Source organism: Pseudomonas sp. (genome assembly GCF_017744435.1).
GTDB lineage: Bacteria > Pseudomonadota > Gammaproteobacteria > Pseudomonadales > Pseudomonadaceae > Aquipseudomonas.
In genome coordinates, this window is sequence record NZ_JAGIBG010000045.1 from 1 (window position 1) to 55592 (window position 55592).

Consider the following 55592-nt stretch of genomic DNA (forward strand, 5'->3'; position numbering starts at 1 on the left):
ACCGGGTGATCGAGCTGGGTACCCAGGTCGAGATCTGAGTTATTGGGGCTGCTTTGCAGCCCTTCGCGGGCACGCCCGCTCCCACAGGATTGCGCTTTCCCTGTGGGAGCGGGCGTGCCCGCGAAGGGCTGCAAAGCAGCCCCAATAACTCAGATCTCGACCTGGGTACCCAGCTCGATCACCCGGTTCAACGGTAGGTTGAAGAAGCGCAAGTTACCGTTGGCATTCTTCAGCAGGAACGCGAACAGGTTCCCCCGCCAGCGCGACATCCCCTCCAGACGCGACGCAATCACCGTTTCCCGGCTGAGGAAGTAGGTGGTACGCATCGGGCTGAAATCCAGTTCGTCCAGGTGACACAGCCTCAATGCCGCGGGCACGTCCGGCTCGTCCATGAAACCAAAGTGCAGCAGCACACGGAAGAAGCCATCACCATAGGCCTCGACCTCGAATCGCTCTTGCTCCGGCACCCGTGGGCGGTCCTCGCTGACCACCGTCAGCAGCACCACCTGACTGTGCAGCACCTGGTTATGCAGCATGTTGTGCAACAGTGCATGAGGCACCGCATCTGCCCGCGCCGTCAGGAACACTGCGGTGCCTTCGACCCGATGCGGCGGCTGCACGCGGATGCTGCTGATGAACACCGGCAGAGGCAGCCCACCTTCATCGATACGCTCCACCAGGATCTGCTTGCCGCGCTTCCAGGTGCTCATCAACAGGAACAGCACGCCGCCTGCCAGCACCGGGAAGGCACCGCCCTGGACAATCTTCGGCACGTTGGCAGCAAAGAACAGCCCATCGACGAAGAGGAAGCCGACCAGGATCGGCACCATCAGCACCGGTGGCCATTTCCACAGCAGCAGCATCACCGCCGACACCAGGATGGTGGTCATCAGCATGGTCCCGGTCACGGCCACACCGTAAGCGGCCGCCAGGGCACCCGAGGACTCGAAGCCGATCACCAGCAGCACCACACCGACCATCAATGTCCAGTTCACAGCACCGATGTAGATCTGCCCCTGCTCATCGCTGGAGGTGTGCTGGATCTGCATGCGCGGGATATAGCCCAGCTGGATGGCCTGGCGGGTCAGGGAGAAGGCCCCGGAAATCACCGCCTGCGAGGCGATTACGGTGGCCATGGTCGCCAGCCCGACCATTGGCAACAGCGCCCAACCTGGCGCCAGCAGGTAGAACGGGTTGCGGGCGGCGTCGGGGTTTTGCAGCAATATCGCGCCCTGGCCGAAGTAATTGAGCACCAGGGCCGGCAGCACCAGGGCGAACCAGGCGCGGGCGATTGGTTTGCGCCCGAAGTGGCCCATGTCGGCGTACAGCGCCTCTGCACCGGTCAGCGCCAGCACCACGGCGCCGAGAATGGCCACGCCCATGCCGGGGTGGACGATGAAGAAGTTCACCGCCCAGCCAGGGTTGAACGCCTTGAGCACTTCCGGGCTCTGGGAAATGCCATGCGCCCCCAGCGCGGCAAGTGCGAGGAACCAGACCACCATGATCGGGCCGAACAGCTTGCCGATCTTGTCGGTGCCGTGCTTCTGCACCAGGAACAAGGCCACCAGCACCACCAGCGAAATGGGTACCACCCAGTGGTCGATACCCTCGAAGGCCAGGCCCATGCCCTCTACGGCGGACAACACCGACACCGCGGGGGTGATCATGCTGTCGCCATAGAACAGCGAGGCGCCGATCAGGCCGCAGACGACCATCAGCGAACGCAGGCGCGGGTAAGCCGCCGTGGCCCGCCGCGCCAGCGCGGTCAATGCCATGGTACCGCCCTCGCCCTGGTTGTCGGCGCGCAGGATGAACATCACGTACTTGAACGACACCACCCACAGCAGTGACCAGAGGATCAGCGAGAGGATCCCCAGCACGCCATCATGGTTGACCGGCACCCCGTAGCCGCCGGTAAAGACCTCTTTGAGGGTATACAAGGGGCTGGTACCGATATCGCCATACACCACCCCGACCGCTGCCACGAGCAGCCCCAGCGACCGTGTCGCACCCTGCTTCCCCGCGTGCCCGCCTTCGGCGTGACTGCTTGCCTGAACCATCGAACACTCCCGCAGATGGCCTAGAAGGCCGGTAGAATTCACGCCTGCGTCAGGGGCTTGCATAAACCCCGGCGCAATGGCGCGAAGCATAGCGCAGCGTTCGTCGCTTTTCTGCTGGTCAAGCGACCGTGCGCTCGCTAGAATTGCGCACTTTTTGATCAGAGGCGCCAAAAGCGCCCGTCAAGATCGCCCCCGGCTGCGGCAGGGCGAACTGCATTCAATACCGAGGTTAGTCATGTCCACCACTCCCGCCACCCCCAAGGTTGGTTTCGTCAGCCTGGGTTGCCCCAAGGCCCTGGTCGATTCCGAGCGCATCCTGACCCAGCTGCGCATGGAAGGCTATGAAGTCGTGCCCACCTACGAGGACGCCGATGTAGTGGTGGTCAACACCTGCGGCTTCATCGACAGCGCCAAGGCCGAGTCGCTCGAAGTCATCGGTGAAGCGATCAAGGAAAACGGCAAGGTCATCGTCACCGGCTGCATGGGTGTCGACGAAGGCAATATCCGTGACGTGCACCCGAGCGTGCTGTCGGTGACCGGCCCGCAGCAGTACGAGCAGGTAGTCAACGCCGTGCACGAAGTGGTGCCACCGCGCCAGGACCACAACCCGCTGATCGACCTGGTGCCGCCACAGGGTGTCAAGCTGACTCCGCGCCACTACGCCTACCTGAAGATTTCCGAAGGCTGCAACCACAGCTGCAGCTTCTGCATCATCCCGTCGATGCGTGGCAAACTGGTCAGCCGCCCGGTCGGTGAAGTGCTGAGCGAGGCCGAGCGCCTGGTCAAGGCCGGCGTCAAGGAAATCCTGGTCATTTCCCAGGACACCAGCGCCTACGGCGTCGACGTCAAGTACAAGACCGACTTCTGGAATGGCCGCCCGGTCAAGACCCGCATGCTCGAACTGTGCGAAGCGCTGAGCAGCCTGGGTGCCTGGGTGCGCCTGCACTACGTCTACCCGTACCCGAACGTCGACGACGTGATCCCGCTGATGGCCGCCGGCAAGATCCTGCCGTACCTGGACATTCCGTTCCAGCACGCCAGCCCCAAGGTACTCAAGTCGATGAAGCGCCCAGCCTTCGAAGACCGTACCCTGGCTCGCATCAAGAACTGGCGCGAGCAATGCCCCGAGCTGGTGATCCGCTCGACCTTCATCGTCGGCTTCCCTGGCGAAACCGAGGAAGACTTCCAGTACCTGCTGGACTGGCTCACCGACGCCCAGCTCGACCGCGTCGGCTGCTTCCAGTACTCGCCGGTCGAAGGTGCCCCGGCCAATGACCTGGGCCTGGAAGAAGTGCCGGATGACGTCAAGCAGGACCGCTGGGACCGCTTCATGGCGCACCAGCAGGCCATCAGCGCCGCCCGCCTGCAAATGCGCATTGGCAAGGAGATCGAAGTGCTGATCGACGAAGTCGAGGAGCAGGGTTCGGTTGGCCGCAGCTTCTTCGACGCCCCGGAAATCGACGGCAGCGTGTTCATCGACGGTAACCACGGCTTCAAGCCGGGCGACAAAGTGCGTTGCCGCGTGGTGGATGCAGACGAATACGACATGTGGGCCGAGCCTGTTTAAAGCAGCCGGCAAATGAAAAAGCCCCTGCCGGGCATTCCCGATGTGGAATTACCCGGCAGGGGCTTTTTTCGTCAGAAGGTGTGAAAAACCATCATTCCAGCTTCTGCATCGGGGCTGGCATCGGAAAAGCCCTTGACCGCATACAGTTGAACCTTCCATTCCCGGTTGAGCTTGTGGGTCAGGAACAGGGTCAGCTCCTGGATCTCCGAGCCTGTCGAAACGACTTTTTGCCGCCAGTCGTACGAGGCGCCCGCCGAGGTGCCTGTCGCCACAGGAACGGCAAAACCCAGGCTGGTAAAGATCGGATCCCTGAAATCGCTGTCGGGTGGGTCGCCGAACTTCTTCCAGCCCAGGGTTGCGAAGCCGGTCACCGGGCCGAATGCCTGGGCGATATCGACCTGGCCGGTATAGTCGTACTCGCCGGTGCCCAGGCACTGTTTTTCATCGGCAGTGGGGAATTTGACCTTGCCGATGAGGTCCAGCATCAGGCCGCCGTCACTGCCGTCGAGCAGTGCATAGTCGGCACTGGCAACCGTGTCGCCCAGCCCGCTCTCCACCGCATGGCATCCGCCGGGCAAGGGGTCGCCATTGGGGCCTACTTCAGGGTTGGTGATGCGTAGCCAGGGCACAGTGACTTTGTAGGTCATGGGGCCGGTTTCATACTTGCCGACCACGGGGACGTACCAGATCTCCGAAGTGGTATCCGTGCCATAGTCGCCACTCGAATAGTCCATGCCAATGGAGGCGCTGAAGGTATCGGCCAGGACCGACACACTGCTACAGGACAGCAAACAGGCGAAAAGAGGGAGCGTAGGTCTCATCTGCACCTCAGTGTTCCGTCGGGAAGTATGATCGGACCTACCCAGCCTAGTTGCCTAATGCCCGGACCGCTCCGGATGCTCGACTTTTTCGACCTTCTCGACTTTTTCTACCGTTTCGGGCTTTTCGACTCTCTCGACTTTTTCCACTTTCTCGATTTTTTCAGGCTTTTCGACCTTCTCGACTTTTTCCACCTTCTCGACTTTCTCAGGCCTCTCGACTTTTTCCACCTTCTCGACTTTCTCAGGCCTCTCGACCTTCTCCACTTTCTCCACCTTTTCGACTCTCTCTACTTTCTCGACCTTTTCCACCTTCTCGACTTTTTCGAGTTCTACTTTTTCAACATCCTCGACCTTCTCCACCCGATCGGAGCTGCCACTGTTGCTGGTCTCGCGTTGCTCCACGCTGTCGACATGCCCTGACTTTCCAGACCTGTCCTCACTTTCAACGCTGTCATGGCCACTGGAGTCGCTGATCGAACTCCGTCCGCTGTGATCGTCACTGTCTTCGCTGCGGCTGCTGGAGGCCCCACGCTCAACCTGACCACTGTTGCTCGAGCTGCCCGAGCCGCTGGTACCATGCTCGCTGTTACGCGCGGAATGCCCTCTGTCCGAACGGTCGCCGCGGTCATCATCGAACTCGATGCGGGAGGCCCGTAGCTCGTGCGTGGCACTGAAGACACCGCTTACCCGCACCCGTTGGTCAAGCGCAATGGCAGCAGGCTGCTTGCCGACGATCACGGTATCCTGCCCAAGCGTCACGTTGATGCCGCCGACTACCAGCTGACGCGCCTGGGTGCGCTGCACCAGCCCCTCGATCACCGCAGTCTGCACGCGGCCAGCAAATGGCAGGCTCGGGTCTGGCCGTGTTTGCGCCACTTCAAGCTGATTCCCGGTCCATTGGCCGCGCACCAGCATTTCCCGCGCCGGCGCCACGCGGGTCCCCAGCTTCAGCCCCTGCAGGCTGCCGGGACGGTCAATCGCACCGATGGCACTGGCCTCCCTGAGGCCTGGCGCCCGCTCGATACGGCTGGCCACCACGTCACCTGCCGCATCGCGCAGGCCGCTGACCCTGACCGGTTCGCCCGGGCGCAGCCCTTCAGCCACCCGCGCTCCGGCGGCAAGCCGCACGGGCTGGCCCATGACCCGCAGTGGCCCGGAAGCGTTCGGCAGTGCGGTCAGCGGCCCTTCGTAGACGTTGAGGATAGCGATGCGCCCGGCTTGCAGGCCGCGCTGCGTGCCATAGGCCTCCACCGCGACAACCTGCCCAATCGCCAGGTGAGCGCTACTGGCAGGGGCACCGTTCTCACTCACCGGTACATCCTTGCCGTAGTGCACTTCCTGGCCATTGACGCAGATCGAGGCAAACCCGGTGATGGTGCCGACGATCCCCGTGCCGCCGGTACCGCCTGGGCGCTTGATCGGGGCACCGCTACCGCCCACGCCGCCGTGGCCGCGATCGATGAAGGTACCGTCTACGCCTTCCGCCACTGCGCCGGTACCACCCGTGCCGCCAGGGCGCTGCTGAAGCGGCGCCCCCGTGCCACCCACGCCGCCGTTCTCGCTGCGCACGCCGGTCCCGCCAACACCGCCTGTTCTGGCGCCTGTACCACCGGTGCCCCCGGGGAACTGCATACCCGCAGCCCCAGCCATGCCCACTTCATCACGGCTGACACAAACCGGTGCTGCGGCCACCTCGGCAGGCGCCACCAGGTTCAGCCCGAAACCCAGGGCGAGTGCGACGAGACTGAGGCAGCGCGCGAGGGGGGTCATGAGTCGGCTGTCTTCGACGAATCGGGGTTGGTGGCTTCAGTGTAGAAATACAGCCCGACGGTGATGCGCTGGCGTTCCTCGTGGTTTGGCACGTCGCTGTTTTCCAGCTCGGCGGCCAACCGGCTGAAGGCCAGCAAGGTTTGCATGCCATCCTGGGTGACCGCTTCACGCAGCGTGCCGACGCTGGCCGAGGTCAGGGCATCGTAGTGCACGCTGCGTTCAAAAAACGGCAGGCCTTCGCCACTGAGGTTGTGCACCGCTGCGCAGGCGTGGTCATGCAAGTTATGGCCAAAATACGCGGCTTTCTCTTCGAAGCCCTTCTGCGGCACGAATGCCTGGGCTTCAAGGTGAACGCAATCCTGATCATCGAGGCGTACGATGCCCAGGCGCAGCCACTCATCCAGTACCACTCGCCCACGGATGTCGGTGCTGATCTTCGCCACCAGGGCATCGAAAGAGCAATCGCCGCCAACGCTGGCGAGCCGTGGCAGCGCCAACGCCTGCCCGGCCGCGGAGCAGAATGGTGGGCTGGTGGTCCATACATTCACCAGTTGCGCACCTAAGGTGATGTTTTCCGGCAGCTCAGCGTCAGTTGCGTCATTTTCACTTCGCAGCCGCCGGACATCCTTGCGATGCACGCCGGTAAGCAGGCTGATGCGGCTGTCTGTCGGCACCTTGTCGTCCAGGCGAAACTCGCGATGGGCCACATCGACGAAGACTTCCTTGAGCACGTCGGTGAACATCGTGTAAGTCACCCCTTTGCGCAGCATCAGGCGCACCAGGGGGCGCATGACCCTGCGCAGTGCGCTCAACATGGAAGGGGGGATAGAGGGCGATTGCATGGAGCGCATTCCTTGACAGTTGAACCCAGCATACGACGCGGGAAAACATCCCGCACGAACTGTAACTACTTCCCACAGAGAATGAGAAAAAGCTGTCAGCGCTCACTGCAAACGTGTGATAGGGCTGCACCGCCCGAGACCCGCTCATACAAAACCCGTCCGCTGGGCCTTGTATGGGCTGTTCACTGCCGGTCAGATCCTGCTGTTGTCATCGCCGACTTCGCCGGCGGCATGAGCACCGCGGTCATCACCCTGTTCGCGACCCACATGGTTGCCGTTATCGTCACCAGGTTCACCACCAACGTGATTGCCATGATCGTCGCCAGGTTCACCGCCAACATGATTGCCATGATCATCACCGGGCTCACCGCCAACATGATTGCCATGATCATCACCGGGCTCACCGCCAACATGATTGCCATGATCGTCACCGGGCTCACCGCCAACGTGATTGCCATGGTCATCACCCCTTTCAGCATGGCTGCTGCGTCCGGAGTTTGAGTTGCCATCGTGGCCCTGGCCTGCTTCACCATGGCCGCTGCCACTGTTGCCGGCGTGGCCGCCACTGCCGTTGCCACTACCACCGTGGCCGCCACCGCTGCCACCGCCACTGCCACTGCCGCCGCCATGACCGCCTCCGCCACCGCCGCTGCCACCCCCGCCGCCATGACCGCCTCCGCCACCGCCGCTGCCACCCCCGCCGCCGTGACCACCACCGCCTCCACCACCGCCGCCACCGTGACCGCCGCCACCACCACCGTGACCACCACCGCCGCCGCCACCGCCATCCTTGGCGTAGGCGCTGGAGCCATGCGAAATCGAGTCAGGAACCAATACGATGGCCGTCGACAGCACGCCTGCAACGGCAACCGCCAGTAGAGCCCTTTTGAACAGCATGTGGATGTGCATTTTCCGTCTCCAGGTCTTCGCCATGAGAACGCCAAATCAAGCTGGGAATCTGTTGTGAGTTCTTTCTTTTCTTTGCGTGGGAATTTTTCCCACGCATAATTAATAGACCTCTACGCCCCAGGCTTCAAGCCGCGCACGGAAAAGCCGACCAGTGGCGGGCCTGCTATGTTTGCTCTATCACTCAGGAGGAACACCGGCATGCATTCGGTTCTGACGCTGCAAACCCCGCGCTACAGCGACTACAGCGAGCTGGTGCAGATCTGGGAAAACTCGGTGCGCGCGACCCATGACTTTCTGCCCGAGGCCTATATCCTGTTGCTGCGCGAGCAGGTGCTGCGCCGCTACCTCGACGTAGTGATGCTGATCTGCTGCAAGGATCGCCAGCGCATCTGCGGCTTTGCCGGTGTCGCCAACGGCTGCGTGCACATGCTGTTCGTCGCACCGGACTACCGCGGCAAGGGCGTTGGCAAGCGCCTGCTGCGTTATGCGATCGACGAATTGAATGCCGAACGCCTGGATGTCAACGAACAGAACCCGCAAGCCCTGGGCTTCTACTTGCACGAAGGCTTCGAAGTCGTCGGCCGCTCGGAATCGGATGGCTTGGGGCAGCCCTATCCCCTTCTGCACATGAGGCTGATTCCTACAGCGTCTTAGGGCGGCGTCCGAATATGCCGTGGCCTGCGTCCAAAACGGCGCATTTGACACAGATTCCCATCATCAACCGCGCACAGGCAGGTACAATGTAGGTCTTTCCCTGCCTTGCGAATTGCCCCATGTCCGAACCCGTCCGCCTGTCCAAACGCCTCATCGAGCAGCTTGGTTGCTCCCGCCGCGAGGCCGAGCTGTACATCGAAGGAGGCTGGGTCACGGTCGATGGCGTGGTGGTCGAGCAACCTCAGTTCAAGGTCGACGACCAGCGCGTCGAACTGCTGCCGGGAGCACGCGCCGAGGCATTGGACCCCGTCACCCTGCTGATGCATCAAGCGGCCGGTGTCGACAGCGAAACCGCCCGCGCCAGCATGAACATGGGCAACCTCAGCGAGGCCCACCGCGAAGGCGTACGGCCCCTGCACGGGCATTTTGCCCGCCTGACCTGCCTGGCGCCGCTGGAACGTGGCGCCACCGGCCTGCAGGTGTTCACTCAGGACTGGCGGGTCACCCGCAAGATCGACGCCGACCTGCGCCGCATGGAGCAGGAATACATCATCGAAGTGCGCGGTGAGACCACGCCCCAGGCGCTGGAGCGCCTGGCACGCGGTGCGACGCGCAATGACCGGGAGCTGCCCAAGGCCAAGGCCAGCTGGCAGAACGAGACCCACTTGCGCCTGGTCGTGAAAAACCCGCAACCCGGGCAGATCAGCGAGCTGTGCGCCTACCTGCGCCTGGAGGTGCTGGGCATGCGCCGCATTCGCCTGGGGGGTGTATCGATGGGCAAGCTGCCCGTGGGGCAGTGGCGTTACCTGGCAGCCACCGAACGTTTCTAAGCAATGCGCCACGCCCCCGGCGTGGCTACTGAACAGGATTTTGCAGCAATGAACCACAACGATGTCCTGCGCAGCTTGCGCTACATGCTCAAGGTGAACGACGCCAAGATGGCCGAAATCATCGCGCTGTCCGGCCTCGAAGTTAACCCGATCGTGCTCGCCACCTACTTGAAGAAGGAAGACGAAGCCGGTTTCGTGCGTTGCCCGGAGCGGGTCATGGCGCACTTCCTTGACGGCCTGGTGATCCACCGCCGTGGCAAGGACGACAGCCGCCCACCACAGCCGGTCGAGCTGCCGGTGACCAACAACACCATCCTGAAAAAACTGCGGGTGGCCTTCGAGCTCAAGGAAGAAGACCTGCACGCCATCCTCAAGGCGGTCAATTTCCCGGTGTCCAAGCCTGAACTCAGCGCGCTGTTCCGCAAGGTCGGGCATGACAACTATCGCCCGTGTGGCGACCAGCTGCTGCGCAACTTCCTCAAGGGCCTGACCCTGCGCGTGCGCGGCTGAGTGGCCATGCAGCATACGGTTGCACCGGTCGGCATCGTCCGCTCCTGCTTCAAGGAGAAGTTTGCCATCCCGCGCCAGCCGCAGCTGGCGCCAGCAGCCCGCGGGGCGCTGGAACTGCTGCCGCCGTTCGATCAGGGCGATGCGGTGGCCGGGCTGGAGCAGGTCAGCCATGTCTGGTTGCTGTTCCTGTTCCACCAGGCACTGGAAGACAAACCGCGCCTGAAAGTACGCCCGCCACGCCTGGGCGGCAACAAGAGCATGGGCGTATTCGCCACCCGCGCCACCCATCGCCCCAACGGCATCGGTCAGTCGGTGGTGCGCCTGGAGGGCGTAGAGCCAGGGCGCCTGCTGCTGTCCGGGATCGACCTGCTGGACGGTACGCCGGTACTGGACATCAAACCCTATGTCCCCTACGCCGACAGCGTTGCCGGGGCAAGCAACCTGATGGCCAGTGATGCGCCGGTCGCAATTGCCGTTGGCTGGAGCGACAGCGCCCTGCCCCAGGCCCACGCGCATGGGTTGCGCCTTGGCGAGCCCCTTGTGGAACTGATCGAGCAATGCCTGGCGCAGGACCCGCGCCCGGCCTATCAGGTGCCACCGCCGGAACGGGTGTACGGGGTGAAGTTCTGGGATGTGCAGGTCCGCTGGCATTACCCGCAACCGGATCAGATCCAGGTGCTGGAAGTCGTACGGGAAGGCTGAGAATCACCACCGTGCAGGCATAAAAAAACGCAGACCCGGGTCTGCGTTTTTTCGTTGCTGCGTTCGTCTTATTTCTCGACGAAGGCACGCTCGATCAGGTAGTCACCCGGCTCGCGCATGCGCGGGGAGACCTTCAGGCCGAAGCTGTCGAGCACTTCGCTGGTCTCGTCGAGCATGCTCGGGCTGCCGCAGATCATCGCGCGGTCGTCCTCTGGGTTGATCGGTGGCAGGCCGATATCGCTGAACAGCTTGCCGCTGCGCATCAGGTCGGTCAGGCGGCCCTGGTTCTCGAACGGCTCGCGGGTCACGGTCGGGTAGTAGATCAGCTTGTCACGGACCGACTCACCGAAGAACTCGTTCTGCGGCAGGTGCTCGGTGATGAATTCCTTGTAGGCCACTTCGTTGACGTAACGCACACCGTGAACCAGGATCACCTTTTCAAAGCGCTCGTAGGTTTCCGGGTCCTGGATGACGCTCATGAACGGCGCCAGGCCGGTGCCGGTGCTCAGCAGGTACAGGTGCTTGCCCGGCTTCAGGTCGTCGAGGACCAGGGTACCGGTTGGCTTCTTGCTGATGATGATCTCGTCGCCTTCCTTCAGGTGCTGCAGCTGCGAGGTCAGCGGGCCGTCCGGGACCTTGATGCTGAAGAACTCCAGGTGCTCTTCCCAGTTCGGCGAAGCGATGGAATAGGCGCGCATGAGCGGACGGCCGTTGTCCTGTTGCAGGCCGATCATCACGAACTGACCGTTCTCGAAGCGCAGGCCCGGGTCGCGGGTGCACTTGAAGCTGAACAGGGTGTCGTTCCAGTGGTGCACACTGAGGACACGTTCGTGGTTCATGTTGCTCATCTAAGGGGCTCCTGAAGAAAAACGCAGCGCGCAAGACGCACAGTTGCGCGATAGTTTAGGGGCAGCGAGAATATCTGTTAACTGAATTATCAAGATATGTGTTATCGGTTATATAGATATGCGATTTACACTTCGTCAGCTTCAGGTATTCGTCGCCGTGGCCCAGCACCAGAGTGTGTCGCGGGCGGCCAGCGTGCTCGCGCTTTCACAGTCGGCGGCGAGCACTTCCATCACCGAACTTGAGCGGCAATCGAGCTGCCAACTGTTCGACCGCGCCGGCAAGCGCCTGGCGCTCAATGCCCTGGGCCATCAGTTGCTGCCCCAGGCCGTCGCCCTGCTCGACCAGGCGAAGGAAATCGAAGACCTGCTCAACGGCAAGTCCGGCTTTGGCTCGCTGGCGGTCGGCGCTACGCTGACCATCGGCAATTACCTGGCCACCCTGCTGATCGGCAGCTTCATGCAGGTACACCCGGAGAGCCAGGTCAAGCTGCATGTGCAGAACACTGCGCATATCGTGCACCAGGTTGCGCAATACGAAATTGATCTAGGTCTGATCGAAGGTGACTGCAACCACCCGGACCTGGAGGTACAACCTTGGGTCGAGGACGAGCTGGTGGTGTTCTGCGCACCGCAACATCCACTGGCCAAGGCCGGTCGTGCCGATGTCGAAGCGCTGTCGCAGGAAGCCTGGATCCTGCGCGAGCAGGGTTCCGGCACACGCCTGACCTTCGACCAGGCCATGCGTCATCACCGCACCAGCCTGAACATTCGCCTGGAGCTGGAGCACACCGAGGCGATCAAGCGTGCCGTGGAGTCGGGCCTGGGTATCGGCTGCATCTCCCGCCTGGCCCTGCGTGATGCCTTCCGCCGCGGTAGCCTGGTACCGGTGGAGACGCCGGAGCTGGACCTGATGCGCCAGTTCTACTTCATCTGGCACAAGCAGAAGTACCAGACCTCGGCCATGCGTGAGTTCCTGGAGTTGTGCCGCAACTTCACTGCGGGCTTTACCCGCAGTGACGAGATCGTCTTGCCGCCGATCGCTTAAAGCAGAATCACACCCCACACCAGCGCGACCATGGTCAGCGCCACCAGTTGCGCGGCGCTGCCCATGTCCTTGGCGTTCTTCGACAACGGGTGGCGTTCCAGCGAGATGCGATCGATGGCTGCTTCCACTGCCGAGTTGAACAGTTCGACGATCAGGCCGAGCAGGCACACGGCGATCATGATTGCCCGCTCGGCACGGCTGACCGGCAGCCAGAAGGCGATCGGGATCAGCAGCACGTTGAGCAGGACCAGCTGGCGGAAGGCGGCCTCGCCCTTGAAGGCGGCGCGCAGGCCGTCCAGCGAGTAGCCTGCGGCGTTGAAGATGCGTTTCAGGCCGGTCTGGCCTTTGAATGGCGATGTCATGTGAGTCACTTCACAACAGAAAGGCCAGCAGACTAGTGCGGCACGGGTCAAAAAAGCGTGAATCCAGGCGTTGTCAGCTGCTGGCAACCGATTCAAGTTGTTGCAGCAACAGCGCGGCCTGGGTGCGAGTGCGCACGCCCAGCTTGCGGAAGATAGCCGTTACATGGGCCTTGATGGTCGCTTCCGACACACTCAGCTCATAGGCGATCTGCTTGTTCAGCAAACCTTCGCAGACCATGGTCAGCACGCGGAACTGCTGTGGGGTGAGGCTGGCCAGGCCTTCGCTGGCGGCCTTGGCTTCGGCCGAGACGTCGACCTTTTCGAAGGCTTGCGGTGGCCACCAGACTTCGCCATCGAGTACTTTTCTCACGGCATCCTGAATGACTTCAAGGCCGCTGGACTTCGGAATGAAGCCGCTGGCACCGAACTCGCGGGACTTGACCACCACGGCGGCCTCTTCCTGCGCCGAGACCATTACCACCGGAATCTGCGGGTACTGGCCGCGCAGCAGGACCAGCCCGGAGAAGCCATAGGCACCCGGCATGTTCAAGTCCAGCAGGACCAGGTCCCAGTCGGCTTTTTCGCTCAGGCGGGTTTCCAGTTCGGCGATGCTCGCCACTTCAACCAGGCGCACAGCGGCGCCCAGGCCAAGGGTAACGGCCTGGCGCAGGGCGCTACGAAACAGCGGGTGGTCATCGGCTATCAGGATTTCGTATGTGGCCATCGATCTATGGATCCTGTTCTGTGCCAGGCGCGTGCGGGGTAGTGAAGCGCCTGGCGGGGAATCGGCGCCAAGGATGCCGAGCACGGCCGGAGGTGGTCAAGCCAACTACCCTGCCGTCTCGCCCACCCTGGCTGCCAGCCCCGTCATTATGAACCAAAGTGAGACTTATGCCCTTTGGACTATAGGAAGGTATGCAAACGCTGGTGGGTGTCGTCCTGATCATCCAGCGGCAGGCGACGCTTGCCACTGAGGTAATGCAGGCTGAACACGTCGAGGTAAGCATCCAGCGCCTGAGAAGCCTGGCCGTCACCCGCCAGGTCCAGGCACATGGCAGCGACTTCGGCGGTGCAGAAATGATCGTCGCGCTTGGACCGGCGCAGGCGATAGCGCGACATCTGCTCGGCTTGCAGGCTCAGCACCGGGAAGCGATCAAGATACGGGCTCTTGCGGAACATCTTGCGGGCTTCGGTCCAGGTAGCATCGAGCAGGATGAACAACGGGCGCTTGCCGGGTTCGCGGACCACCTCGCTGACCACCCGCTCCTGGGCAACGAATTCGCCAGGGAAGACGATGTAGGGCTGCCACTGCGGGTCGTCGAGCAACGCCAGCAAACGCTCGTCCACCGAGGTGCGCAGCCAGCCGAAGGCACAGGTGTCTTCGATCAGGTCGGCGATCAGCCAGCCGGTGTTGGTCGGTTTCAATGGCTCGGTGTCATGCATGATCAGGCACACACCCGAGTCGGCCTGCACCTTGGGCTTCCACGCACACAGGCAATGGGTGGCGATCACCCGGCAATCGGGGCAACGCTCGGCGCGTGAACCACGGGCAATGAAAGGTTTGTTGCTGCGTGCCAGGCGCTCGGCACGCAGGCGTGCTACCGCGTGGCTCATGCTGGCAAGCCTGTGGACGGGTTGTGACTGGACACTGCAAGGACTCGGAAGGTGCAAAACGCCAGTCTACCAGAGCAGGCGCCATTTGGCCGTGCAGGGCAAGCAACCGCTCCCTTATAATCGGCGACATTGGCCACCGTGAATTTGCCTGCGATGCAGCGGGTTTCATGGAACGCCCGCCGCCGGCGCATGTCAAAGCGCCAGTCATCGAACCAGGAGAGATTCATGCTGCGTCTTATCGTCCCGACCCTGAGCCTGTTGCTCACCCTGCCACTGGCAGCCCAGGCTGCCTCCAAGCAAGAGTTCGAGCTCAACAAGCTGCTGCAGAAGGTCGCCACGGAAAGCAGTGTCGGCACCCCTCGCGCCATCAACGAAGACATTCTTGATCAGGGCTATACCGTTGAAGGCAAGGCGCTGGTCAACCACCTCAGCGTACGTGCCGAGCATGCCGCACGCATGCAGCAGAACCCGGCGCAAGTCCGCAGCCAGTTGGGCGACAGCGTGTGCCGCAACAGTGGTTTCCGTAACCTGATGTCCAAAGGTGCGGTGATGGTCTATCGCTTCAGCGTGTACAAGACCAACCAGCCGGTCATGGACCAGGCCTTCGATGCTGCCAGCTGCACCGCCGGCAACAAGAAGAAGTGACTAGGTAACCCGCTCTCCCTCGGCGCGCCGCGGCTCTTCGTCGGCGCGCATCTCTGCCAGCAGCGCCTGCAGGTAGCGTGATTGGCACTCAAGTGCCGCTAGCCTGCGACGACACTCTGCTTCCAGGCTCACATGGTGATCCTGGGCTGCATGTTCCAGCTGCTGGTAGAGCTGCCGGTCTACCTCGATGACCAAGCGATGCATAGCGCCACCTCCTGCATCGACACGTTTCGCTTCTCCAGTTAACCAAACCCTCGCCGGGGCTGGTCGCAGGCCGACGAGTGGCCACTCGTGTTCGCGTCTGCACGATCAGGCGCAACGGTCTAGATTGATAGCGAAGGCCCGAAAAACGACACGCTGGACTGACACCTCTGTACCACGGTCTTGAAGGCCTACTGCAATGCTCGGGATGCACACTCGAGTCACGGCAGCCAGCGACACACGTAGTGTCGCGGCCGGGCCACACCATCGGCCCGGTCAGAGGTTTTGCTGCAGAAGGAGACGTTGAATGCCTTACCAATCGAATGAACACTTGTTCAATCACTTCAGGGACCACGGCATCGACCTGAGCAAGATCGACCAGCAACTGCAACTGGTCGCGCCGGACAGCCCCAACCTGCCGCTGTACCGCGACATGATGCTCACGGTCTTGCGCATGGCCCATGACGACAGCGACCGCTGGAGCGCCAAGATCACCTTGCAGGCCTTGCGCGAACTGGACCACTCGTTCCGCATGCTCCAGCGCTACCGGGGGCGACGCAAGGTCACCGTGTTCGGCTCGGCACGCACTCCCGTGGAACACCCGATGTACGCGCTGGCTCGCGAGCTGGGGGCCACCCTCGCCCGCTCCGAATTGATGGTCATTACCGGTGCCGGCGGCGGCATCATGGCGGCGGCCCACGAAGGCGCCGGGAGTGACCATAGCCTGGGTTTCAACATCACCCTGCCCTTCGAGCAGCATGCCAATGCCACGGTGGATGGCACCGACAAGCTGCTGCCGTTCCACTTCTTCTTCATTCGCAAGCTGTTCTTCGTCAAGGAAGCCGATGCACTGGTGCTCTGCCCTGGCGGCTTCGGCACCCTGGATGAAGCACTTGAAGTGTTGACGCTGATCCAGACCGGCAAGAGCCCACTGGTGCCGGTGGTACTGCTGGACTCACCGGGTGGCACGTTCTGGCGCGACTGCCTCGCGTTCATCAGCCGCCAGCTCGAAGAAAACCGCTACATCCTGCCCAGTGACTTGAAGCTGCTGCGCCTGGTGCACAGCGCCGATGAGGCCGTCGAGGAAATCAACCAGTTCTATAGCAACTACCACTCCAGCCGCTGGCTGAAGAACCAGTTCGTGATCCGCATGCACCATCGGCTCAGCGAGGCCGCACTGCATGACATCCAGGAGGGGTTTGCCGACTTGCGCCTGAGTGGCCGGTATCACCAACACGCCGACAGCGGTGCCGAACACGAGGTGGGCAACTTCAGCCATCTGACGCGGCTGACGTTTGCCTTCAATGGCCGTGACCAGGGGCGGCTGCGGGAATTGGTCGATTTCATCAACTTGCCGGAAAACTGGGCCAAACCGGAGCCAATGCACACCACCCAGCGCGCTCGGGAGGCGTTGAAGGTCAGCTGAAGTAAGGCATGCACGGTCTTTGTAGGAGCGGCCTTGTGTCGCGAAAGGGGCGCAAGGCGCCCCCAGTTGTCAAGTTAACTTCGAAATCTTAGGGGGGCGCGTTGCGCCCCTTTCGCGACACAACGCCGCTCCTACAGGGCGTTGCAAGCCAGATCAGTAATCATCCAGATCCCGACCACTGAGCAGCCGGCCGATCATGTCCATGGGGAAACCGCGGTAGGCAAGAAACCGGGTCTGCTGGGCGCGACTTCGAGGATCCTGGGGGCGAAGCCCGGCGAACTTGCGCTGCCAGGTATCCCGCAACAGCGCCGCCCAATCCACTTCGCTTTCACGCAGGGCCTGTTCGATATCACTTCGATTCAGCCCGCGCTGGCCAAGCTCCTCGCGTATACGCGCAGGACCATAGCCGGAACCGGAACGGTACCGGATGAAACTCTCGAGATAACGGGCTTCGCTAAGCAGCCCTTCTTCGGCGAGCCGATCGAGCGCAGGCTCGATCAGTTCATCCGAGGCACCGCGCTGACGCAACTTGCGCGTCAGCTCGACGCGACCATGCTCGCGGCGCGCGAGCAGGTCCATGGCTGTCCGCCTGACGGCGACGGGGGTGTCGAGTACGGCGGACATACCAGCTGCTATCAATAACCGGCGTCGGCGTCAGCCATGTCGTCGGCATCGGCTTCAGCGGCAGCAGCCTTGCCGGCTTCGGCAACAGCACCGGCCTTGAGCAGCTTCTCGCGAATCTGCTTCTCGATCTCGGCACCAATGGCCGGGTTCTCTGCCAGGTACTTGGCCGCGTTGGCCTTGCCCTGACCGATCTTGTTGCCTTGGTAGGCGTACCAGGCACCGGACTTCTCCACCAGGCCTTGGGAAACACCCAGGTCGATGATTTCGCCGTTGCGGTAGATACCCTTGCCGTAGAGGATCTGGAACTCGGCCTGACGGAACGGCGGCGAGACCTTGTTCTTGACGATCTTGACGCGGGTTTCGCTGCCGACCACTTCGTCGCCTTCCTTGACCGCGCCGGTACGGCGGATGTCCAGGCGCACCGAGGCGTAGAACTTCAGGGCGTTACCACCAGTGGTGGTTTCCGGGCTACCGAACATCACGCCGATTTTCATGCGGATCTGGTTGATGAAGATGACCAGGCAGTTGGCGTTCTTGATGTTACCGGTGATCTTGCGCAGCGCCTGGGACATCAGACGGGCCTGCAGGCCGACGTGCATGTCGCCCATTTCGCCTTCGATCTCGGCCTTCGGCACCAGTGCAGCCACGGAGTCGACGATGATCACGTCAACGGCGTTGGAGCGCACCAGCATGTCGGTGATTTCCAGGGCCTGTTCGCCGGTGTCCGGCTGCGAGACCAGCAGGTCGTCGACGTTGACGCCCAGCTTGCCGGCGTATTCAGGGTCGAGGGCGTGTTCGGCGTCGACGAAGGCGCAAGTTGCACCGTTCTTCTGAGCTTCGGCGATGACCGACAGGGTCAGCGTGGTTTTACCCGAGGATTCCGGGCCGTAGATTTCGACGATACGGCCTTTTGGCAGACCGCCGATGCCGAGCGCGATGTCCAGGCCCAGGGAACCGGTGGAAATGGCCGGGATGCCCTGGCGCTCGTGGTCGCCCATGCGCATGACCGCGCCTTTGCCGAATTGGCGTTCGATTTGACCCAGGGCCGCAGCCAAGGCGCGCTTCTTGTTGTCGTCCATTGAAATCCTCACGTGTTCGACTTGGCCCTGACGGCCGGAATACCTGTATAAGTAGCCAGTATTATTCCACAGGCTGGCGCGCGCGCAAACCCCTGTCGTCGATTTACTCGGCGCCAAGCTGTAACAAGCCGTCTAACGCGGCGATCACCGTCTGTCGGCGCACGGCTTCGCGGTCACCGTCGAAGTGCCGGCGCTCGCTGCTGACGTGATCGCCATCGGCCCAGGCCAGCCAAACGGTCCCGACCGGCTTGGCCGGCGAACCACCGTCCGGCCCCGCCACGCCACTGACGGCCACGGCAAAGCGTGCACCACTGGCGGCCTGGGCGCCCCGGACCATGGCCTCGACCACCTCCTGGCTGACCGCGCCAACCTCGGCGAACAGCGCCTCGGAGACGTTCAGCAGACGGGTTTTCTGGGCATTGGAATAGGTCACGTAACCGGCCTCGAACCAGGCCGAGCTGCCGGGCACCCGGGTGATGGCCTCGGCGATGCCACCGCCAGTGCAGGATTCGGCGGTGGTCACCTGGGCGTTGAAGCGGCGCAGGTGTTCGCCGAGGCGAGTGGCGAGAACGGTGATCGGGTCCATGACGAGCTCCTTCAAGATTGCGCATTACCCTACCACCCTGACACCGCCACACAAGGGCTCAAGGCCGCAAGGCGCGTACATAATCCTGACAAGCCCGCAACGCCATCAACCCTCGGTCCCCTTCGTCGGTGATGGCGACAATTCGTCGAGCATGCGCCGGCTCAAGTCCGGCGCGTACGGTTGCATGATCCACGCCGCCGGCGCTGGCGGCGGCAGACACTGCGCTGCAGACGGCGTCGCGCTCGACCAGGACCGACAGGCGCAGATCGGCAGTAGCCAGGCGATCACGCAGGCGAACCTGAGACTGTTGCGCATCGGCAAGCTCCTTGAAATGACGGGTTTCACTTTGTTCCAGGCGCTGTTCGAGGGACTGACGCTGCCCCCGCTCGGCGAGCAGCCGGGTGGCCTCGGCATCGGCCTGGGCTTGCGCCTGCTGCGCCAGTTGCCGCCCGTAGCGCCAGCCCTGAACCTGCCAAGCCAGCGCGAAGGACAACAGCAACAGCAGTGCGCCAAGGCCCAGTTGCCAGCGGCTCAACACAACACCTCGCGCGCCCGCGCCCAGAGCTTAAGACGATCCTCCAGCCCATTGAGCCCACCATTGATATGGCGCGTGATGCGGTTGAACTCGTCGCGGTCAGCCAGGGCATTGAGCCCACGCGAGTGCCAGAACCACGCCGCCGACTCGCAGGCCCAGCGCGGTTGCTCCAGCAACTGCGGTTGCGCCAGCAGGCGCTCGTCGCCGAACAGCGCACGGCTGCAGGCCTGATAGTTGTTGCGCCCGGTGACCTGGATCAGGCCGCGCCCGCAGTACAACTGGCCATCGCCATCGGCCTGCGGCGTGTTGCCCAGGCGCAAGGCCAGGCTGCCGGTGTCATAGCGCGCCAGGTAGCGGTCGTTGCCCAGCTCCTTCACATAGCGGAACTGGCCGGACTCATGGCCGACCTGGGCGATGAACGCTGCCACACGCTTGGGGTTGTCGATTTCCCAGCGTGGCAGGGTGACGTTCAGTGCCGAAAGAAAAACGCCCGCGACGGGGCGGGCGCTCGGCAGAATCTGTAGCAATTGCGTTTCAGTGAGCATGTCTGACACTCCTTCCCTGTATCGTCCTCAAGCCTTGATCGCGGCCTGACGGCGGGGCGCTGCGCCCTTGGCCTGTACCTTGCCCGCCTTGCCGCCGTTGCCCTGCACCGTGGTGCGCCAGCCCGAGCGGGTGAACACCTGCTCCACCGAATCGATCTGGTATAGCCCGTCGAGGCCATCGACAAAGCCCTGCAGGTCGATGCTGCGCTCGGCGAACAGGTCGGTGCGCCCGGGCAGGTCGAGGCGCACCTGGGCGGTGCCGCGGTTGAAGCTGGCCAATCGCGCCTTGGCCGCCTGCTCGGCAGCGGCGCGGTTGGGGTACAGGTGACGGTCGGTGTGCACCGGCCGCTGGCCGTCCGCAGCGCCGTCATTGGCCACCTCGACCGTCATCAGCTCACCGCTGGCAGTGTCCTGGTGACGGGTACGCACGGCCTTGCGCGCAGATTTGTCGTCCAGGCGGAAATACCACTGGCTCACATCGCTACGGGCAATAGCGACCACATCCAGGGGTTTGCCGCTGGCGCTCTGCCCGCCCTGGCGCGGCAGCACCAGCAGCTGGCCGTTGGCGAGCTTGGCGGTGCTGTCGTACTGCAGGGCCAGGCGGGTGATGAAGTTGAAATCCGATTCGTTGTACTGATCGACCCGCGGCACCAGGGTGAGCACCGGGCAGATCGCCTGCCAGCCATTGCGTGCGCCGATTTCGGCGACGATGCGCTGCAACGGCACGGCCTCCCAGCTGCCGCTGCGGATGGTCCGGCCAGTCCCACGCAGGTCACTGGCCTTGCCACGGATCACCAGGGTGTCGGGCGGGCCGGACAACTCGACCTCATCGACGGTGTAACGCCCCAGCCGGGTCAACGGCTGGCCGGTGTACCCCAGATGCACCTCGATCAGCGCGCCGCGCGCGGGTAGCGCCAAGGCGCCATCACGCGCGTCGATACGCAATTCGAAGTCGTCCGACTCCATGCCCGGCTTGTCGGTGGTGCGCAGCAACAACAGCCGGTCGTTGATCAGCGCAGTGATGTCCTTGCCGTCGGCCTGGATGCGAAATTGCGGTTGCATGGCATCAGTCCCACAGCTGTACGACGTTGGCCTGCGCCAGCGCCAACATCGGCAAACGAATCATCACCCCGCTGCGAAACGGCTGGGCCTCGTCGGCCAGCCCCTGGTTGGCTTGCAGCACCGCTTCGACACTGCCGTCGAGGTGCCCGTAATAGTGGTGACAGAGGGTATCGAGCACATCGCCCTCAGACGTTTTGCAGGTCTTGTCCATAGCTGACGAACTCCAGTGAGAAACCTTGTTTGCGTGGAATGCCGCCGGCCAGCAAGGCGCCCTGGTCCTCCTCGATGCTGGTCAGGCACCAGGTGCCGAGCACTTCGCCATAACCTGTGGTCAGCGACAGCGGCAGCAGCTGGCGGCCAATGCCGCGCAGGGCTTGCAACTGGCCGAGGCCACCTTTGAAGCCGGGGAATATCGCGCCGTGGATGCTGATGGTTTCTTCGCCCAGGCTAACGGCCTGCTGGGCGTTTTCCCGGTTCAGGCGCTCCTGCCCCGCCCAGCGAAAACGCGTTTGCCGGCGCAGCTGGTCGAAGGCGGCGGTGTCGAGGTTGAAGTAGTAAGGCGCGGCATTGGCCTTCAAGGGTTGCAGCACCAGCAGGTGCGGGAACGGCTTGATCGCTTCTGCCGCCGGCGTGGCCTCGGGCGCGAAGCCAAAGGTCGACAGCACGCCCTTGGCCACCGCTTTCACATCGCCGATCACCCGGCGGATGGCCGCGTCGGCCTTGCCCAGGTGCTCGGCAAAGGCATCGACCTGGTCCCGCACCTTGCGCACCACCTCCAGGGTCTGGTCGTACTTGGCGATCACCTTGTCGACGCGCTGCTTGGCCGAGTCGATGGCGCGCATCGTGCGTTGCAGGCGTTTGCCGATTTCCGGGCCGATCCATGGCAGGGCTTCGAGTTCGGCGGCTGCCTCCTTGGCGTGGCCTACCGCCTGCTGCATCGGGTCGAGCATGGCGTCGGCACGCCGACGCCCCTCCTCGCCCGCCTTGACCAGTGCATGCAAGCCGCCTTGCAACTGTTCCAGGTAGGTCATGAAAACTCCTCATACGTAGATGGGATCAGAAAGCTGTGTAGAGGCATTGCGACTAATCAGCTCTTGCAAGGTGCGTTTCACCATCGCTTCCAGTTGCTGCAGGGTCGCTGGATCATCAAGGCTGCCATTGACCGTTACCGGCATGCTGGTGTTGAAGGTGTAATGCTGATCGATCGGCTGTTGGTCCTTGAGTGAGGGAGTAACCGGGGCAGCAGGATCTGGCAGGACAGTCGATGAAGCAGGAACACGCATGGGTAATGGACGTTCATCCCTTTCTTCACTCGGCTCTACAGATGCAGCAGGCCGTAGCAGCGACACGGGCGCCAACGGCTGCTGCCTTGCTGTCTCAGGCTGACGCGCGGCGGACTGTACCAACAGCCGCCTGGTGATCCGGGCGCCGACCTGCTCATCGACCGACTCCCCTGTCGGCCGGGGAGTGACCGAATGCTTGAGTGGATCCAGCAGTGACACCTGAGGCAATGGGCGCCGTGACACCTGCTGTTGGCGCTCCGCAACCGGTGATGACAGAAGGCGCCTGCCGATGGTCGTGCCCAGTTGAAGTTCGAAGAAGGAGTGGTTCGGTATGGGTGTGACCGGCTGCTTTGCAGGATCAAGAAGAGAAATGGGGGCTAAAGACTTGCGGGCCACCTCATCCTTGGTCAGGCTCCTGACTATCCACCCACCCACTTCGCTTCCGGCCTTGTCACCGATTGCCGATCCAACGGTCATTCCGATAGAAGGGTCAACGAAGGGCAAGAATCGTTTAATGACCAGGCCACCTGCAATCGAGCCGACCGCGCCACCAACCGCTCCGCCATACCCTTTTGCCGCTTCTTCTGCCGTGGTTGCGGTCAGGTAGGTATGGCCCGCCTTGAGGGCCGCCTCCAGCAAGACATTCTTCCCTTCGGACTTGAGAAGCTCGCCAACCGTCCTCCAGGGTGTCGGAGGCTTGCCGATATCGGTAGGCGATGGACCTGCGTCTGCGCCGAGCGGATAAGGCTCATTGGCTGCCGGGCGCCCCTTCCCTAACCATCCCTTGAACTGCCTCATACTCAGCGCCGGTAGACGCCGACCGACATCTTGAATACCTGTAACCGAGCCGAGACTTACACCGGCCAGCATGTCCAGCCCCAGTTTCCCCCACGAGTCGGTATCCTCCGTCCGGGGCGCAATGGTTGCAGTAACAGCCCTTTCACCTGACGCATCCTGAGCAGGATCAGACGCCAGGTATTTACCGGCTGCCGCACCTGCCTTGTCTCCGAAGAAACCACCCAGCACCTTGCCATACCCGACGTTCTTGCCTGCATATTTGCTCAAGGCTGCACCCAAAGCGCTCCCGGCAAGCCCTCCAGCGGCGCCTCCCAAGCCCTCTCCCCACTCCTGGGCTGTCGACGCGGTCGCAGCGGTAGTGCCGACTTTCACTATCGCCTCCAGCCTGCTAGCCCGAAAGGCCGTCTTACCTGCTTCGAGTACTTGCTTGCCGCGATGCAGCCCACGGTCACCCGGGTCAATCGAAGGAGTCGCATCAGCACCAAGTGGGTATTCGTCGATTGTGGTGGACGGGGACCGTCCAACTGGACCAGCCCTGATCGAGAACTGGTCGGCCGCAGCCCCCACTCGGACCTTGCTATCCTCCTTTGATGCTTCATCAGCCGCACCATCGACAGGCTGAGCACTCGGCAGAATTGCCACCTCGGTCTCCGTATGTTGAGGCGGTCCTTGCCTCATTGCCTGCAGAACGCGCCCAAGTACCCGGTTCTGATGACTGAACACTTGGGTCAGGCTGACTTGATCGCGCTCAGGATCGGAGCGCGGCTGTTGCAATACATGCGTCGCCGCAGATCTGTCCGCCATCCTTATCTCCCTTTACTCGGTGAGCCACCAGACCATGTCGCCATACGACATGGTCATGATTTCGCTCGCGGAAAAGTTCAGTTCCTTAGCCAGCCGCCTGGCGGCGGCCTTCTGCCGGGCCGGGTCAAAGTTCGTCGTCCTGCACCAGGCGAAAATAGCCACTCTGCAAACGGCTATAGTCCTTCAGGGCAAGGCCTTCGAGGTCCTTGATACCGACCTCGGCCAGCGACGCGAACAGGTTCAGCTCGCGCTGCTCGTCGTCGACGCCGCCACCGGCCTGGGCATTGCGGATATCGCGCACGGTCGGTGCGCGCAGCGACAGGCTGTCGACCTGCACACCGTTGGCTTCGCTGGGTCGCGACAGTCGTACGCTGACGCGGTCGGCACTCAGGGTCAGCCACTGTGGCTGCTTTTTCGCTTGAGCCATGGTCGCCCCCTTACAAGCCGAGCGCGGCGCGCTGGGCGGCCAGTTGATCAACGCCATCGATCACGCGCTTCATGCCCAGTGCGTCGATCTCGTAGAGCAGGCGACCGTCGACTTCCAGCTTGTAGTAGCTCAGGCCGACGCTGTGCTTGATCTCGGCCTTGTCGCCAGACTTCCAGTCACCCATGTCGATTTCCTTGAGAGTGCCGCGCAGGGTCACCACCACCGGGGTGATGTTGCCCTTGAGGCCCTTGAAAGCGCCGCGGAAGGTGCCGTTGAAGCCGCTGCCATCGGCCAGGCCGAAGAATTTCAGCGCTTCACGGCGCACGCCGGTGGTGGTGAAGGCCGCTTCCTGCTTCTCCATGCCCAGGTCCATCTCGACCGGCATGTCCATGCCGCCGGGGCGGTGTTCTTCCATCTTCAGGGTGAGTTTGGGCAGGGTCAGGCTGGGTACATCGCCCTGGAAGCTGACGCCATCGACGAACAGGTTCAGGTTGGCCAGGGTTTCGGGAATCATTGCCATGTAAGTGCGCTCCTTAAGCAGCGGAATCGAGGACTTCGGTCAGCCACTGGTTGGTGACTTCAACGCGGAAATTGGGGTTTTCGGCAGGCGGCACGTCGGTGAAGCGGATGTTCCAGTACACCTTGCCCTGCTCCAGCTGACTGGCGGTGTTCAGCTCCGGGTCGGCGAAGACCTCGAAGTTGATAATCGCGCCCTGGTTCTTCAGGTCGCGCATGAAGGCCTGCAGGCCCTCGGTGACGTCCTTGACGTAGGTGGCGGTGATGGCGCGGTCGACGGCCCATTTGTGGCCGTAGAGGATCGCGTCCATGACGATGTCCATGGTCCGCACACGGGTGACAAAGGCCCATTTCGGGTCGCTGGACAGAGTGCGGTTGCCCCACAGTCGGAAGCCGTCGTCGCGGATGATGGTGGCGATGTTGGCGTTGTTCAGCAGGTTGGCGCGGCAGCTGTCGTCGCCATCGAGGAACTCCACCGGGCGGGTGGTGCCGGTGATGCCGACGAACTCCTTGTTAGACGGCGAGGCCCAGAAGCCGTATTCGCTGTCGGTCCAGGCGAACAGGCCGGCGACCCAGGCCGAGCCCGGCGCATCGACGGTGGCCTCCTCGCCGTTATCGAAGTACTGCACGCCCGGGTCGACCAGGAAGGCGCGCTTGGCACCGAAGTTCTTGGCGTAGTCGATGGCTGCCTCATCGGTGGTGTTGGGGCCGTCGATGATGGCGATGCCGCGCAGCTTGTCGGCCAGGGCTACCAGAGCGGTACCGACCGCCTGGGTGGCGCTGTGTCGCGGGGCTGCCAGCAGGCGTGGCTGGGCGTTGAAACGGCTCTTGCCATCGAGCAGCGCCTGCAGGCCGGTGCGCTTGCCGTCGGCCTGTACGCTGCCGATGATCGCGGCGGTCTGCTCGGCGGCATCTTCGAGTTTGGCTACACCGCAGGCGACGATGACCGCCTTGGCACGGGTGTAGATGGCCCGGCAGGCCTTGGTGATGGCGGCGTTTTCGCCGAAGGCGGCGACAGCTTCACGTTCGCTGGTGATCAGGACCAGGTCGTTGGCCTTGGCCGTGGCGCCAGCACCTTCGGTGAAGGTGTCGACCAGGCCGACGATCGAGGAAGAAGGCAGCGCGATGCTGCGGGCGCCGGTGTCGATGTTGGTTACGGTGACGCCGTGGAAGAATCCAGCCATGTTTACTCCAAATATGAAAAGGCCCTGCAATGCAGGGCCAAGTGGTACAGCGGAAAAGAAGACGCCCCGTCAATGCGGGGCGCCTTAGGTTTGTTCAGGGAACCAGACCGGGGCCGTGGGGCGCTGGGAAGTGTCTGGGAAAGAGGCCGACTGAGGCCAGTCGCGCAGCTTCTGGATATGCTCCAGCAGCTCTACGTAGCGCTCAGGGGAGAGGGTCGTGGGTATCAATAGCTCTTGCTCGTCGCGGTGACGGTCGCGTACCGCGCAAGGCTTAATCAGTGCAGCGTCGCGCCAAACGCGCTCTGTTGCAGGATTTACATTGAGTTCAGGATCTTTCAGCGAGGGCGGTGAAGTACTCCAATTAATCCATTTACCCGATGCCTCACCTGCTAAAAGCTTCTGATGAACATCGTCACCAATTGATTTTGAGCCTTCTGGCCTGTTCTCCTCACTCCAGAAACCCTTCACATCTCTCGCTACATAAACTGTCATTCTGCCCACCTGATTGTCAGTAGCCTATAGCTCGCCATTTAACGGTACGGCCATGGTATGGATAGTTATCCATGATCGCCTGTCCTTCAAAGCCCACTTTCGTAGGTTGACCGGCGTGTATTTGTTGCTTGCACAGCCGGTAGTCGGGGCTTGCGTCGTAGTCAACGATACCTACTCCAATACTGGTCTGCAGATTCAGGCAAGCGTTAGGAAATGCAAGTGGGAAGGTCACGTTCACCTGCTGGGTATCTATGGGTGCCGGCATAATCACCGCCCCCCACTGCTCCAACATGCCGCTAGGGGAAAACGCATAGCCGAAAGTATTTGTGAGTTTATTCCACGGCACCTTCAAGTAGTCCACACCGCTTCCATGCATGATCCATATGCCTGAACCGATATGTAGTAAATCGACATAGGTATCGGGAGGTATCGTTCGGGCGGAGTTTGACGCTGCATACGCACTGCCTTCCTGCAGCTTATCGTTGCCCTGTGGCGTGATCTGGAGACGCCCGGAAGACCAGTTTTGCACCCTGACAACCGCGCCCATGGAGGCACCGGTGGTTACAGAATTCGGAACGCTATAGGCCATCTGCGCATCGCCAAAGAAATGCACCACCCCACCAATGTGCGCAATGGTGCCGGCATATGTCCCGGCCTGACTTGTCGCGGCAAAGGTGTTGAACTGCATACCCCTCGACTGTACGAAATCTGTAGTCGCCAATGTCGTGTCGGCGGTAAATCTGGGCCGCGTCGGCGCCGTTGGCACCCCGGTAAGCACCGGACTCGCCAAAGGCGCCTTGAGTGCCAGTGCCTGATCCAGTTCGGTTTTGGTGTACACATCGGTGAGGCCGTATCCCGCCACGGAGTTAGGATTGGTTGCAGCAGTTATCCGGCCATAAGCATCCACCGACACACTGCGATACGTTCCCACGGCTATACCGGTGCGCCCAAAGGCCATTTCATACGCAAGAGCAGTGACACCGAGACTGATGGGTGCATCGGTCACAAGCTGCCACGCACTGTCACCGTTGACCGTCCCTCGCTCGACTAGCACGAGCATGCCTGGGGTCACCTTTTCACTGTTATCCGCATCAGCGCAACGGGTCCATGCGCCGCTTGCCACCACCAGATACAGGCCATTGTCCTTGGCTGCGGTCTGACTTTTAACCAATACCCGCGCACCAGCCGTCAGCGCCACACCATCGACGGTCTGCAATCCGGACAAGGCAATGTTCACCGTAGTCGCCGCCAGCACCGAATGCTTGAAGTCCTGCCTGGCCAACTCTTCGGTAACCCACTCCCGAGTAGCCAGCACCACCGCCGGATCGATCTTCAACTGCACATTGCTGGCACTGCTGACCACCAGGTTCATCCGCACCACCTGGGTGCGCCCCGAGCCCTGGCTCAACAACGGTTTATAGGTCGGCGCACAGTTGGCCACGGCCACCATGTCGCCATCGGCATCGTAAAGCGCAATCTCGCGAATCCACTTGCCGCCGACATCAGCCGGAATGACCTGTTCGGCAATGATGATCGCGCTGTTCTTGTCATCCACTTTCAGCTGGTTCAGCGGCGCACGACGCCATTCATTGATCAGGCTGGTCTGGGTGGCGTTGGGGGTGGGGTCGGAGCCGTTGGCGTCGCCGACACCCATCTGGGTGATTTTCCAGGCAATGCCCAAGGCATCGGCATTGGCCTGTTTCGCCGCGCCCACATTGGTGAGGATGGCGTAGAACTGAGAAGTCTGGTCAACCATGTGCAATGTCCAAGGTATCGATTGTATGTTCGCGGCCGCCCCGGCCCACCACGCCCATGACCTCGATGTCACGTGGCGTCAGCGGGTAGATGTCCAGTTCGTCGCCGTCCTGGATCGCGCAGCCGACATGAAGGGCGCCTCGGCTTTCGAGGCTGATCACCAGCCCGGTCAGGTGGCGGCTGACTGGCCGGGCGTCATCGATCAGCGATGACAGTTCCTGGTAGGTGCTTTCGCTGATGCCGGCATCGGAAACGCCGATCTTCAGGGCGAAGGTGCCCACCTGTGCGGGGGGAGTTGCCTGCCACCACTCCTGCACTTCGATCAGGTAGCCAAACGGCTCGACCACCCGCCGCAGCGCGCCCAGGGTGCCCTTGTGGGCATGGACGAAGAACGCGGCGCGGATCACCGAACGCTTGATCTCATCGCTCCAGCTGTCCTCCCAGCGATCCACTGACCAGGCCCAGGCCAGGTGATAAAGCAGGTGCGCGGGGCAGCTGTCCGGGCTGTAGAGCCGACGCAGGCTGACTTTCAGGTCCTCATCGGCCGCCACTTCGATGGCCCGCTCCAGCGCCGTGCGGTTGAGCGGCAACAGGCTCTGCATGTCAGCCACCCCGCTTCAAGGTGAAACCGCTGCACCAAGCCGCCTGTGCCTTGCTCGGGCGAATGTCGGCCCAACCGCTCAGCTCGACGCGACTGACACCGTCAATATGCAGCTGGGCATCGATGCCTGAGCGGGCTACTTCCACACCCAGCCGTCGCCGCGGGTTGATCCAGGCCTCCAGGCGGCGCTGGCATTCGCTAAGGATCGCCTCGTACTCCGGGCCGCTGTCGGCCAGGTACAGCACGGCATCGATGCGATAGGGCAAGATCTCGGCACTGCGCACATTGACCCGATCGGCCACCGGGCGGATATCGTCGTCGTTGAGATACGCGGCCACCTGCGCCAGCAGCTCTGCGCTGGCCACGCCGTTGTCCTCCAGGCCCAGCACGGTGACATCCACCACGGCCGGCGACGGGCTTTCGGCGGTGGCGTCAGCCACCTGCCCCGAAGCGTTGCGGGCATGCAGGATGTAACTGTTGCGTGGGCCTGCAGTGGTCAGGCCTTCGTAGACCAGTTGCACCCGCTCGCGCAGGGCATCGTCCGACTCCAGCAAGGCCTCGACGGGCGGGACGCTGGCCAGGTCCTCGGCCTGGATCACCAGGCGCTGCAGGCTGACGTTGGCCGCCAGCTGGTCCAGATCACTGCCCTGGGCGTAGGCCAGCAGCAACGCCTTGGCGGCGTCGTTGATGCGGGCCCGGTTGAGCAGCTTGCGGTAGGCACCGACCTCGAGCAGCTTGGTGACGGGGTCGCTCTCCAGGTTGGCGGTCCAGGCGTCGCCCAGGTAGTCGCGGAAGGTCTCCAGATCGGCCTGGTAGAGCGTTTCGTAGTCGAGGTCTTCCAGCAGCTGTGGTGCTGGCAGTTTCGATAGGTCGACCTGGCTCATACGCTCACCTCCACCATGGCGTCGTCGCCCAGGTAGCGGCCACTCAAGGCCAGGCTGACCTGGCCGTCGAGCACGGCGACGACCTTGACCCGCTCCAGTTGCAAACGCGGCTCCCAACGGCCCAGTGCGCGGGCCACTTCGGCCTGCACGGCACTCTTCCAGCCCTCATTGACCGGCAGGTCGACGAAGCGCCGCAACTGGCTGCCGTACTCCGGGCGCATGCGTCGGCTGCCCAGCGGCGTGGTAAGGACGTCTTCGATGGACTGGCGCAAATGATCGATGCCGACCAGCGGCTGGCCGCTGCGGCGGTCCATGCCGATCATGGTGCACCGCCCTGCTCATGGGTATGCATGGCATTCTCCTGATATGAAAAAGCCCGCATCGGCGGGCTTGATTCAATGTTTGTGATTGGCCGTGTTGCCGGCGGTATCGATGATCCGCCCACCGCCGTTGATGTCGCCGCTGACCTGCAGTGGGCCGTCGACCGTGACCTTGCCAGTGAGGTTGATCGCTGCTGCCTGCAGGCTGATCGCAGCCTCGCTGACTTGCACAGTGCTGGCGCCGACCTTGATCGTCGCGCTGCCGCCAGGCAGCTCGATGTCGTAGTGGCTGGCCTGCCAGTCGTAGCTGAGCGAACCGCCATCGGCGAAGCGCCAGACTTCGGCATGCTCGCGGGTATCCGGCGCACTGCCGGCATTGCCATACAGGCCGGGCAAAAACGTACCTTGGGCCGGCTCGCCGCTGGGACTGAGCAGCACGCCCTGCTCGCCCAGGCTCGGGGCGCGCCAATGCCGCGCCTGGCCAGCAGCCTGGGCGTGCCAGCGCAGCCAGGCGCTGGTCCAGCCGCTACCGTCAGACACCCGCACCCGGGCGGCGGCAAGGTCCACCGCCACCACCCGGCAGGGAATGACCAGGCACGCCAGCATGCGGTCATGCATGGCGCTGACGTAGCTCATGACAGGTCCTCCGGGGCGATGTACTGCGCTTCATTGCCCAAGCCGATATCGGGCGCAAAACCCAGCACCAGGCTACCGGGCGGCTGGTCCGGCCAGTTCCAGCGTGCCTCGCCAAGCAGTACCGGCTGGTCCCAGCGCACGGTCCAGGCGCTGCCCTCGAACTGCGCCTGCACGTTGCGGCTGGCCTCGACGAAGTCCAGTGCCCAATGCTGCTGACGCAACAGGTCCATCAGTTGCGCGGCAAGCAGGCTGCCTTGCAGTCGCGCTTCGGGGTTGGCGCTGTCGGCGGTGATATCCGCCTCGAAGGTGGCGATCAACACCGAGCGGCCATCGCGCGGTGCTGCATCTGCCGTCATTTGCACGATGCCGTGGCGCAACGACGGTCGTTCCGGGGCATTTCCTACTGCGGTATAGGCATCGACTGATGCCAGTTCCGGCATCGCCTCACAAATGGTTGCGGTCACGGCCGCATGCAAAGTGGCCAGTTCGCTCATGCATATTCTCCTTATCGCTCGTCGGCCTGGGTGCTGTCGCGCAAGCCCAGGCGCCGGATCGCCCAGCGTTCGTACAGGCGCATGGCGACATCGGCTCCGCCAACTGCGGTCATGCAGCCCAATGCACTGGCCGCCCAGATCGACAGGCCGCCGGCATACAGCAGCATCACCGTCGACACGCCACAGACCATGCAAGCCCCGGAGCGCAGTGCCAGCCGTCGCAGCAGCGACCAGCCCGTGGCCCCGGCCTTGTCGGCCCGCCACATCTCGCCGCTCAGGCCGCCCAGCAATGCCAGGACGATTACCAGCCAGAGCGGCATCTCCAGCAACGCTTGTTGCTCGTTCGTCACTGTCCTGTCTCCTGTGTAAGGCCTGTTGGCGGGGCCAACAGGCGGGTTGTGGGTACTCTGCATATTTCAAAAGCCTCGGCATTCCAAAAAGCCCGGCTCGCCAGGCTCTTCAGTAATGCGTTGTCGAACCGCCGGCCACGTCTGGTGACGCCGCGCGGTTCCGCTACAAATTGGTGACTCCGACCGCGGCCGCCTGCCCGCCGGATAACTGTTCGCGGTGCTTTACGCTGCACACCCGGGCCAGTTGCCAACCCTCTGGACAGTTGAGGCCTGTCCATCGCTGCCTGTGTAACAACCGGTTTCCGTCCGGCTTGAGACACAGGCTATGCATTTATGCATATGCAGTCAATGCATTTCTTCAAATTTCTATGCGTCGGATTTTGCTGATATGCATGCAGGCTATGCGTGGCCTGGTGTGTAGGGATTTTCTGCAGGCGAAAAAAAACCCGCCGAAGCGGGTTTCTTGGGAGCGGGGTCGTCAGCGAGCGTACATGCCCCACCAGAACACATGCCCAAGCAGGCTGATCTGCTCGTCCTGCATCTGCTGGAAGCTGTAGTCCTCATCGGGGTGTTCATCGCGGTTGAAACTGCGCAAGCGGATGCCGGTAGGCAAGCGATACACCTGCTTCACCCGCAGCTGGCCATTATGGTTGATGGCGTAGAGGTCGCCATCGATGATATCGCCGATCGAGCATTTGCCGGTGTTCACGCCGACCGTCGCACCATCGCGCAGCACCGGCAGCATGCTGTTGCCACGCACGGTCACGCACTTGGCCTGGTCAAACTGCACGCCATTGTGACGCAGGCTGCGCTTGCCGAAACGCAGGCGCGCACGCTCGCTCTCTTCGATGACGAATCTTCCTGATCCTGCTGCCAATTCGACCTCGCGAAGGAAAGGTACCGACACCTCGTCATCCTCGACGGGGGTTTCATCGTCCCACAGGCTGATGTCGCTGAGGTCCGCATGGCCGTGGGCCGGCAACGCGGTTTCGCGCGACTCGCCGAGCTCGGCACGGCCGCGCAACTGCTCGGTGCTCACGCCGAAGTAGTCGGCGATCTTCGACACATGCTTGTCGGAAGGGTCGACGATCTTGCCGCCAAGAATCCGCGACAAGGTGGATTGAGGGACACCCGTGCGCCGGTACAGCTCCGTCGGGGACAGGCCGTGGCGGTCGAGCAGTTCTCTGAGTACGGTGGCTACGTTGCGTTTTTGCATAGCGTGCATAATGCAGGCATGCGCCGGCAAATGCAATGCGCCTGGCTGCGCGCGCATGCCCCATGGCCCGCGCCTGCATCTGGTTGAAAAAGCCTGTACCATTGCCGGTTTCACAATCGCCAACCAGATCACCCGCTGTAAGGCCCTGAATGTCTGATCTTTCCGCACACACCCCAATGATGCAGCAGTACTGGAAGCTGAAAAACCAGCACCCGGACCAGCTGATGTTCTACCGCATGGGCGACTTCTACGAAATCTTCTACGAAGATGCGAAGAAAGCCGCGAAACTGCTGGACATCACCCTGACCGCACGCGGTCAATCGGCCGGCCAGTCGATCCCCATGTGCGGGATTCCGTTCCATTCGCTGGAGGGCTACCTGGCCAAGCTGGTCAAGCTCGGCGAGTCGGTGGTGATCTGCGAACAGATCGGCGACCCGGCCACCAGCAAGGGCCCGGTAGAACGCCAGGTGGTGCGCATCATCACCCCCGGCACGGTCAGTGACGAGGCCTTGCTCGACGAGCGCCGCGACAACCTGATCGCCGCCCTGCTCGGTGACGAACGCCTGTTTGGCCTGGCGGTACTGGACATCACCAGCGGCAACTTCAGCGTGCAGGAGATCAAGGGCTGGGAAAACCTGCTGGCCGAGCTCGAGCGCCTGAACCCGGTAGAGCTGCTGATCCCCGACGACTGGCCACGCGACCTGCCCGCCGAGAAGCGCCCGGGTGCCCGTCGCCGCGCGCCGTGGGACTTCGACCGCGATTCGGCGCGCAAGGCCCTGTGCCAGCAGTTCGCGACCAAAGACCTCAAGGGCTTTGGTTGTGACAAGCTGACCCTGGCCATCGGCGCCGCCGGCTGCCTGCTGACCTACGCCAAGGAAACCCAGCGCACGGCCCTGCCGCACCTGCGCAGCCTGCGCCACGAGCGCCTGGACGACACGGTGATCCTCGACGGCGCCAGCCGCCGTAACCTGGAACTGGACGTCAACCTGGCCGGTGGCCGCGACAACACCCTGCAGTCGGTGATCGACCGTTGCCAGACCGCCATGGCCAGCCGCCTGCTGACCCGCTGGCTGAACCGCCCGCTGCGCGACCTCAAGGTGCTGCAGGCACGTCAGGACTCGATCCGCTGCCTGCTCGACGGCTACCGCTTCGAAAAGCTGCAGCCGCAGCTCAAGGAAATCGGCGATATCGAACGGATCCTCGCCCGTATCGGCCTGCGCAATGCCCGCCCGCGTGACCTGGCGCGCCTGCGCGATGCCCTCGGCGCCCTGCCCGAGCTGCAGAACGCCATGAGCGAGCTGGAAGCGCCGCACCTGGCGCGCCTGGCCGCCATTACCGGCACCTACCCGGAGCTGGCCAGCCTGCTGGAACGCGCAATCATCGACAACCCGCCAGCGGTCATCCGCGACGGCGGCGTACTCAAGGCCGGCTACGACAGCGAGCTGGACGAACTGCTGGCGATCAGCGAGAACGCCGGCCAGTTCCTCATCGACCTGGAAACCCGCGAGAAGGCCCGCACCGGCCTGGCCAACCTCAAGGTCGGCTACAACCGTGTGCACGGCTACTTCATCGAGCTGCCGACCAAGCAGGCCGAGCAGGCACCGGGCGACTATATCCGCCGCCAGACCCTCAAGGGCGCCGAACGTTTCATCACGCCCGAGCTCAAGGCCTTCGAGGACAAGGCGCTGTCAGCCAAGAGCCGCGCCCTGGCGCGCGAGAAGATGCTCTACGACGCGCTGCTGGAAACCCTCATCAGCCACCTGGCTCCTCTGCAGGACAGCGCCGCCGCGCTGGCCGAGATCGACGTGCTGAGCAACCTTGCCGAGCGTGCGCTGAACCTCGACCTGAATTGCCCGCGCTTCACCGACGAGCCGTGCCTGCGCATCGAGCAGGGCCGCCACCCGGTGGTCGAGCAGGTGCTGACCACACCGTTCGTGGCCAACGACCTGGGCCTGGACAACAGCACGCGCATGCTGATCATCACCGGCCCGAACATGGGCGGTAAGTCCACCTACATGCGCCAGACCGCCCTGATCGTGCTGATGGCGCACATTGGCAGCTTCGTCCCGGCGGCCAGCTGCGAGCTGTCGCTGGTCGACCGCATTTTCACCCGTATCGGCTCCAGCGACGACCTGGCCGGCGGGCGTTCGACCTTCATGGTCGAGATGAGTGAAACCGCCAATATCCTGCACAACGCGACCGACCGCAGCTTGGTGCTGATGGACGAAGTCGGCCGCGGCACCAGTACCTTCGACGGCCTGTCGCTGGCCTGGGCCGCCGCCGAGCGCCTGGCCGAGCTGCGTGCCTACACCCTGTTCGCCACCCACTACTTCGAGCTGACCGTGCTGCCGGAGAGTGAACCGCTGGTGGCCAACGTGCACCTGAACGCCACCGAGCACAACGAGCGTATCGTCTTCCTGCACCACGTGCTGCCTGGCCCTGCCAGCCAGAGCTACGGCCTGGCCGTGGCGCAGCTGGCGGGCGTGCCGGCGCCAGTGATCCTGCGCGCACGCGAGCACCTGGGCCGGCTGGAAACCACCAGCCTGCCCCATGAAGCACCGGTGACCAAGAAGGCCAAGGACGAGCCGCAAGTCCCCCACCAGAGCGACCTGTTCGCCAGCCTGCCACACCCGGCCATCGAGAAGCTGGGCAAGCTGGACCTGGATGACATGACCCCGCGTCAAGCTATCGAAATGCTATATCAACTAAAGAACCTGTTATAACGGCGCCCACTACAAGCTGGTAGAATCCGCCGCGGTTTGCTGGTGCTGCAGGTTATTAGCCTGGCCTGCAGCCACATGCCCGTAAACCGCGCGGCCCTGAGAGGAAGGGCCGCCGCCGTCGCCTGAGGAGAGAACTAGAAATGACCTTCGTCGTCACCGACAACTGCATCAAATGCAAATACACCGACTGCGTGGAAGTCTGTCCGGTGGACTGCTTCTACGAAGGCCCGAACTTCCTGGTGATTCACCCGGACGAGTGCATCGACTGTGCACTGTGCGAGCCTGAGTGCCCGGCCCAGGCGATCTTCTCGGAAGACGAGATCCCTGCTGGCATGGAAAACTTCATCGAGCTCAACGCCGAGCTGGCGGAAATCTGGCCGAACATCACCGAGCGTAAGGACGCCCTGCCTGACGCTGAAGAGTGGGACGGCAAGACCGGCAAGATCGCCGATCTGGAGCGCTAAGCGCCCGAACACGAAAAAGGCCCGCAACGGGCCTTTTTTCATTTTCTGCGGGCAAAAAAAAGGGGCGGTTTGACCCGCCCACATTATTTCCGTAGTCCCTGCTTGTCCCAAACATCATCCTGATGAAATCGCTTCTTGCGATGTCCCTGGCCTTCTCCCTGAAAGCCTGTGCATGTCCGTGTGCACAGTTCGAATACTAGCGAGTTCCCTGAGGCAGGCAACTGCGAGATCTCTCAGGATATTACTGGGGACACATTTCCACACAGCCAAAAAACGTATGAATTTCAGCTGTTTAAGAAAAACCGGGACCTGAAAACGACTTTGATTTACTGGTAGTTACACAGATGGCTTACACAAAGAGTAAGCAAAGGCTTACACGCCATGCATCAGGGGTAGCGCCGTACACATTACCTGGCTCTGGGTTCATACCGGCTTGCTCCGGCCTCTTCGCGGGCAAGCCCGCTCCCACAGGTACTGCACAGTATTCAAGAGCTGTGGGGAGCCTGTGTGGGAGCGGGCTTGCCCGCGAAGAGGCCGGAGCAAAATTACCAAGATTGCAGAAACAAAAACGCCCCGAGGTCATCGGGGCGCTTCAGATACAGTGAAGCCAGGTTTATTGGAACAGCGACTCGCTGGAAAGCCCGTTCTTCTCGAGGATCTCGCGCAGGCGCTTGAGCCCCTCCACCTGGATCTGCCGCACGCGTTCGCGGGTCAGGCCGATCTCCAGGCCAACATCTTCCAGCGTGCTGCTCTCATGCCCACGCAGGCCGAAGCGGCGTACCACGACCTCACGCTGCTTGTCGGTCAGCTCACCCAGCCACTGATCAATGCTCTGCGACAGGTCATCGTCCTGCAGCAGTTCGCACGGATCGGTCGGGCGGTCATCGGTCAGGGTGTCGAGCAGGGTCTTGTCCGAGTCCGGGCCGAGCGACACGTCAACGGAAGACACACGTTCGTTCAGGCCCAGCATGCGCTTGACCTCGGCGACCGGTTTCTCCAGCAGGGTGGCGATTTCTTCAGGCGACGGCTCGTGGTCGAGCTTCTGGGTCAGTTCCCGCGCAGCGCGCAGGTAGACGTTGAGCTCCTTGACCACGTGGATCGGCAAGCGAATGGTGCGGGTCTGGTTCATGATCGCCCGCTCGATGGTCTGGCGGATCCACCAGGTCGCGTAGGTCGAGAAGCGGAAACCACGCTCCGGGTCGAACTTCTCCACCGCACGGATCAACCCCAGGTTGCCCTCCTCGATCAGGTCGAGCAGAGACAGGCCACGGTTGACGTAACGACGGGCAATTTTCACAACCAGGCGCAGGTTGCTTTCGATCATGCGCTTGCGGCCGGCAGGGTCACCCTTTTGCGACAGGCGCGCAAAGTGAACTTCCTCTTCCGGGGAAAGCAGAGGCGAGAATCCGATCTCGTTGAGATACAGCTGGGTGGCATCGAGCGCCCGGCTGTAATCGATATACTTGTGTTGCTTGAGCGAAGAGCCCGACTTCGCTCTGGTCCGAACCGACGGTACAGCAGGTTCGTCTGACACCACATCCGTTTCCAAAACGATGCCCGTCTCCATGAGGAGGACGTCATCGTCGATGTCAAACTCCGGCGCTTCTTTACTGAGAGCCATTGTTATAGTCCTTTGCTGAGTTCGAACTCAGACTCTTGCGGCGCCTGTCTCCCTGGCAACGCAGGAGCCCGTCCCCTCTACATCCAAGGAACAGGCCGGGGTACAACGATCAACGGCGTGGCAGGAACTGGAGCGGATCGACGGGTTTACCTTGGCGGCGAATCTCGAAATGCAGCTTCACCCGATCTGTGCCCGTAGACCCCATTTCAGCAATCGACTGCCCTGCCTTGACCTGCTGCCCCTCCCGAACCAACAGCCTGCGGTTGTGACCGTAGGCACTGACGTAGGTGTCGCTGTGCTTGATGATGATCAGTTCGCCGTAGCCCCGCAAGCCACTCCCGGCGTAGACCACCGCACCATCAGACGCAGCAAAAACAGGCTGTCCCAAATCACCGGCGATATCAATGCCTTTATTCAAACTACCGTTTGAAGCAAATTTTCCAATCAGCACGCCATTGGCCGGCCACGTCCAGTTCCCCACTGCACGCTCTGCGGCGGGCACCGTGGTAACCACCGGAGCAGGCGTGGCGGGCGTTGTTGGCGTCGACTTTCCGCCGTTTGCAGGGGGGGTGATAGGTGTTCCGGCAGGGCGACGAATGACCGTTGTCCTGCTCGACGAGGACGGGCTGGAGACCACCGTGCTGCTGCTGGTCGAGCCGCTGTTGAAACGGATAGCCTGGCCCGGGCGGATGGTGTACGGAGCGGGGATGCCGTTACGCGCTGCCAGCTCCTTGTAGTCCCAGCCATAGCGGAACGCGATGGAGAACAGCGTATCGCCAGGCTTGACGACGTACTGCCCCGAAGTCACTGCCGGTCGCTTGGGCGCAGCCGTGTTTCGATCGACCACGCGCGCACCGCTGGAGCTCGTGCTGGAGCAACCTGTCAGCAAGGTGCCCATGGCCAGTGCAATCAGCAGAAGCTTGAAAGCCGACCGATCCTTGCGCTGCCGAATGACTGTGTGCCCCACCCGCGCTCCCCTCATGGTGCCGAAAATCGATAAGACGATAAGAAATGCAATATTGTTGCAATTATAACCAAGCCAGGCGGCAATGGCAGGGCCCAGGCCCCGCCAGATAGACAGGGCCGCGCCACAAGAATTCGTTGCTGCTGCAAATATTCCTGGCGGCTCAGGCCAGCGGACCGTTGAGCAGCGGCACGAAACGCACCGCGCCCAGCACGCGACGTGAGAAGCCGTGCTCTTCGCGCACGATCAGCATCAGCTGCTGCACCTCACCGGCCGGGCCTACCGGAATCACCATGCGCCCCCCCGGCGCCAGCTGGTCGAGCAGCGCCTGCGGCACTTCCGCTGCCACTGCGGTGACGATGATGCCATTGTAGGGCGCCAGCGCCTGCCAGCCATCACAGCCGTCGCCCCAGCGGAACACCACGTTGCGCAAGTTGAGCTCTACCAGGCGCTCCTTGGCCCGGTCCTGCAGCACCTTGATCCGCTCCACCGAGAACACACGCTCGACCAGCTGGGCCAGGATTGCAGTCTGGTAGCCTGAACCGGTGCCGATCTCCAGCACCTTGTCCAATGGCCCCGCTTCCAGTAGCAGCTCGCTCATGTGCGCCACCATGAACGGCTGGGAGATGGTCTGGTTGTGCCCGATCGGCAGCGCCGTATCTTCGTAGGCCCGATGCGCCAGCGCCTCGTCGACGAACAGGTGGCGTGGGGTCCGGCGAATCACGTCGAGCACCTTGGCGTTCGACACGCCTTCCTCGCACAGGCGCTGGATCAGCCGCTCGCGGGTGCGCTGCGAGGTCATGCCGATACCGCCACGGCGCTGCAGATCGTCCTGTTCACGCATCAGAGCAGGCCCTCCAGCCAGCCGTCGAGCTGCTCGAAGGCATCGTTGAACGTACGGTCCAGCTGCAACGGGGTAATCGATACGTAGCCTTGCATGACGGCATGGAAATCGGTACCCGGCCCGCCATCCTCGGCATCGCCGGCCACGGCGATCCAGTAGCCTTCCTTGCCACGCGGGTTGACCACCTTGGTCGGCGCCGCCGCCCGCGCCCGATGACCGAGGCGGGTGAGCTGAATGCCGCGGATGTGCTCCAGCGGCAGATTGGGGATATTGACGTTGAGCACGGTGCGCGGCGGCAGTTGCAGGCGCGGCAGTGCCTCGACCAGGCGGCGGGCGATATGGGCGGCCGTCGGCAGGTTGTCGGGCAGCCGCGACAGCAGCGAGAACGCCAGCGAGGTGCCACCCAGGAAACGGCCTTCCAGCGCGGCGGCGACCGTGCCGGAATAGATCACGTCATCCCCCAGGTTGGCCCCCAGGTTGATGCCCGAGACGACCAGGTCCACAGGCTCCGGCAACAGGCCGTTGAGCCCAAGGTGCACGCAATCGGTGGGCGTGCCGTTGAGGCTGATGAAGCCGTTGGCCAGGGTCTGCGGGTGCAATGGCCGATCCAGCGTCAGCGAACTTCCGGCGCCGCTCTTGTCTTGATCCGGGGCGATCACCGCGCACTCGGCATAATCCGCCAGCGCACCGTGAAGCGCGGCAAGGCCAGGTGCCGTAACACCGTCGTCATTCGAAATCAGAATACGCATGGGCTGTCCGTCTGCCCTGCCGGCACCAGATCGACGAGTTCGCGCACCACCACGGTGGCGAAGCATCCGGCCGGAAGGACGAATTCCAGTTGCAGGATATCAGGCTCGGGATAATGCCACGTCAGGCCGCCAATAGGGAGCCGCAGGATGCGCCGTTCGTGACTCATGCCCGCATACGCGAGCCATTGGCAAAGTGCCAGGTGCTGATCGCCGACCGCCGTCTCCAGCTCGGAGGTCACGCCGGCTGCAGGCGACGGGCCTTCCCCCCACATCGGGCCGGTGGGATGCAGGTCCAGAATTGCCAGGCGAGGATCGGAACATTCCTGCTCGCCCGCGGGAAAGAAACTACGGCTGTTAGTGAACGCCAACAGATCCCCGACCTGGGCGTGCTGCCAGGTGCCATCGGCGACACGCGCCGCCAGCACCTGGTTGAACACATAGCTGCGCGCCGCCGAAAGCAGGCGTGAACGCACGTTGCGCTGCTCCGGCAGGGCCTTGCGCGATGCCCAGTCCTGGGCATCGTGGACGTTGCCACCGCCGTGGCCGAAACGCTGGCTGCCGAAGTAGTTCGGCACGCCCTGCTGCTTGAGTTGCTCCAGGCGGGCATCGAGGGCCTGGCGGTCAGCTGCCAGGGCAGTCAGGCGCAGGGTGAAACCATTGGCCGAATGGGCACCGCGTTGCAGCTTGCGCTGGTGACGCACCTGCTTGAGCACGCGCAGGGTGTCGTCTTCGGCACGCGACAGGTCAGGGTCGGCCTTGCCCGGCAGGTGCAGGCTGAACCACTGGCGGGTCAGGGCCTGGCGGTCCTTGAGGCCTGCATAACTGATGGCCCGTACCGGTACGCCGGCGGCACGGGCCAGGCGACGGGCAGCCTCTTCGGTGTTGAGGTCGCGCTTCTCGACCCACAGCCACAGGTGCTCGCCCTGGCCGGACAGCGGAATGTCCAGCACCTCATCAACCTGGAAGTCTTCGGCCACGGCCTTGAGCACCGCGCTGCCCAACGATTCACCCGACGCGCGCGGGCCCAGCAGGTCCAGTTCGGTCATGCTGGCAGCAACAGGGCAACCGAATGCACGGCAATGCCCTCCTCGCGACCGCAGAAGCCCAGTTTCTCGGTGGTGGTGGCCTTGACGTTGACCTGGTCGAGTTCGACCTGCAGGTCTTCGGCAATCAGCTGGCGCATGGTTTCAATATGCGGGGCCATTTTCGGTGCCTGGGCAACGATGGTGGCGTCGACGTTGCCAACCTGCCAGCCCTTGGCCTTGACGATAGCGACCACATGACGCAGCAGCTCACGGCTGTCGGCGCCCTTGAACTGCGGGTCGGTGTCGGGGAAGTGCTTGCCGATGTCACCCAGCGCCGCAGCGCCAAGCAAGGCATCGCTCAGGGCGTGCAGCAGCACGTCACCGTCGGAATGGGCCAGGAGGCCGTATTTGTGGGGGATACGCACCCCACCCAGGGTAATGAAATCACCGTCGCAGAAACGGTGCACATCGTAGCCGTGGCCAATACGCATAGAAAAACGCCCTGATTGAGTCAGGGCGTGATTCTACCTGCTTTGCAGGAGGTTGGGCGGCTTTTGGACCGGGCTGTTACACCCGTCCGAGTGCCATCGCGTGATGGCGCAGGTGCTCATCGATGAAGCTGGCGATGAAGTAGTAGCTGTGGTCATAGCCAGGCTGCAGGCGCAGGGTCAGCGCATGCCCCCCTTTGCGTGCGGCCTGCTCCAACGCTTCAGGCTTGAGCTGCTTCTCGAGGAAGTCATCCCGGTCACCCTGGTCCACCAGCAACGGCGGGCACTCGCCTGCAGGCGCTTCCGCCAGCAGCACACTGGCATCCCACTCACGCCAGCGCGCGCGGTCTTCACCCAGGTAGCGGCTGAAGGCCTTCTCGCCCCATGGGCAATCCATCGGGTTGCTGATCGGCGAGAACGCCGACACCGAGCGATAGCGGCCCGGGTTGCGCAAGGCGCACACCAGCGCACCATGCCCGCCCATGGAGTGGCCGCTGATGCTGCGCTGGTCGGAGGCCGGGAAGTGCGCCTCGATCAGTGCCGGCAGCTCCTGCACCACATAGTCGTGCATGCGGTAATGCTGCGCCCAGGGCTGCTGGGTGGCGTTGAGGTAGAACCCGGCACCGAGGCCGAAGTCCCAGGCGCCGTCAGGGTCGCCCGGCACCTGCTCGCCACGCGGGCTGGTGTCGGGGGCGACGATGATCAGCCCGAGCTCGGCGGCCAGGCGCTGGGCGCCGGCCTTCTGCATGAAGTTCTCGTCGGTGCAGGTGAGGCCGCTGAGCCAGTACAGCACCGGCAGCTTCTCGCCCTGCTCGGCCTGCGGTGGCAGGTAGACGGCGAACACCATGTCGCAGCCCAGCACCTTGGAGTGATGCCGGTAACGCTTGTGCCAGCCGCCGAAGCTCTTCTGACAGGAGATGTTATCCAGGCTCATGGCTGACCTCAGAAGTGGATCACGCTACGGATGCTCTTGCCTTCGTGCATCAGGTCGAAGGCCTTGTTGATGTCTTCCAGGCCCATGGTGTGGGTAATGAAGGTATCCAGCGGGATCTCGCCCTTCTCGGCCATGTCCACGTAGCTTGGCAGCTCGCTGCGGCCACGTACGCCACCGAATGCCGAACCACGCCAGACGCGGCCGGTCACCAGCTGGAACGGACGGGTGGCGATTTCCTGGCCGGCACCGGCGACACCGATGATCACCGATTCGCCCCAGCCCTTGTGGCAGCATTCCAGGGCCGCGCGCATCAGTTGCACGTTGCCGATGCACTCGAACGAGAAGTCCACGCCACCGTCGGTGAGGTCGACGATCACTTCCTGGATCGGGCGGTCGTAGTCTTTCGGGTTGATGCAGTCGGTGGCGCCCAGCTGGCGGGCGATTTCGAACTTGGCCGGGTTGATGTCGATGGCGATGATGCGCGAGGCCTTGGCCTTGACCGCACCGATCACGGCCGACAGGCCGATGCCGCCGAGGCCGAAGATGGCCACGGTGTCACCCGGCTTGACCTTGGCGGTATTGAGCACTGCGCCGATACCGGTGGTGACGCCGCAGCCGAGCAGGCAGACCTTCTCCAGTGGTGCTTCTTTCTGGATCTTGGCCACGGAAATTTCCGGCAGCACGGTGTACTCAGAGAAGGTCGAGGTGCCCATGTAGTGGAACAGTTGCTGGCCCTTGTACGAGAAGCGGGTGGTGCCGTCCGGCATCAGGCCCTTGCCCTGGGTGGCACGGATGGCCTGGCACAGGTTGGTCTTGCCCGACAGGCAGAACTTGCACTTGCCGCATTCCGGGGTGTACAGCGGGATCACGTGATCGCCCACCGCCACCGAGGTCACGCCCTCGCCGATCGCTTCGACGATCGCGCCGCCTTCATGGCCGAGGATCGACGGGAAGATGCCTTCCGGGTCGGCGCCGGACAGGGTGTAGGCGTCGGTGTGGCAGACACCGCTGGCGACCACGCGCAGCAGCACTTCGCCGGCCTTGGGCATAGCCACGTCGACTTCGACGATTTCCAGGGGTTTCTTGGCCTCGAAGGCAACGGCAGCACGGGACTTGATCATCACAGGGTCTCCAGACAGTGGATCGGTTCAGTCTCGCAGTGTAATCCAGGCGCTTTTGATGAATAATCCAGGCAAAGCCAAAACATTATTGCCATACAGGGATAATCCATGAGCAGCCGCTGGGAAGGCATCGACGAATTCGTCGCCGTGGCCGAATCTGGCCAGTTCACGGCTGCAGCCGAGCGCCTGGGCGTGTCGTCGTCACACATCAGCCGGCAGATCGCCCGCCTGGAAGAACGCCTGCAGACCCGTTTGCTGTACCGCAGTACCCGCCGGGTGACCTTGAGCGAGGCCGGGCAGACTTTTCTGCAACACTGCCAGCGCCTGCAGGACGGCCGTGAGGAAGCACTGCGCGCCATGGGCGACCTGGCCAGCGAACCCAAGGGCCTGCTGCGCATGACCTGCGCGGTGGCCTATGGTGAGCGCTTCATCGTGCCGCTGGTGACGCGATTCATGGCGCTGTATCCGCAACTGCGGGTCGAAGTGGAACTGAGCAACCGCACCCTGGACCTGCTGCACGAAGGCATGGACCTGGCGATCCGCCTGGGCCGCTTGGCCGACTCCCGACTGGTGGCAACGCGCCTTGCGCCGCGGCGCATGTTTTTGTGCGCTTCACCGGCGTACCTGGAGCGCTATGGGCGGCCGCACAGTCTGTCGGAACTGGCCCGGCACAATTGCCTGATCGGCAGTTCCGACCTGTGGGCCTTGCAGCTGGAGGGTCGCGAAATCAGCCAGCGGGTGCAGGGCAACTGGCGCTGCAACAGCGGCCAGGCGGTGCTGGATGCGGCGTTGCTGGGGATGGGGTTGTGCCAGTTGCCGGACTATTACGTGCTTGAGCACTTGAACAGTGGCGCACTGGTATCGTTGCTGGAAGGACATCAGCCGCCGAATACGGCGGTGTGGGCGTTGTATCCGCAGCAGCGGCACCTGTCGCCGAAGGTGAGGCGCTTGGTGGATTACCTGAAGGAAGGGCTGGCGGGGTTGCCGGAGTACAGGCAAAGCTGATGTGCTGGCTCTACTGGCCTCTTCGCGGGCAAGCCCGCTCCCACAGGATGGTCATCGCACCTGAAGTCGGTGCTATTCCTGTGGGAGCGGGCTTGCCCGCGAAGAGGCCGGTACAGGACCACGAAGATCAGCGCCTGCCCGCCCAGCGCTGGCGCAACCACTCCAGGTCTTCCGGCCGGGTGACCTTGATGTTGTCACTGCGCCCTTCGACCAGCCGCGGCGCCTGCCCCGACCATTCGATGGCCGACGCCTCATCGGTCACCACCACATCGGAAACCAGGCTCTCGGCCAGGGCCCGGTGCAGCGCCCCCAGGCGGAACATCTGTGGCGTATAGGCCTGCCAGATAGTGCTGCGGTCCACCGTCGCGGCGACCCGCCCGTTGGCATCGGCGCGCTTGAGGGTATCGCGCGCCGGCACCGCCAGCAGCCCGCCTACCGGGTCATCGGCCAGTTCCGACAGCAACTTGTCCAGGTCGCTGCGCGCCAGGTTCGGCCGCGCCGCATCGTGCACCAGCACCCAATCGTTGTCCGATGCCCCTTGGGCATGCAACAGCAACAAGGCATTGAGCACCGAGTCGGCACGTTCGTCACCACCCGCTGCCCGCTGGATGCGCGGATCGCTGGCGCAACGCAGGCCTGGCCAGTAAGGGTCGTCTTCGGCAATGCTGACCACCACGCCCATGAGCGAGGGGTGGCCAAGAAAACAGTCGAGGCTGTGCTCGAGGATGGTCTGCCCAGCCAGCTCCAGGTATTGCTTGGGGCGGTCGGCAGCCATGCGGGCACCGACGCCCGCAGCAGGAATCACGGCCCAGAAGGCCGGTAGTGTTTCAGTCATTTTTGCGGCAGCTGGAAGAGGGTTTCGCCCTCTTTGACCATTCCCAGTTCATGACGAGCCCGTTCTTCGACGGTCTCCATACCTTTCTTCAGCTCCAGCACCTCGGCATCGAGCACGCGGTTACGCTCCAGCAGCCGTTCGTTCTCGGCGTGCTGTTCGTCGATCTGCTGCTTGAGCTCGGCCACTTGCGCCAGGCTGCCGTTACCCACCCAAAGGCGGTACTGCAGGCCACCGAGCAGCAGGAGCAGGACAAGGAACAACCAATAGGGACTGCGCATCAAGGTATCCAGGTTAAAGACCGCCGCACACGGGCGTCATATAGCACGAAGCCTGGCCGAGGCCAGGCTTCGTTGACAGAAACCCGCATGAAGCACCAGAAAATTCATTAAGAAAGTTCCGGCAGCCTCGGCTGCTGTCTTTTTACCATCTCTTGCTTAGCCGCGAAACTCGGCACGACCACGGTAAACCGCTTTGGCGCCCAGTTGCTCTTCGATGCGCAGCAGCTGGTTGTACTTCGAAACGCGGTCGGAGCGGCACAGCGAGCCAGTCTTGATCTGGCCAGCAGCGGTACCCACGGCCAGGTCGGCAATGGTCGAATCTTCGGTTTCACCGGAGCGGTGCGAGATTACGGCGGTGTAGCCGGCAGCCTTGGCCATCTGGATGGCTTCCAGGGTTTCGGTCAGCGAGCCGATCTGGTTGAACTTGATCAGGATCGAGTTACCGATGCCCTTCTCGATGCCTTCCTTGAGGATCTTGGTGTTGGTCACGAACAGGTCGTCACCGACCAGCTGTACCTTGGCACCGATCTTGTCGGTCAGGATCTTCCAGCCAGCCCAGTCGGACTCGTCCAGGCCGTCTTCGATCGAGATGATCGGGAAGCGCTCGGTCAGGCCTTTCAGGTACTCGGCGAAACCTTCGGCGTCGAACGACTTGCCTTCACCGGACAGGTTGTACTTGCCGTCTTCGTAGAATTCGGAAGCCGCGCAGTCCAGGGCCAGGGTCACGTCGGTGCCCAGCTTGTAGCCAGCTTTCTCGACCGCTTCGGCGATAGCAGCCAGAGCATCTTCGTTGGAAGCCAGGTTCGGGGCGAAACCACCTTCGTCACCTACGGCGGTGTTCAGGCCACGGGCCTTCAGCACGGCTTTGAGGTGATGGAAGATTTCAGTACCCATGCGCAGGCCGTCGGAGAAGGTCTTGGCGCCAACCGGCTGAACCATGAACTCCTGGATGTCGACGTTGTTGTCGGCGTGTTCGCCACCGTTGATGATGTTCATCATCGGCACCGGCATCGAGTACTGGCCCGGAGTGCCGTTCAGGTTGGCGATGTGCGCGTACAGCGGCAGGTCCTGATCCTGTGCAGCGGCCTTGGCAGCAGCCAGGGACACGGCCAGGATGGCGTTGGCGCCCAGCTTGGCCTTGTTCTCGGTACCGTCCAGCTCGATCATGGCGCGGTCCAGGGCCTTCTGGTCGGAAGGATCCTTGCCCAGCAGCAGGTCACGGATCGGGCCGTTGATGTTGGCGACGGCCTTCAGCACGCCCTTGCCCAGGTAACGGCTCTTGTCGCCATCACGCAGCTCCAGCGCTTCGCGCGAGCCGGTGGAAGCACCGGACGGCGCGCAAGCGCTGCCGATGATGCCGTTGTCGAGCAGTACATCGGCTTCCACGGTGGGGTTGCCACGCGAATCGAGAACTTCACGACCTTTGATGTCGACGATTTTTGCCATTGTTGTAAGCACTCCAGAATTGACGAAAACAACGCAACTTTAGGGAATTCTTGCCTTGCACCAGGCGGGGACGCAGCAGGCAGGCCTGGCAGAAGCGACCCCTGACCGAACGGTCAGGGGTAGATCGGGGCGTACTTTACCCGAGAAATGAGCCTTGCGCGGCTTTAACCGTCGGAAAACTCATCAAAGACCTGAAAAAATCAGGCCTTGTTCTTCTGGGCCAGGGCCGCCTTGACGAAGCCGCTGAACAGCGGGTGACCGTCACGCGGGGTGGAGGTGAACTCCGGGTGGAACTGGCAGGCAACGAACCATGGGTGATCCTTGGCCTCGACCACTTCGACCAATGCGCCGTCTTCGGAACGACCGGAAACCACCAGGCCGCCATCGACCAGCTGTGGCAGCAGGTTGTTGTTGACCTCGTAACGGTGACGGTGACGCTCGGTGATGATGTCCTTGCCGTAGCAGTCGTGCACCTTGGAACCGGCCGCCAGCTGGCAGTCCTGAGCGCCCAGGCGCATGGTGCCGCCCAGGTCGGAGGCTTCGGTACGGGTCTCGACGGCACCAGTGGCATCGGCCCACTCGGTGATCAGGCCGACCACCGGGTGGCCGCTGTTGCGGTCGAACTCGGTGGAGTTGGCGTCTTTCCAGCCCATCACGTTACGGGCGAACTCGATCACGGCCACCTGCATGCCCAGGCAGATGCCGAGGTACGGGACCTTGTTTTCACGGGCGTACTGCACCGCGGTGATCTTGCCTTCCACGCCGCGCAGGCCGAAACCGCCCGGTACCAGGATGGCGTCTGCGCCTTCCAGCAGGCTGGTGCCCTGGTTCTCGATGTCTTCGGAATCGATGTAACGCAGGTTGACCTTGGTACGGTTGGTGATGCCGGCGTGGCTCATCGCTTCGATCAGCGACTTGTACGCGTCCAGCAGCTCCATGTACTTGCCGACCATGGCGATGGTGACTTCCTGCTCAGGGTTGAGCTTGGCATCGACCACCTTGTCCCACTCGGACAGGTCGGCGCTGTTGCACTGCAGGCCGAAGCGCTCGACGACGAAGTCGTCCAGGCCCTGGGCGTGCAATACACCTGGGATCTTGTAGATGGTGTCGACGTCTTCCAGCGAAATCACCGCACGCTCTTCGACGTTGGTGAACAGCGCGATCTTGCGGCGCGACGAGGCGTCGACCGGGTGGTCGGAGCGGCAGATCAGCACGTCAGGCTGCAGGCCGATGGAGCGCAGCTCCTTGACCGAGTGCTGGGTCGGCTTGGTCTTGGTCTCGCCAGCGGTGGCGATGTACGGGACCAGGGTCAGGTGCATCAGCATGGCGCGTTTGGAGCCCACTTCGACACGCAGCTGGCGGATCGCCTCGAGGAACGGCTGCGACTCGATGTCACCCACGGTACCGCCGATTTCCACCAGGGCCACGTCGGCATCGCCGGCGCCCTTGATGATGCGACGCTTGATCTCGTCGGTGATGTGCGGGATGACCTGGATGGTCGCGCCCAGGTAGTCACCACGGCGTTCTTTACGCAGCACGTGCTCGTAGATACGGCCGGTGGTGAAGTTGTTGTTCTGGGTCATGGTCGTGCGGATGAACCGCTCGTAGTGGCCCAGGTCGAGGTCGGTCTCGGCGCCATCGTGGGTGACGAACACTTCACCATGCTGGAACGGGCTCATGGTGCCCGGATCGACGTTGATGTACGGATCCAGCTTGAGCATGGTGACCTTCAGGCCCCGCGCTTCCAGGATGGCCGCCAGGGAAGCCGAGGCAATGCCTTTCCCCAATGAAGAAACAACACCGCCCGTGACGAATATGTAGCGCGTCATGAAAAACCCTAGAAGTCTGCGTTAAGGCGGCCAGCGCCGCCGGAGAAAGCGAAGGAAGGCCGAAGCCCCCGATCACCTGCGTCAATCACAGTGCATCTCGAAAAACTGCCGCGTCTGTACAGACCAGGGGTATCCCCGGCATGGAGCTCGCTCGTCATTTCCAGAATCAGCCCAGCAAAAAACTGCTTGGTAATCGGCAACTGCTGTGTTTCCGGGGAAGCCACAGAAGTTGTATCAAGAAGGGAGGGTAGTCTACCGGAATGTACCCTTCAGCTCAAACCTTGCGCGTTCGTCGGCAGCTGCCAGTGAAGCTGGCAATCGGCCTGCCCCAGCGAAGGCAGATTGGCCACCGCCAGCAGGCGCTCGCCGCAGTACAGCAACGGCAGGCGCGCGCGCACGAAGTGCGGGACCTGCAGCTCGTTGAGCAGGCGCTTGAGGTCGCGTCGGCCGCGGCCGGGGATGTCCAGCACCTCACCGCCCTGGCGGTAGGCGATACGCAGCTCGCCCAGCGGCGCAGCGACATCAAGACGCACACTGCCATTGCCCGGCAATGCCAGGACCTCTCCTGGGTCGGCCCAGGCGTACTCGCCCATGGGTTGCTGCAGCCAGTCACCACTCAACCACCAGATACGGCCATGACTACGCAGCAACCGACCGTCGGCCAGGCGCCAGACCGGCTGCGCATCTGCCGCGGCGTCGCGCAGATCGGCCCAGCCGGCCCAATGACGGGTATCGGGCAAGCGGGTTCGCGGGCGTAGCCAGTGCTGCAGGGCATTGCGCTGCCGTGCAGGCGACAAGCGGGAGAGCACCGCCAGATCAAGCGACTGCAAGGCCGCCCAGGCCGGAGCGGCGCCCTCCCCGGCCTCGGCCAGGTCGCCCTGCGCCAGTTCGTCGAGCAGGCCCAGCGCCTCACCCAGATGCTCCGCACAACGGGCTAGGCTCTGGCTAGCCTGCGGCCAACGCTGCTGCAAATGCGGGAACACTTCTGCGCGCAGATAGTTGCGGTCGAAGGCGGTATCAATGTTCGTCGGGTCGTCGATCCACACCAGCTCATTGGACTGGGCGTAGTCATGCAACTGCTGACGCGAGGTGGCCAGCAACGGCCGGACCAGGCTGCCCTGCCCCAGCGGGCGCTGGCCGGGCATCGCCGCCAGGCCGCGCAGGCCAGCACCGCGCAGCAGGCGGAAGAGCAAGGTCTCGGCCTGGTCGTCGCGGTGCTGGGCGGTGAACAGGATGTCGCCGGGGCCTAGGACTTTCTTCAAGGCGGCATAGCGGGCATCGCGAGCGGCCTGTTCGATACTGGCGCCAGGGGTGACCTGGACCTGGATGACCTGGAGTTCGACACCGAGCTGGTCGCAAATAGACTGGCAGTGGGCAGGCCACGCGTCGGCGGCGGACTGCAGGCCATGGTGGATGTGCAGGGCGCGCAACGGGGGGGATGCGTGGCTGCGGGCGTGATTGGCCAGCAGGTGCAGGAGAACGGTGGAATCGAGGCCGCCGGAGAAGGCGATATACCAGGCGGGGGCGTTGAGCCAGGGGTTGAGGTCGATCATCTAGCCCTCGCTCAATTCAGCAATGCATTCGCGGGCAAGCCCGCTCCCACAGGTACAGCGCAGGGCTCGCGGGCAGCGCTGTACTTGTGGGAGCGGGCTTGCCCGCGAACACCGGCGAAGCCGGTGCGATGAAACACTGGGGCCGCAGAACGGCCCCGCAATCGATCAGAGGCCGTAGCTCATCAGGCGGTCGTAACGACGAGCCAGCAGCGCGTCGTTGTCGAGCTTGCCGAGCATGTCCAGCTGCTGCACCAGGTCGGCACGGATGCTTTCGGACATCTTCGCCGGGTCACGGTGGGCGCCGCCCAGCGGCTCCTGGATGACCTTGTCGACGATGTTCAGGCTCTTCAGGCGCTCAGCGGTAATGCCCATGGCTTCAGCGGCGTCGGCAGCCTTGTCGGCCGTCTTCCACAGGATCGAAGCGCAGCCTTCCGGCGAGATCACCGAGTAGGTGGAGTACTGCAGCATGTTCAGCTGGTCGCACACGCCAATGGCCAGCGCACCGCCGGAACCACCCTCACCGATCACGGTAGCGATGATCGGGGTCTTCAGGCGGGCCATGACACGCAGGTTCCAGGCAATGGCCTCGCTCTGGTTGCGCTCTTCAGCGTCGATGCCCGGGTAGGCGCCCGGAGTGTCGATGAAGGTCAGGATCGGCATCTTGAAGCGCTCGGCCATTTCCATCAGGCGGCAGGCCTTGCGGTAGCCTTCAGGGCGCGGCATGCCGAAGTTGCGGCGAACCTTCTCGCGCACTTCGCGGCCCTTCTGATGGCCGATGACCATCACTGGCTTGCCATCCAGACGCGCAGTACCACCGACGATGGCGGCGTCGTCGGAGAAGTGGCGGTCACCGTGCAGCTCTTCGAACTCGGTGAAGATGTGGTCCAGGTAGTCCAGGGTGTAAGGACGACGTGGATGACGGGCCAGGCGGGCGATCTGCCAGCTGGTCAGGTTGCCGAAGATGCTTTCGGTCAGGGTGTTGCTCTTGTCTTGCAGACGGGCAATTTCATCGCTGATGTTCAGCGAGTTGTCGTTGCCTACCAGGCGCAGGCCTTCGATCTTGGCTTGCAGGTCGGCAATCGGCTGTTCGAAATCGAGAAAATTCGGGTTCATAGTCATCCGTCTTGGGTCTACGGCCAGGCGGCCGGCCGGTTGATCCGTTTGGCGCCCTACCTTAAGGGATCAGGCGCATATAGGTCGAGATTAAATTTCGTCGATTCAACGATATTGCAGGAAGACGTTCTCACGCCCGAACTGGTCACGCAGTGCCTGAATCAGGCCATCGGCCGGGTCGATCTTCCACTGCTCGCCGAACTGCAACATGGCCTTGGCGTCGCTGCCGGTGTACTCCAGCGTGATCGGGCAAGCCCCGCGGTGACGGGTGATCAGCTCGCCCAGCCACTTCAGGCGGTCACCCTTGAGCGCTTCGTGTGCCACTTTCAGGCGCAGGCTCTCGGCCAGCTTGGTGCGCGCGTCTTCCATGGTCATCACCTGCTTCACCCGCAGGCGCAGGCCGCCGGAGAAGTCGTCGTTGCTGACCTCACCCTCGACCACAACCATGGCATCGTTCTGCAGCAAGGACTGTGCCGCGATGTAGGCATCGGCAAACAGCGAGGCCTCGATGCGCCCGGAACGGTCATCCAGGGTGACGAAGCCCATCTTGTCGCCCTTCTTGTTCTTCATCACCCGCAGGGCAATGATCATCCCCGCGATGGTCTGGGTCTCGCGCGACGGCTTGAGGTCGATGATGCGCTGGCGGGCGAAACGGCGAATCTCGGTCTCGTACTCGTCGATCGGGTGGCCGGTGAGATACAGGCCCAGGGTGTCCTTCTCGCCCTTCAGGCGCTCCTTGAGGGTCAGTTCGCGCACCTTGCGGTGATTGGCGTAGACGTCGACATCCGCCTCGTCGAACATGCCGCCGAACAGGTCGACGTGACCACTGTCAGCGGTATGGGCCGCCTGCTCGGCGGCCTTGATCGCCTCGCCCAGTGCCGACAGCAAGGTCGCACGGTTGAGGTCGATGTTGGCCTGATAGGCCTTGATCTCATCATGGAAATGCGGGCCCAGGCGGTCCAGCGCACCGCTGCGGATCAACGCATCGAGGGTACGCTTGTTGACCCGCTTGAGGTCGATGCGCTCGCAGAAGTCGAACAGGTCCTTGAACGGCCCGCCCTGGGCCCGGGCTTCGACGATGGCCTCCACCGGGCCTTCGCCGACGCCCTTGATCGCACCCAGGCCGTAGACGATGCGGCCGTCGTTGTTGACGGTGAACTTGAAGTCGGAGAAGTTCACGTCCGGCGCATCGAGGCGCAGCTTCATGCTGCGAACTTCCTCGACCAGCACCACCACCTTGTCGGTGTTGTGCATGTCCGCCGAGAGTACCGCGGCCATGAACGGCGCCGGGTGGTGGGTCTTCAGCCAGGCGGTCTGGTATGACACCAGGCCATAGGCGGCAGAGTGGGACTTGTTGAAGCCGTAACCGGCGAATTTCTCTACCAGGTCAAAGATGTTACCGGCCAGATCCGCATCGATATTGTTGGCGACGCAACCTTCGATGAAGCCACCGCGTTGCTTGGCCATCTCCTCGGGCTTTTTCTTACCCATGGCTCGACGCAGCATGTCGGCGCCGCCGAGGGTGTAGCCCGCCATCACCTGGGCGATCTGCATCACCTGTTCCTGGTACAGGATGATGCCGTAGGTCGGCGCCAATACCGGCTTGAGGCCTTCGTACTGGTAGTCGGAGTGCGGGTAGGCCAGCTCGGCGCGGCCGTGCTTGCGGTTGATGAAGTCGTCCACCATGCCCGACTGCAGCGGGCCCGGGCGGAACAGCGCCACCAGTGCGATGAGGTCTTCCAGGCAGTCGGGCTTGAGCTTCTTGATCAGCTCCTTCATGCCGCGGGATTCGAGCTGGAACACCGCCGTGGTTTCGGCCTTCTGCAACAGCTCGTAGGTCTTGCGATCGTCCAGCGGGATGAAGTCGATGTTGAGATCAGGCAGGTTCTGCTTGGCCTGCTCGCGGTTGATGATCTCCATCGCCCACTTGATGATGGTCAGGGTACGCAGGCCGAGGAAGTCGAACTTCACCAGGCCCGCAGCCTCGACGTCGTCCTTGTCGAACTGGGTCACCAGGCCGCCGCCCTCTTCGTCACAGGCGATCGGCGAGAAGTCTGTGAGCTTGGTCGGGGCGATCACCACGCCACCGGCATGCTTGCCGGTACCACGGGTGACACCTTCGAGCTTCAGCGCCATGTCCCAGATCTCGCGGGCATCCTCGTCGCCCTTGAGGAAGTCGCGCAGGATCTCTTCCTGCTCGTAGGCTTTCTCCAGGGTCATGCCCACTTCGAACGGGATCATCTTCGACAGGCGGTCGGCCAGGCCGTAGGACTTGCCCTGCACCCGCGCCACGTCGCGCACCACCGCCTTGGCGGCCATGGTGCCGAAGGTGATGATCTGGCTCACGGCATTGCGGCCATAGGCTTCGGCCACGTAATCGATCACCCGGTCACGGCCGTCCATGCAGAAGTCGACGTCGAAGTCGGGCATGGAAATACGTTCAGGGTTGAGGAAGCGCTCGAACAGCAGGTCGTAGGCCAGCGGGTCGAGGTCGGTGATCTTCAGCACGTAGGCCACCAGCGAGCCCGCACCCGAACCCCGCCCCGGGCCCACCGGCACGTCGTTGTTCTTGGCCCACTTGATGAAGTCCATAACGATCAGGAAGTACCCGGGGAAGCCCATCTGGATGATGATGTCCAGTTCGAACTTCAGGCGGTCCAGGTAGACCTGGCGCTTCTCTTCGTAATTCGGCGTGGTCTCTTTCGGCCAGAGCACCGCCAGGCGCTCTTCCAGGCCTTCGTGGGAGACGTGGCGCAGGTAGTCGTCGATGCCCATGCCATTGGGCGTCGGGAAATCGGGCAGGAAGTACTTGCCGAGCTGCACCTGGATGTTGCAGCGCTTGGCGATCTCGACGGTGTTGGCAATGGCATCGGGCAGGTCGCTGAACAGCTCGGCCATTTCCTCGGCCGATTTCAGGTACTGCTGGTCGCTGTAGCCACGCGGGCGGCGCGGATCGTCGAGGGTCCAGCCCTCGCCGATGCAGACGCGGGTTTCGTGAGCATCGAAGTCGGACTGCTTGATGAAGCGCACGTCGTTGGTGGCCACCAGCGGCGCACCGAGCTGGTCGGCCAGGGCCACGGCGGCGTGCACGTATTCCTCGTCGCCGGCGCGGTTGGTGCGCTGCACTTCGACGTAGAAACGCTCGGGGAACATGCCCATCCAGTCGCGCAGCAGGGCTTCGGCTTCTTCCTGACGACCATTCATCAGGGCCATGCCGATGTCGCCCTCCTTGCCTGCAGAGAGGGCAATCAGCCCTTCGCTGGCGGGGGCGATCCACTCACGCTGGAGGATCACCAGGCCGTTGCGCTGGCCGTCGGTCCAGCCACGGGAGATCAACTCGGTGAGGTTGCGATAGCCCTTGGGGTCCATGGCCAGGAAGCAGATGCGCGACAGCGGTGCTTCCGGGTCGGCACCGGCCAGCCACAGGTCGGCACCGCAGATCGGCTTGATCCCGGCGCCCATGGCCGTCTTGTAGAACTTGACCAGCGAGCACATGTTGCTCTGGTCGGTGATCGCCACCGCCGGCATGCTCATCCCCGCCAGCGCCTTGGCCAGCGGCTTGATCCGCACCAGGCCGTCGACCAGCGAGAATTCGGAGTGGAC

At 62.9% G+C, this 55592-nt stretch carries 57 protein-coding genes (1 of these 57 running past the window's edge); 11 read left to right on the top strand and 46 right to left on the bottom strand.

Translation table 11 applies throughout. From position 1 onward, the window contains the following. Positions 1-149: 149 nt before the first annotated feature. Positions 150-2060, bottom strand: a complete 1911-nt coding sequence (locus tag J7573_RS23540) for a potassium transporter Kup (protein WP_294340698.1) — start codon at positions 2058-2060, stop codon at positions 150-152. A gap of 235 nt (positions 2061-2295) precedes the next feature. Here J7573_RS23540 and rimO point away from each other — a divergent pair, with 235 nt between their 5' ends. Continuing rightward, a complete protein-coding gene (rimO, locus tag J7573_RS23545; protein WP_294340699.1) occupies positions 2296-3627 on the top strand; it encodes a 30S ribosomal protein S12 methylthiotransferase RimO in 1332 nt (443 codons plus the stop codon). Between the two features lie 71 nt (positions 3628-3698). Here the strand turns inward: rimO and J7573_RS23550 are convergent, their stop codons facing one another. From J7573_RS23550 to J7573_RS23565, 4 genes are all read right to left on the bottom strand, one after another. Further along, on the bottom strand, positions 3699-4448 hold the full coding sequence (locus J7573_RS23550; protein ID WP_294340700.1) for a hypothetical protein: 750 nt from the start codon (positions 4446-4448) through the stop codon (positions 3699-3701). Positions 4449-4502: 54 nt separating this feature from the next. Further along, a complete protein-coding gene (locus J7573_RS23555) occupies positions 4503-6218 on the bottom strand; it encodes a DUF5666 domain-containing protein (RefSeq protein WP_294340701.1) in 1716 nt (571 codons plus the stop codon). Next, positions 6215-7060, bottom strand: coding sequence for a DUF6502 family protein (locus tag J7573_RS23560; RefSeq protein ID WP_294340702.1), 846 nt, complete (start codon positions 7058-7060; stop codon positions 6215-6217). The genes J7573_RS23555 and J7573_RS23560 overlap by 4 nt, the downstream gene beginning before the upstream one ends. A 192-nt stretch (positions 7061-7252) precedes the next feature. Beyond that, positions 7253-7969 (bottom strand): hypothetical protein, encoded by a 717-nt coding sequence (locus tag J7573_RS23565; protein WP_294340703.1) that lies wholly within the window; start codon positions 7967-7969, stop codon positions 7253-7255. Between the two features lie 198 nt (positions 7970-8167). Between J7573_RS23565 and J7573_RS23570 the strand changes: the two genes are divergently transcribed. The 4 genes from J7573_RS23570 (at position 8168) to tsaA (ending at position 10665) form a co-directional block, all read left to right on the top strand. After that, the gene (locus J7573_RS23570) at positions 8168-8623 is read left to right on the top strand and encodes a GNAT family N-acetyltransferase (RefSeq protein WP_294340705.1); all 456 of its coding nucleotides are present in this window, start codon (positions 8168-8170) and stop codon (positions 8621-8623) included. 119 nt (positions 8624-8742) lie between these two features. Continuing rightward, on the top strand, positions 8743-9453 hold the full coding sequence (locus J7573_RS23575) for an rRNA pseudouridine synthase (protein ID WP_294340706.1): 711 nt from the start codon (positions 8743-8745) through the stop codon (positions 9451-9453). Positions 9454-9501: 48 nt separating this feature from the next. Continuing rightward, positions 9502-9963: a DUF1456 family protein gene (locus tag J7573_RS23580; RefSeq protein ID WP_085675653.1), complete on the top strand. Its 462-nt coding sequence runs from the start codon at positions 9502-9504 to the stop codon at positions 9961-9963. A gap of 6 nt (positions 9964-9969) precedes the next feature. After that, positions 9970-10665, top strand: coding sequence for a tRNA (N6-threonylcarbamoyladenosine(37)-N6)-methyltransferase TrmO (tsaA, locus tag J7573_RS23585; RefSeq protein ID WP_294340707.1), 696 nt, complete (start codon positions 9970-9972; stop codon positions 10663-10665). 68 nt (positions 10666-10733) lie between these two features. On the opposite strand, the gene fpr is transcribed toward tsaA, so the two are convergent. Then, positions 10734-11513 (bottom strand): ferredoxin-NADP reductase, encoded by a 780-nt coding sequence (gene fpr, locus J7573_RS23590; RefSeq protein ID WP_110637249.1) that lies wholly within the window; start codon positions 11511-11513, stop codon positions 10734-10736. A gap of 118 nt (positions 11514-11631) precedes the next feature. On the opposite strand from fpr, the gene finR reads away from it, so the two are divergent. Continuing rightward, complete coding sequence (gene finR / locus J7573_RS23595; protein ID WP_103445299.1) at positions 11632-12558, top strand: LysR family transcriptional regulator FinR; 927 nt, start codon at positions 11632-11634, stop codon at positions 12556-12558. Here finR and J7573_RS23600 read toward each other — a convergent pair. The 3 genes from J7573_RS23600 to J7573_RS23610 form a co-directional block, all read right to left on the bottom strand. Further along, positions 12555-12920: a diacylglycerol kinase gene (locus J7573_RS23600; protein WP_010952700.1), complete on the bottom strand. Its 366-nt coding sequence runs from the start codon at positions 12918-12920 to the stop codon at positions 12555-12557. The two genes, finR and J7573_RS23600, sit on opposite strands and share 4 nt — an antisense overlap. A 73-nt stretch (positions 12921-12993) precedes the next feature. Next, complete coding sequence (erdR, locus tag J7573_RS23605) at positions 12994-13644, bottom strand: response regulator transcription factor ErdR (protein WP_294340709.1); 651 nt, start codon at positions 13642-13644, stop codon at positions 12994-12996. Between the two features lie 179 nt (positions 13645-13823). Then, the gene (locus J7573_RS23610) at positions 13824-14534 is read right to left on the bottom strand and encodes a tRNA-uridine aminocarboxypropyltransferase (protein ID WP_294340710.1); all 711 of its coding nucleotides are present in this window, start codon (positions 14532-14534) and stop codon (positions 13824-13826) included. A 225-nt stretch (positions 14535-14759) separates the two neighbouring features. Here J7573_RS23610 and J7573_RS23615 point away from each other — a divergent pair, with 225 nt between their 5' ends. Further along, positions 14760-15179 (top strand): quorum-sensing-regulated virulence factor family protein, encoded by a 420-nt coding sequence (locus tag J7573_RS23615; protein WP_085675646.1) that lies wholly within the window; start codon positions 14760-14762, stop codon positions 15177-15179. Here the strand turns inward: J7573_RS23615 and J7573_RS23620 are convergent, their stop codons facing one another. After that, positions 15180-15383 carry a hypothetical protein gene (locus tag J7573_RS23620; protein ID WP_103445302.1) on the bottom strand — a complete coding sequence of 68 codons (204 nt, stop codon included), beginning with the start codon at positions 15381-15383 and terminating at the stop codon, positions 15180-15182. Between the two features lie 304 nt (positions 15384-15687). On the opposite strand from J7573_RS23620, the gene J7573_RS23625 reads away from it, so the two are divergent. Then, positions 15688-16806 carry an LOG family protein gene (locus tag J7573_RS23625; RefSeq protein WP_294340712.1) on the top strand — a complete coding sequence of 373 codons (1119 nt, stop codon included), beginning with the start codon at positions 15688-15690 and terminating at the stop codon, positions 16804-16806. Positions 16807-16959: 153 nt separating this feature from the next. Here J7573_RS23625 and recX read toward each other — a convergent pair whose 3' ends face one another. The 21 genes from recX to J7573_RS23730 form a co-directional block, all read right to left on the bottom strand. Beyond that, positions 16960-17430: a recombination regulator RecX gene (gene recX, locus J7573_RS23630; RefSeq protein WP_294340713.1), complete on the bottom strand. Its 471-nt coding sequence runs from the start codon at positions 17428-17430 to the stop codon at positions 16960-16962. An 11-nt stretch (positions 17431-17441) separates the two neighbouring features. Beyond that, positions 17442-18509 (bottom strand): recombinase RecA, encoded by a 1068-nt coding sequence (gene recA / locus J7573_RS23635; protein WP_054883434.1) that lies wholly within the window; start codon positions 18507-18509, stop codon positions 17442-17444. A gap of 103 nt (positions 18510-18612) precedes the next feature. Beyond that, the gene (locus J7573_RS23640; RefSeq protein ID WP_294340714.1) at positions 18613-19095 is read right to left on the bottom strand and encodes a nicotinamide-nucleotide amidohydrolase family protein; all 483 of its coding nucleotides are present in this window, start codon (positions 19093-19095) and stop codon (positions 18613-18615) included. Positions 19096-19153: 58 nt separating this feature from the next. Beyond that, the gene (locus J7573_RS23645; protein ID WP_294340715.1) at positions 19154-19633 is read right to left on the bottom strand and encodes a lysis system i-spanin subunit Rz; all 480 of its coding nucleotides are present in this window, start codon (positions 19631-19633) and stop codon (positions 19154-19156) included. Next, a complete protein-coding gene (locus J7573_RS23650; RefSeq protein ID WP_294340716.1) occupies positions 19627-20175 on the bottom strand; it encodes a glycoside hydrolase family 19 protein in 549 nt (182 codons plus the stop codon). The genes J7573_RS23645 and J7573_RS23650 overlap by 7 nt, the downstream gene beginning before the upstream one ends. 27 nt (positions 20176-20202) lie before the next feature. Next, on the bottom strand, positions 20203-21237 hold the full coding sequence (locus J7573_RS23655) for a contractile injection system protein, VgrG/Pvc8 family (protein ID WP_294340717.1): 1035 nt from the start codon (positions 21235-21237) through the stop codon (positions 20203-20205). Between the two features lie 4 nt (positions 21238-21241). Then, complete coding sequence (locus J7573_RS23660) at positions 21242-21448, bottom strand: tail protein X (RefSeq protein ID WP_054885334.1); 207 nt, start codon at positions 21446-21448, stop codon at positions 21242-21244. Continuing rightward, positions 21423-22268, bottom strand: coding sequence for a phage tail protein (locus J7573_RS23665; protein ID WP_294340719.1), 846 nt, complete (start codon positions 22266-22268; stop codon positions 21423-21425). The genes J7573_RS23660 and J7573_RS23665 overlap by 26 nt, the downstream gene beginning before the upstream one ends. Before the next feature lie 9 nt (positions 22269-22277). After that, complete coding sequence (locus tag J7573_RS23670) at positions 22278-24122, bottom strand: hypothetical protein (RefSeq protein WP_294340721.1); 1845 nt, start codon at positions 24120-24122, stop codon at positions 22278-22280. Positions 24123-24246: 124 nt separating this feature from the next. Continuing rightward, on the bottom strand, positions 24247-24549 hold the full coding sequence (locus tag J7573_RS23675; RefSeq protein WP_110639803.1) for a phage tail assembly protein: 303 nt from the start codon (positions 24547-24549) through the stop codon (positions 24247-24249). A gap of 10 nt (positions 24550-24559) precedes the next feature. Next, complete coding sequence (locus J7573_RS23680) at positions 24560-25069, bottom strand: phage major tail tube protein (RefSeq protein ID WP_054885338.1); 510 nt, start codon at positions 25067-25069, stop codon at positions 24560-24562. A 13-nt stretch (positions 25070-25082) separates the two neighbouring features. After that, positions 25083-26249, bottom strand: a complete 1167-nt coding sequence (locus J7573_RS23685) for a phage tail sheath family protein (RefSeq protein WP_294340725.1) — start codon at positions 26247-26249, stop codon at positions 25083-25085. A gap of 84 nt (positions 26250-26333) precedes the next feature. Beyond that, positions 26334-26741: a phage tail assembly chaperone gene (locus tag J7573_RS23690; protein WP_294340727.1), complete on the bottom strand. Its 408-nt coding sequence runs from the start codon at positions 26739-26741 to the stop codon at positions 26334-26336. 16 nt (positions 26742-26757) lie between these two features. Next, positions 26758-28497, bottom strand: a complete 1740-nt coding sequence (locus tag J7573_RS23695) for a phage tail protein (RefSeq protein ID WP_294340728.1) — start codon at positions 28495-28497, stop codon at positions 26758-26760. Next, positions 28490-29098 carry a phage tail protein I gene (locus J7573_RS23700; protein WP_294340730.1) on the bottom strand — a complete coding sequence of 203 codons (609 nt, stop codon included), beginning with the start codon at positions 29096-29098 and terminating at the stop codon, positions 28490-28492. Before J7573_RS23700 ends, J7573_RS23695 begins: the two co-directional genes overlap by 8 nt. 1 nt (position 29099) lies before the next feature. Beyond that, positions 29100-29981, bottom strand: coding sequence for a baseplate J/gp47 family protein (locus J7573_RS23705; RefSeq protein ID WP_294340732.1), 882 nt, complete (start codon positions 29979-29981; stop codon positions 29100-29102). After that, positions 29978-30304, bottom strand: coding sequence for a GPW/gp25 family protein (locus tag J7573_RS23710; protein WP_294340734.1), 327 nt, complete (start codon positions 30302-30304; stop codon positions 29978-29980). The genes J7573_RS23705 and J7573_RS23710 overlap by 4 nt, the downstream gene beginning before the upstream one ends. A 72-nt stretch (positions 30305-30376) precedes the next feature. Next, a complete protein-coding gene (locus J7573_RS23715; protein WP_294340736.1) occupies positions 30377-30937 on the bottom strand; it encodes a phage baseplate assembly protein V in 561 nt (186 codons plus the stop codon). Next, positions 30934-31431 (bottom strand): hypothetical protein, encoded by a 498-nt coding sequence (locus J7573_RS23720; protein ID WP_294340738.1) that lies wholly within the window; start codon positions 31429-31431, stop codon positions 30934-30936. Before J7573_RS23720 ends, J7573_RS23715 begins: the two co-directional genes overlap by 4 nt. Positions 31432-31442: 11 nt before the next feature. Beyond that, positions 31443-31781, bottom strand: a complete 339-nt coding sequence (locus J7573_RS23725; RefSeq protein ID WP_054885346.1) for a phage holin family protein — start codon at positions 31779-31781, stop codon at positions 31443-31445. Between the two features lie 478 nt (positions 31782-32259). Then, positions 32260-32997 (bottom strand): S24 family peptidase, encoded by a 738-nt coding sequence (locus J7573_RS23730; RefSeq protein ID WP_159411766.1) that lies wholly within the window; start codon positions 32995-32997, stop codon positions 32260-32262. Positions 32998-33146: 149 nt separating this feature from the next. Between J7573_RS23730 and mutS the strand changes: the two genes are divergently transcribed. Continuing rightward, complete coding sequence (gene mutS / locus J7573_RS23735; protein ID WP_110639794.1) at positions 33147-35720, top strand: DNA mismatch repair protein MutS; 2574 nt, start codon at positions 33147-33149, stop codon at positions 35718-35720. A gap of 140 nt (positions 35721-35860) precedes the next feature. Then, positions 35861-36184 (top strand): ferredoxin FdxA, encoded by a 324-nt coding sequence (gene fdxA / locus J7573_RS23740; protein WP_051097441.1) that lies wholly within the window; start codon positions 35861-35863, stop codon positions 36182-36184. 613 nt (positions 36185-36797) lie between these two features. Here fdxA and rpoS read toward each other — a convergent pair. The 8 genes from rpoS to J7573_RS23780 form a co-directional block, all read right to left on the bottom strand. Beyond that, positions 36798-37805 carry an RNA polymerase sigma factor RpoS gene (gene rpoS, locus J7573_RS23745; RefSeq protein WP_016392283.1) on the bottom strand — a complete coding sequence of 336 codons (1008 nt, stop codon included), beginning with the start codon at positions 37803-37805 and terminating at the stop codon, positions 36798-36800. 109 nt (positions 37806-37914) lie between these two features. Next, on the bottom strand, positions 37915-38772 hold the full coding sequence (locus tag J7573_RS23750; RefSeq protein ID WP_294340745.1) for a peptidoglycan DD-metalloendopeptidase family protein: 858 nt from the start codon (positions 38770-38772) through the stop codon (positions 37915-37917). Between the two features lie 160 nt (positions 38773-38932). Further along, positions 38933-39571, bottom strand: a complete 639-nt coding sequence (locus tag J7573_RS23755; RefSeq protein WP_294340793.1) for a protein-L-isoaspartate(D-aspartate) O-methyltransferase — start codon at positions 39569-39571, stop codon at positions 38933-38935. 41 nt (positions 39572-39612) lie between these two features. Next, on the bottom strand, positions 39613-40362 hold the full coding sequence (surE, locus tag J7573_RS23760; protein WP_294340746.1) for a 5'/3'-nucleotidase SurE: 750 nt from the start codon (positions 40360-40362) through the stop codon (positions 39613-39615). Further along, positions 40350-41408, bottom strand: coding sequence for a tRNA pseudouridine(13) synthase TruD (gene truD, locus J7573_RS23765; RefSeq protein ID WP_294340748.1), 1059 nt, complete (start codon positions 41406-41408; stop codon positions 40350-40352). The genes surE and truD overlap by 13 nt, the downstream gene beginning before the upstream one ends. Continuing rightward, positions 41405-41878: a 2-C-methyl-D-erythritol 2,4-cyclodiphosphate synthase gene (gene ispF / locus J7573_RS23770; protein WP_294340750.1), complete on the bottom strand. Its 474-nt coding sequence runs from the start codon at positions 41876-41878 to the stop codon at positions 41405-41407. Before ispF ends, truD begins: the two co-directional genes overlap by 4 nt. A gap of 76 nt (positions 41879-41954) precedes the next feature. Further along, positions 41955-42809, bottom strand: coding sequence for an S-formylglutathione hydrolase (fghA, locus tag J7573_RS23775; RefSeq protein ID WP_294340751.1), 855 nt, complete (start codon positions 42807-42809; stop codon positions 41955-41957). An 8-nt stretch (positions 42810-42817) separates the two neighbouring features. Beyond that, on the bottom strand, positions 42818-43930 hold the full coding sequence (locus J7573_RS23780) for an S-(hydroxymethyl)glutathione dehydrogenase/class III alcohol dehydrogenase (RefSeq protein ID WP_103445319.1): 1113 nt from the start codon (positions 43928-43930) through the stop codon (positions 42818-42820). A gap of 108 nt (positions 43931-44038) precedes the next feature. On the opposite strand from J7573_RS23780, the gene J7573_RS23785 reads away from it, so the two are divergent. Then, on the top strand, positions 44039-44935 hold the full coding sequence (locus tag J7573_RS23785) for a LysR substrate-binding domain-containing protein (RefSeq protein ID WP_294340755.1): 897 nt from the start codon (positions 44039-44041) through the stop codon (positions 44933-44935). A 127-nt stretch (positions 44936-45062) separates the two neighbouring features. On the opposite strand, the gene ispD is transcribed toward J7573_RS23785, so the two are convergent. The 7 genes from ispD to dnaE form a co-directional block, all read right to left on the bottom strand. Continuing rightward, positions 45063-45770 carry a 2-C-methyl-D-erythritol 4-phosphate cytidylyltransferase gene (gene ispD / locus J7573_RS23790; protein ID WP_294340756.1) on the bottom strand — a complete coding sequence of 236 codons (708 nt, stop codon included), beginning with the start codon at positions 45768-45770 and terminating at the stop codon, positions 45063-45065. Beyond that, positions 45767-46048: a cell division protein FtsB gene (gene ftsB / locus J7573_RS23795; protein ID WP_023534037.1), complete on the bottom strand. Its 282-nt coding sequence runs from the start codon at positions 46046-46048 to the stop codon at positions 45767-45769. Before ftsB ends, ispD begins: the two co-directional genes overlap by 4 nt. 156 nt (positions 46049-46204) lie before the next feature. Next, positions 46205-47494 (bottom strand): phosphopyruvate hydratase, encoded by a 1290-nt coding sequence (gene eno, locus J7573_RS23800; protein ID WP_054885360.1) that lies wholly within the window; start codon positions 47492-47494, stop codon positions 46205-46207. A gap of 200 nt (positions 47495-47694) precedes the next feature. Further along, positions 47695-49323, bottom strand: coding sequence for a CTP synthase (locus J7573_RS23805; protein ID WP_079229451.1), 1629 nt, complete (start codon positions 49321-49323; stop codon positions 47695-47697). 269 nt (positions 49324-49592) lie between these two features. Further along, the gene (gene tilS / locus J7573_RS23810) at positions 49593-50876 is read right to left on the bottom strand and encodes a tRNA lysidine(34) synthetase TilS (RefSeq protein ID WP_294340763.1); all 1284 of its coding nucleotides are present in this window, start codon (positions 50874-50876) and stop codon (positions 49593-49595) included. Positions 50877-51041: 165 nt separating this feature from the next. Then, positions 51042-51989: an acetyl-CoA carboxylase carboxyl transferase subunit alpha gene (gene accA, locus J7573_RS23815; protein WP_103445323.1), complete on the bottom strand. Its 948-nt coding sequence runs from the start codon at positions 51987-51989 to the stop codon at positions 51042-51044. 105 nt (positions 51990-52094) lie between these two features. Then, positions 52095-55592: the 3' portion of a DNA polymerase III subunit alpha gene (gene dnaE, locus J7573_RS23820; protein WP_294340764.1), read on the bottom strand. It continues 27 nt past the right edge of the window; the window shows 3498 of its 3525 coding nt (coding positions 28-3525); its start codon lies off the right edge, out of view; it ends in the stop codon at positions 52095-52097.

Bases quoted from the DNA above. Each gene is read 5' to 3' on its own strand.
- J7573_RS23540 (WP_294340698.1), bottom strand. From the start codon at position 2,060: ATGGTTCAGGCAAGCAGTCACGCCGAAGGCGGGCACGCGGGGAAGCAG.
- rimO (WP_294340699.1), top strand. From the start codon at position 2,296: ATGTCCACCACTCCCGCCACCCCCAAGGTTGGTTTCGTCAGCCTGGGT.
- J7573_RS23550 (WP_294340700.1), bottom strand. From the start codon at position 4,448: ATGAGACCTACGCTCCCTCTTTTCGCCTGTTTGCTGTCCTGTAGCAGT.
- J7573_RS23555 (WP_294340701.1), bottom strand. From the start codon at position 6,218: ATGACCCCCCTCGCGCGCTGCCTCAGTCTCGTCGCACTCGCCCTGGGT.
- J7573_RS23560 (WP_294340702.1), bottom strand. From the start codon at position 7,060: ATGCAATCGCCCTCTATCCCCCCTTCCATGTTGAGCGCACTGCGCAGG.
- J7573_RS23565 (WP_294340703.1), bottom strand. From the start codon at position 7,969: ATGCACATCCACATGCTGTTCAAAAGGGCTCTACTGGCGGTTGCCGTT.
- J7573_RS23570 (WP_294340705.1), top strand. From the start codon at position 8,168: ATGCATTCGGTTCTGACGCTGCAAACCCCGCGCTACAGCGACTACAGC.
- J7573_RS23575 (WP_294340706.1), top strand. From the start codon at position 8,743: ATGTCCGAACCCGTCCGCCTGTCCAAACGCCTCATCGAGCAGCTTGGT.
- J7573_RS23580 (WP_085675653.1), top strand. From the start codon at position 9,502: ATGAACCACAACGATGTCCTGCGCAGCTTGCGCTACATGCTCAAGGTG.
- tsaA (WP_294340707.1), top strand. From the start codon at position 9,970: ATGCAGCATACGGTTGCACCGGTCGGCATCGTCCGCTCCTGCTTCAAG.
- fpr (WP_110637249.1), bottom strand. From the start codon at position 11,513: ATGAGCAACATGAACCACGAACGTGTCCTCAGTGTGCACCACTGGAAC.
- finR (WP_103445299.1), top strand. From the start codon at position 11,632: ATGCGATTTACACTTCGTCAGCTTCAGGTATTCGTCGCCGTGGCCCAG.
- J7573_RS23600 (WP_010952700.1), bottom strand. From the start codon at position 12,920: ATGACATCGCCATTCAAAGGCCAGACCGGCCTGAAACGCATCTTCAAC.
- erdR (WP_294340709.1), bottom strand. From the start codon at position 13,644: ATGGCCACATACGAAATCCTGATAGCCGATGACCACCCGCTGTTTCGT.
- J7573_RS23610 (WP_294340710.1), bottom strand. From the start codon at position 14,534: ATGAGCCACGCGGTAGCACGCCTGCGTGCCGAGCGCCTGGCACGCAGC.
- J7573_RS23615 (WP_085675646.1), top strand. From the start codon at position 14,760: ATGCTGCGTCTTATCGTCCCGACCCTGAGCCTGTTGCTCACCCTGCCA.
- J7573_RS23620 (WP_103445302.1), bottom strand. From the start codon at position 15,383: ATGCATCGCTTGGTCATCGAGGTAGACCGGCAGCTCTACCAGCAGCTG.
- J7573_RS23625 (WP_294340712.1), top strand. From the start codon at position 15,688: ATGCCTTACCAATCGAATGAACACTTGTTCAATCACTTCAGGGACCAC.
- recX (WP_294340713.1), bottom strand. From the start codon at position 17,430: ATGTCCGCCGTACTCGACACCCCCGTCGCCGTCAGGCGGACAGCCATG.
- recA (WP_054883434.1), bottom strand. From the start codon at position 18,509: ATGGACGACAACAAGAAGCGCGCCTTGGCTGCGGCCCTGGGTCAAATC.
- J7573_RS23640 (WP_294340714.1), bottom strand. From the start codon at position 19,095: ATGGACCCGATCACCGTTCTCGCCACTCGCCTCGGCGAACACCTGCGC.
- J7573_RS23650 (WP_294340716.1), bottom strand. From the start codon at position 20,175: ATGCTCACTGAAACGCAATTGCTACAGATTCTGCCGAGCGCCCGCCCC.
- J7573_RS23655 (WP_294340717.1), bottom strand. From the start codon at position 21,237: ATGCAACCGCAATTTCGCATCCAGGCCGACGGCAAGGACATCACTGCG.
- J7573_RS23660 (WP_054885334.1), bottom strand. From the start codon at position 21,448: ATGGACAAGACCTGCAAAACGTCTGAGGGCGATGTGCTCGATACCCTC.
- J7573_RS23665 (WP_294340719.1), bottom strand. From the start codon at position 22,268: ATGACCTACCTGGAACAGTTGCAAGGCGGCTTGCATGCACTGGTCAAG.
- J7573_RS23670 (WP_294340721.1), bottom strand. From the start codon at position 24,122: ATGGCGGACAGATCTGCGGCGACGCATGTATTGCAACAGCCGCGCTCC.
- J7573_RS23675 (WP_110639803.1), bottom strand. From the start codon at position 24,549: ATGGCTCAAGCGAAAAAGCAGCCACAGTGGCTGACCCTGAGTGCCGAC.
- J7573_RS23680 (WP_054885338.1), bottom strand. From the start codon at position 25,069: ATGGCAATGATTCCCGAAACCCTGGCCAACCTGAACCTGTTCGTCGAT.
- J7573_RS23685 (WP_294340725.1), bottom strand. From the start codon at position 26,249: ATGGCTGGATTCTTCCACGGCGTCACCGTAACCAACATCGACACCGGC.
- J7573_RS23690 (WP_294340727.1), bottom strand. From the start codon at position 26,741: ATGACAGTTTATGTAGCGAGAGATGTGAAGGGTTTCTGGAGTGAGGAG.
- J7573_RS23695 (WP_294340728.1), bottom strand. From the start codon at position 28,497: ATGGTTGACCAGACTTCTCAGTTCTACGCCATCCTCACCAATGTGGGC.
- J7573_RS23700 (WP_294340730.1), bottom strand. From the start codon at position 29,098: ATGCAGAGCCTGTTGCCGCTCAACCGCACGGCGCTGGAGCGGGCCATC.
- J7573_RS23705 (WP_294340732.1), bottom strand. From the start codon at position 29,981: ATGAGCCAGGTCGACCTATCGAAACTGCCAGCACCACAGCTGCTGGAA.
- J7573_RS23710 (WP_294340734.1), bottom strand. From the start codon at position 30,304: ATGATCGGCATGGACCGCCGCAGCGGCCAGCCGCTGGTCGGCATCGAT.
- J7573_RS23715 (WP_294340736.1), bottom strand. From the start codon at position 30,937: ATGAGCTACGTCAGCGCCATGCATGACCGCATGCTGGCGTGCCTGGTC.
- J7573_RS23720 (WP_294340738.1), bottom strand. From the start codon at position 31,431: ATGAGCGAACTGGCCACTTTGCATGCGGCCGTGACCGCAACCATTTGT.
- J7573_RS23730 (WP_159411766.1), bottom strand. From the start codon at position 32,997: ATGCAAAAACGCAACGTAGCCACCGTACTCAGAGAACTGCTCGACCGC.
- mutS (WP_110639794.1), top strand. From the start codon at position 33,147: ATGTCTGATCTTTCCGCACACACCCCAATGATGCAGCAGTACTGGAAG.
- fdxA (WP_051097441.1), top strand. From the start codon at position 35,861: ATGACCTTCGTCGTCACCGACAACTGCATCAAATGCAAATACACCGAC.
- rpoS (WP_016392283.1), bottom strand. From the start codon at position 37,805: ATGGCTCTCAGTAAAGAAGCGCCGGAGTTTGACATCGACGATGACGTC.
- J7573_RS23755 (WP_294340793.1), bottom strand. From the start codon at position 39,571: ATGACCTCGCAGCGCACCCGCGAGCGGCTGATCCAGCGCCTGTGCGAG.
- surE (WP_294340746.1), bottom strand. From the start codon at position 40,362: ATGCGTATTCTGATTTCGAATGACGACGGTGTTACGGCACCTGGCCTT.
- truD (WP_294340748.1), bottom strand. From the start codon at position 41,408: ATGACCGAACTGGACCTGCTGGGCCCGCGCGCGTCGGGTGAATCGTTG.
- ispF (WP_294340750.1), bottom strand. From the start codon at position 41,878: ATGCGTATTGGCCACGGCTACGATGTGCACCGTTTCTGCGACGGTGAT.
- fghA (WP_294340751.1), bottom strand. From the start codon at position 42,809: ATGAGCCTGGATAACATCTCCTGTCAGAAGAGCTTCGGCGGCTGGCAC.
- J7573_RS23780 (WP_103445319.1), bottom strand. From the start codon at position 43,930: ATGATCAAGTCCCGTGCTGCCGTTGCCTTCGAGGCCAAGAAACCCCTG.
- J7573_RS23785 (WP_294340755.1), top strand. From the start codon at position 44,039: ATGAGCAGCCGCTGGGAAGGCATCGACGAATTCGTCGCCGTGGCCGAA.
- ispD (WP_294340756.1), bottom strand. From the start codon at position 45,770: ATGACTGAAACACTACCGGCCTTCTGGGCCGTGATTCCTGCTGCGGGC.
- ftsB (WP_023534037.1), bottom strand. From the start codon at position 46,048: ATGCGCAGTCCCTATTGGTTGTTCCTTGTCCTGCTCCTGCTGCTCGGT.
- eno (WP_054885360.1), bottom strand. From the start codon at position 47,494: ATGGCAAAAATCGTCGACATCAAAGGTCGTGAAGTTCTCGATTCGCGT.
- J7573_RS23805 (WP_079229451.1), bottom strand. From the start codon at position 49,323: ATGACGCGCTACATATTCGTCACGGGCGGTGTTGTTTCTTCATTGGGG.
- tilS (WP_294340763.1), bottom strand. From the start codon at position 50,876: ATGATCGACCTCAACCCCTGGCTCAACGCCCCCGCCTGGTATATCGCC.
- accA (WP_103445323.1), bottom strand. From the start codon at position 51,989: ATGAACCCGAATTTTCTCGATTTCGAACAGCCGATTGCCGACCTGCAA.